The 55,492-nt window shown below is 71.7% G+C and carries 52 protein-coding genes and 7 pseudogenes (1 of these 59 only partly in view); 34 read left to right on the top strand and 25 right to left on the bottom strand.

The window, feature by feature from the left end; genetic code table 11:
* Positions 1-132: 132 nt before the first annotated feature.
* A complete protein-coding gene (locus V2W30_RS10105) occupies positions 133-1,023 on the bottom strand; it encodes a class I SAM-dependent methyltransferase (protein WP_425244673.1) in 891 nt (296 codons plus the stop codon).
* Positions 1,024-1,394: 371 nt separating this feature from the next.
* Here V2W30_RS10105 and rpsA point away from each other — a divergent pair, with 371 nt between their 5' ends.
* The 6 genes from rpsA (at position 1,395) to V2W30_RS10075 (ending at position 7,243) form a co-directional block, all read left to right on the top strand.
* On the top strand, positions 1,395-2,900 hold the full coding sequence (gene rpsA, locus V2W30_RS10100; RefSeq protein ID WP_338695468.1) for a 30S ribosomal protein S1: 1,506 nt from the start codon (positions 1,395-1,397) through the stop codon (positions 2,898-2,900).
* Positions 2,901-3,157: 257 nt separating this feature from the next.
* Positions 3,158-4,684: a flavin monoamine oxidase family protein gene (locus tag V2W30_RS10095; RefSeq protein ID WP_338695467.1), complete on the top strand. Its 1,527-nt coding sequence runs from the start codon at positions 3,158-3,160 to the stop codon at positions 4,682-4,684.
* A gap of 155 nt (positions 4,685-4,839) precedes the next feature.
* Positions 4,840-5,778, top strand: a complete 939-nt coding sequence (locus V2W30_RS10090; RefSeq protein WP_338695465.1) for a PAC2 family protein — start codon at positions 4,840-4,842, stop codon at positions 5,776-5,778.
* A gap of 23 nt (positions 5,779-5,801) precedes the next feature.
* The gene (gene coaE, locus V2W30_RS10085) at positions 5,802-6,410 is read left to right on the top strand and encodes a dephospho-CoA kinase (RefSeq protein ID WP_338695463.1); all 609 of its coding nucleotides are present in this window, start codon (positions 5,802-5,804) and stop codon (positions 6,408-6,410) included.
* Positions 6,407-6,790 carry a DUF3592 domain-containing protein gene (locus V2W30_RS10080; protein WP_338695462.1) on the top strand — a complete coding sequence of 128 codons (384 nt, stop codon included), beginning with the start codon at positions 6,407-6,409 and terminating at the stop codon, positions 6,788-6,790. Before coaE ends, V2W30_RS10080 begins: the two co-directional genes overlap by 4 nt.
* A gap of 90 nt (positions 6,791-6,880) precedes the next feature.
* A complete protein-coding gene (locus V2W30_RS10075; RefSeq protein ID WP_338695460.1) occupies positions 6,881-7,243 on the top strand; it encodes a tetratricopeptide repeat protein in 363 nt (120 codons plus the stop codon).
* A 56-nt stretch (positions 7,244-7,299) separates the two neighbouring features.
* On the opposite strand, the gene V2W30_RS10070 is transcribed toward V2W30_RS10075, so the two are convergent.
* A complete protein-coding gene (locus V2W30_RS10070; protein ID WP_338703548.1) occupies positions 7,300-7,578 on the bottom strand; it encodes a DUF6343 family protein in 279 nt (92 codons plus the stop codon).
* Positions 7,579-7,662: 84 nt separating this feature from the next.
* Between V2W30_RS10070 and V2W30_RS10065 the strand changes: the two genes are divergently transcribed.
* From V2W30_RS10065 to V2W30_RS10055, 3 genes are all read left to right on the top strand, one after another.
* The gene (locus tag V2W30_RS10065) at positions 7,663-8,652 is read left to right on the top strand and encodes an acyltransferase domain-containing protein (RefSeq protein ID WP_425244672.1); all 990 of its coding nucleotides are present in this window, start codon (positions 7,663-7,665) and stop codon (positions 8,650-8,652) included.
* 39 nt (positions 8,653-8,691) lie between these two features.
* On the top strand, positions 8,692-9,381 hold the full coding sequence (locus tag V2W30_RS10060) for a class I SAM-dependent methyltransferase (protein WP_338695456.1): 690 nt from the start codon (positions 8,692-8,694) through the stop codon (positions 9,379-9,381).
* Between the two features lie 111 nt (positions 9,382-9,492).
* Positions 9,493-9,930 (top strand): DoxX family protein, encoded by a 438-nt coding sequence (locus tag V2W30_RS10055; RefSeq protein ID WP_338695455.1) that lies wholly within the window; start codon positions 9,493-9,495, stop codon positions 9,928-9,930.
* A gap of 173 nt (positions 9,931-10,103) precedes the next feature.
* Here the strand turns inward: V2W30_RS10055 and V2W30_RS10050 are convergent, their stop codons facing one another.
* Positions 10,104-10,586: an RNA-binding S4 domain-containing protein gene (locus V2W30_RS10050; RefSeq protein ID WP_338695454.1), complete on the bottom strand. Its 483-nt coding sequence runs from the start codon at positions 10,584-10,586 to the stop codon at positions 10,104-10,106.
* Positions 10,587-10,825: 239 nt separating this feature from the next.
* On the opposite strand from V2W30_RS10050, the gene V2W30_RS10045 reads away from it, so the two are divergent.
* The 4 genes and pseudogenes from V2W30_RS10045 to V2W30_RS10030 all read left to right on the top strand — a co-directional run bounded on the left by V2W30_RS10045 (position 10,826) and on the right by V2W30_RS10030 (position 15,676).
* A complete protein-coding gene (locus V2W30_RS10045) occupies positions 10,826-12,148 on the top strand; it encodes a M20/M25/M40 family metallo-hydrolase (RefSeq protein ID WP_425244671.1) in 1,323 nt (440 codons plus the stop codon).
* Positions 12,145-13,680 (top strand): YfcC family protein, encoded by a 1,536-nt coding sequence (locus V2W30_RS10040; RefSeq protein WP_338695453.1) that lies wholly within the window; start codon positions 12,145-12,147, stop codon positions 13,678-13,680. Before V2W30_RS10045 ends, V2W30_RS10040 begins: the two co-directional genes overlap by 4 nt.
* Positions 13,681-13,727: 47 nt before the next feature.
* Positions 13,728-14,461 (top strand): annotated as a pseudogene (locus tag V2W30_RS10035) (uracil-DNA glycosylase).
* A gap of 15 nt (positions 14,462-14,476) precedes the next feature.
* Positions 14,477-15,676, top strand: a complete 1,200-nt coding sequence (locus tag V2W30_RS10030; RefSeq protein WP_338695452.1) for an MFS transporter — start codon at positions 14,477-14,479, stop codon at positions 15,674-15,676.
* 26 nt (positions 15,677-15,702) lie between these two features.
* Here the strand turns inward: V2W30_RS10030 and V2W30_RS10025 are convergent, their stop codons facing one another.
* A complete protein-coding gene (locus V2W30_RS10025) occupies positions 15,703-16,110 on the bottom strand; it encodes a (2Fe-2S) ferredoxin domain-containing protein (RefSeq protein WP_338695451.1) in 408 nt (135 codons plus the stop codon).
* A gap of 62 nt (positions 16,111-16,172) precedes the next feature.
* Complete coding sequence (locus V2W30_RS10020) at positions 16,173-16,829, bottom strand: GntR family transcriptional regulator (RefSeq protein ID WP_338695450.1); 657 nt, start codon at positions 16,827-16,829, stop codon at positions 16,173-16,175.
* 190 nt (positions 16,830-17,019) lie between these two features.
* Here V2W30_RS10020 and V2W30_RS10015 point away from each other — a divergent pair, with 190 nt between their 5' ends.
* The 4 genes from V2W30_RS10015 to V2W30_RS10000 are packed head-to-tail and all read left to right on the top strand — an operon-like array spanning position 17,020 to position 21,232.
* Positions 17,020-18,513, top strand: coding sequence for an NCS1 family nucleobase:cation symporter-1 (locus tag V2W30_RS10015; RefSeq protein ID WP_338695449.1), 1,494 nt, complete (start codon positions 17,020-17,022; stop codon positions 18,511-18,513).
* Between the two features lie 15 nt (positions 18,514-18,528).
* Positions 18,529-19,305, top strand: coding sequence for an aspartate/glutamate racemase family protein (locus tag V2W30_RS10010; protein ID WP_338695447.1), 777 nt, complete (start codon positions 18,529-18,531; stop codon positions 19,303-19,305).
* A gap of 28 nt (positions 19,306-19,333) precedes the next feature.
* On the top strand, positions 19,334-20,368 hold the full coding sequence (locus V2W30_RS10005; RefSeq protein ID WP_338695445.1) for a glycoside hydrolase family 6 protein: 1,035 nt from the start codon (positions 19,334-19,336) through the stop codon (positions 20,366-20,368).
* A gap of 27 nt (positions 20,369-20,395) precedes the next feature.
* Positions 20,396-21,232: a nucleotidyltransferase domain-containing protein gene (locus V2W30_RS10000; RefSeq protein ID WP_338695443.1), complete on the top strand. Its 837-nt coding sequence runs from the start codon at positions 20,396-20,398 to the stop codon at positions 21,230-21,232.
* On the opposite strand, the gene V2W30_RS09995 is transcribed toward V2W30_RS10000, so the two are convergent.
* Positions 21,202-21,753: a 2'-5' RNA ligase family protein gene (locus tag V2W30_RS09995; protein WP_338695442.1), complete on the bottom strand. Its 552-nt coding sequence runs from the start codon at positions 21,751-21,753 to the stop codon at positions 21,202-21,204. The two genes, V2W30_RS10000 and V2W30_RS09995, sit on opposite strands and share 31 nt — an antisense overlap.
* A 137-nt stretch (positions 21,754-21,890) precedes the next feature.
* Between V2W30_RS09995 and V2W30_RS09990 the strand changes: the two are divergent.
* Positions 21,891-23,715: pseudogene (locus tag V2W30_RS09990) on the top strand (FUSC family protein).
* Positions 23,716-23,727: 12 nt separating this feature from the next.
* On the opposite strand, the gene V2W30_RS09985 reads toward V2W30_RS09990, so the two are convergent.
* Complete coding sequence (locus tag V2W30_RS09985) at positions 23,728-24,564, bottom strand: serine protease (protein WP_338695441.1); 837 nt, start codon at positions 24,562-24,564, stop codon at positions 23,728-23,730.
* 199 nt (positions 24,565-24,763) lie between these two features.
* On the bottom strand, positions 24,764-25,726 hold the full coding sequence (locus V2W30_RS09980; protein ID WP_338695440.1) for an endonuclease/exonuclease/phosphatase family protein: 963 nt from the start codon (positions 25,724-25,726) through the stop codon (positions 24,764-24,766).
* Between the two features lie 569 nt (positions 25,727-26,295).
* On the opposite strand from V2W30_RS09980, the gene V2W30_RS09975 reads away from it, so the two are divergent.
* Positions 26,296-26,988, top strand: coding sequence for a DUF899 domain-containing protein (locus tag V2W30_RS09975; RefSeq protein ID WP_338695439.1), 693 nt, complete (start codon positions 26,296-26,298; stop codon positions 26,986-26,988).
* Between the two features lie 159 nt (positions 26,989-27,147).
* Entirely contained in the window at positions 27,148-27,330 is a 183-nt protein-coding gene (locus tag V2W30_RS09970) for a hypothetical protein (RefSeq protein WP_338695438.1), read from the top strand.
* On the opposite strand, the pseudogene V2W30_RS09965 reads toward V2W30_RS09970, so the two are convergent.
* The 3 genes and pseudogenes from V2W30_RS09965 to V2W30_RS09955 form a co-directional block, all read right to left on the bottom strand.
* Positions 27,263-27,818 (bottom strand): annotated as a pseudogene (locus V2W30_RS09965) (hypothetical protein); the annotation flags it as partial. The gene V2W30_RS09970 and the pseudogene V2W30_RS09965 sit on opposite strands and share 68 nt — an antisense overlap.
* Positions 27,819-28,128: 310 nt before the next feature.
* Positions 28,129-28,560: a hypothetical protein gene (locus V2W30_RS09960; RefSeq protein WP_338695437.1), complete on the bottom strand. Its 432-nt coding sequence runs from the start codon at positions 28,558-28,560 to the stop codon at positions 28,129-28,131.
* 54 nt (positions 28,561-28,614) lie between these two features.
* Positions 28,615-29,055, bottom strand: a complete 441-nt coding sequence (locus V2W30_RS09955; RefSeq protein WP_338703545.1) for an ATP-binding protein — start codon at positions 29,053-29,055, stop codon at positions 28,615-28,617.
* A 334-nt stretch (positions 29,056-29,389) separates the two neighbouring features.
* Here V2W30_RS09955 and V2W30_RS09950 point away from each other — a divergent pair, with 334 nt between their 5' ends.
* Both V2W30_RS09950 and V2W30_RS09945 read left to right on the top strand, forming a co-directional pair.
* Positions 29,390-30,259, top strand: a complete 870-nt coding sequence (locus V2W30_RS09950; protein ID WP_338695436.1) for a helix-turn-helix transcriptional regulator — start codon at positions 29,390-29,392, stop codon at positions 30,257-30,259.
* A complete protein-coding gene (locus V2W30_RS09945; RefSeq protein ID WP_338695435.1) occupies positions 30,260-30,532 on the top strand; it encodes a DUF397 domain-containing protein in 273 nt (90 codons plus the stop codon).
* Between the two features lie 45 nt (positions 30,533-30,577).
* Here V2W30_RS09945 and V2W30_RS09940 read toward each other — a convergent pair whose 3' ends face one another.
* Entirely contained in the window at positions 30,578-31,063 is a 486-nt protein-coding gene (locus V2W30_RS09940; RefSeq protein WP_338695434.1) for a DUF1772 domain-containing protein, read from the bottom strand.
* Positions 31,064-31,436: 373 nt separating this feature from the next.
* Positions 31,437-32,125 (bottom strand): annotated as a pseudogene (locus V2W30_RS09935) (DUF2293 domain-containing protein).
* A 65-nt stretch (positions 32,126-32,190) separates the two neighbouring features.
* Here V2W30_RS09935 and V2W30_RS09930 point away from each other — a divergent pair.
* Complete coding sequence (locus V2W30_RS09930; protein ID WP_338695433.1) at positions 32,191-32,832, top strand: uridine kinase; 642 nt, start codon at positions 32,191-32,193, stop codon at positions 32,830-32,832.
* A gap of 170 nt (positions 32,833-33,002) precedes the next feature.
* Positions 33,003-33,422, top strand: coding sequence for a CBS domain-containing protein (locus tag V2W30_RS09925; RefSeq protein WP_338695432.1), 420 nt, complete (start codon positions 33,003-33,005; stop codon positions 33,420-33,422).
* A gap of 10 nt (positions 33,423-33,432) precedes the next feature.
* On the opposite strand, the gene V2W30_RS09920 is transcribed toward V2W30_RS09925, so the two are convergent.
* Positions 33,433-34,560 (bottom strand): magnesium and cobalt transport protein CorA, encoded by a 1,128-nt coding sequence (locus V2W30_RS09920; RefSeq protein ID WP_338695431.1) that lies wholly within the window; start codon positions 34,558-34,560, stop codon positions 33,433-33,435.
* A 267-nt stretch (positions 34,561-34,827) separates the two neighbouring features.
* On the opposite strand from V2W30_RS09920, the gene V2W30_RS09915 reads away from it, so the two are divergent.
* Positions 34,828-35,628, top strand: a complete 801-nt coding sequence (locus tag V2W30_RS09915; protein ID WP_338695430.1) for a methyltransferase domain-containing protein — start codon at positions 34,828-34,830, stop codon at positions 35,626-35,628.
* A gap of 191 nt (positions 35,629-35,819) precedes the next feature.
* Here V2W30_RS09915 and V2W30_RS09910 read toward each other — a convergent pair.
* The 4 genes and pseudogenes from V2W30_RS09910 to V2W30_RS09895 all read right to left on the bottom strand — a co-directional run.
* Positions 35,820-36,722, bottom strand: a pseudogene (locus V2W30_RS09910) (carbohydrate kinase family protein); the annotation flags it as partial.
* On the bottom strand, positions 36,719-37,624 hold the full coding sequence (locus V2W30_RS09905; RefSeq protein ID WP_338695429.1) for a pseudouridine-5'-phosphate glycosidase: 906 nt from the start codon (positions 37,622-37,624) through the stop codon (positions 36,719-36,721). The pseudogene V2W30_RS09910 and the gene V2W30_RS09905, both read right to left, overlap by 4 nt.
* A gap of 133 nt (positions 37,625-37,757) precedes the next feature.
* Positions 37,758-38,984, bottom strand: coding sequence for a formaldehyde dehydrogenase, glutathione-independent (fdhA, locus tag V2W30_RS09900; protein WP_338695427.1), 1,227 nt, complete (start codon positions 38,982-38,984; stop codon positions 37,758-37,760).
* A 139-nt stretch (positions 38,985-39,123) separates the two neighbouring features.
* Positions 39,124-39,378, bottom strand: coding sequence for a GlsB/YeaQ/YmgE family stress response membrane protein (locus V2W30_RS09895; protein ID WP_338695426.1), 255 nt, complete (start codon positions 39,376-39,378; stop codon positions 39,124-39,126).
* Positions 39,379-39,515: 137 nt separating this feature from the next.
* Between V2W30_RS09895 and V2W30_RS09890 the strand changes: the two genes are divergently transcribed.
* Complete coding sequence (locus tag V2W30_RS09890) at positions 39,516-39,893, top strand: cupin domain-containing protein (protein WP_338695424.1); 378 nt, start codon at positions 39,516-39,518, stop codon at positions 39,891-39,893.
* A 13-nt stretch (positions 39,894-39,906) separates the two neighbouring features.
* On the opposite strand, the pseudogene V2W30_RS09885 reads toward V2W30_RS09890, so the two are convergent.
* From V2W30_RS09885 to V2W30_RS09875, 3 genes and pseudogenes are all read right to left on the bottom strand, one after another.
* Positions 39,907-41,189: pseudogene (locus V2W30_RS09885) on the bottom strand (MFS transporter).
* Positions 41,190-41,237: 48 nt separating this feature from the next.
* Positions 41,238-41,798 carry a methylated-DNA--[protein]-cysteine S-methyltransferase gene (locus V2W30_RS09880; protein WP_338695423.1) on the bottom strand — a complete coding sequence of 187 codons (561 nt, stop codon included), beginning with the start codon at positions 41,796-41,798 and terminating at the stop codon, positions 41,238-41,240.
* Between the two features lie 44 nt (positions 41,799-41,842).
* Complete coding sequence (locus V2W30_RS09875) at positions 41,843-42,685, bottom strand: glycerophosphodiester phosphodiesterase (RefSeq protein ID WP_425244515.1); 843 nt, start codon at positions 42,683-42,685, stop codon at positions 41,843-41,845.
* Positions 42,686-42,988: 303 nt separating this feature from the next.
* On the opposite strand from V2W30_RS09875, the gene V2W30_RS09870 reads away from it, so the two are divergent.
* The 7 genes and pseudogenes from V2W30_RS09870 to V2W30_RS09840 all read left to right on the top strand — a co-directional run bounded on the left by V2W30_RS09870 (position 42,989) and on the right by V2W30_RS09840 (position 51,504).
* Complete coding sequence (locus V2W30_RS09870) at positions 42,989-43,843, top strand: MHYT domain-containing protein (RefSeq protein WP_338695421.1); 855 nt, start codon at positions 42,989-42,991, stop codon at positions 43,841-43,843.
* 74 nt (positions 43,844-43,917) lie between these two features.
* Complete coding sequence (uvrB, locus tag V2W30_RS09865) at positions 43,918-46,053, top strand: excinuclease ABC subunit UvrB (protein WP_338695420.1); 2,136 nt, start codon at positions 43,918-43,920, stop codon at positions 46,051-46,053.
* Between the two features lie 165 nt (positions 46,054-46,218).
* Complete coding sequence (locus tag V2W30_RS09860) at positions 46,219-46,785, top strand: TerD family protein (RefSeq protein ID WP_425244670.1); 567 nt, start codon at positions 46,219-46,221, stop codon at positions 46,783-46,785.
* Between the two features lie 10 nt (positions 46,786-46,795).
* Positions 46,796-48,669 (top strand): annotated as a pseudogene (locus V2W30_RS09855) (TerD family protein).
* Between the two features lie 234 nt (positions 48,670-48,903).
* A complete protein-coding gene (locus V2W30_RS09850; RefSeq protein WP_338695418.1) occupies positions 48,904-49,893 on the top strand; it encodes a TerC family protein in 990 nt (329 codons plus the stop codon).
* 131 nt (positions 49,894-50,024) lie between these two features.
* Positions 50,025-50,333 carry a hypothetical protein gene (locus V2W30_RS09845; protein ID WP_338695416.1) on the top strand — a complete coding sequence of 103 codons (309 nt, stop codon included), beginning with the start codon at positions 50,025-50,027 and terminating at the stop codon, positions 50,331-50,333.
* 70 nt (positions 50,334-50,403) lie between these two features.
* A complete protein-coding gene (locus V2W30_RS09840) occupies positions 50,404-51,504 on the top strand; it encodes an ionic transporter y4hA (RefSeq protein WP_338695415.1) in 1,101 nt (366 codons plus the stop codon).
* Here the strand turns inward: V2W30_RS09840 and V2W30_RS09835 are convergent.
* The gene (locus V2W30_RS09835) at positions 51,494-52,786 is read right to left on the bottom strand and encodes an MFS transporter (RefSeq protein WP_338695414.1); all 1,293 of its coding nucleotides are present in this window, start codon (positions 52,784-52,786) and stop codon (positions 51,494-51,496) included. The genes V2W30_RS09840 and V2W30_RS09835 overlap by 11 nt on opposite strands.
* A 148-nt stretch (positions 52,787-52,934) precedes the next feature.
* Between V2W30_RS09835 and aroQ the strand changes: the two genes are divergently transcribed.
* Entirely contained in the window at positions 52,935-53,408 is a 474-nt protein-coding gene (gene aroQ, locus V2W30_RS09830; protein WP_338695413.1) for a type II 3-dehydroquinate dehydratase, read from the top strand.
* An 8-nt stretch (positions 53,409-53,416) separates the two neighbouring features.
* Here aroQ and V2W30_RS09825 read toward each other — a convergent pair whose 3' ends face one another.
* The 3 genes in view from V2W30_RS09825 to V2W30_RS09815 are tightly spaced (each overlapping or abutting the next) and all read right to left on the bottom strand, a layout consistent with a single transcriptional unit that may run on beyond the window.
* Positions 53,417-54,166, bottom strand: coding sequence for an amino acid ABC transporter ATP-binding protein (locus V2W30_RS09825; RefSeq protein WP_338695412.1), 750 nt, complete (start codon positions 54,164-54,166; stop codon positions 53,417-53,419).
* A complete protein-coding gene (locus V2W30_RS09820) occupies positions 54,163-55,044 on the bottom strand; it encodes an amino acid ABC transporter permease (RefSeq protein WP_338695410.1) in 882 nt (293 codons plus the stop codon). Before V2W30_RS09820 ends, V2W30_RS09825 begins: the two co-directional genes overlap by 4 nt.
* Positions 55,041-55,492, bottom strand: partial view of an ABC transporter substrate-binding protein gene (locus tag V2W30_RS09815; protein ID WP_338695408.1) — the 3' portion only. The gene runs 430 nt beyond the window's last position; 452 of the gene's 882 nt are visible here — the last part of the coding sequence; its start codon lies off the right edge, out of view; its stop codon occupies positions 55,041-55,043. Before V2W30_RS09815 ends, V2W30_RS09820 begins: the two co-directional genes overlap by 4 nt.

The raw sequence follows: 55,492 nt of genomic DNA, 5'->3' as shown, positions 1-55,492 counted from the left end.
GGCCCGGCCGTCGTCACCTCTTATAGGGGGAGCGGCGCAGGAGGGTCTCATCAGGCAGCGCGCCGGCCGGAAGACGGCCGAGGAGACAGCGGCCCTGTGGCTGACGGTCGATCCCCCCGCGCGCCGTCCTACCTACAGACGCTCACAGACGAAGATCGCCGTGCCCGGGATCAGGTTCCCGCGCAGCGGGGACCAGCCGCCCCACTCCTGCGTGTTCCACGCGGGCCACTCCGGCTCCACGAGGTCGACGAGCCGGAAGCCGCCCGCCACGACATCGCGCACCCGGTCGCCGATCGTGCGGTGGTGCTCCACGTACACGGCACGCCCCTCGTCGTCCTGCTCCACATAAGGGGTGCGGTCGAAGTAGGAGGAGGCCACGCTCAGGCCCTCGGGCCCCGGCTCGTCCGGGAACGCCCAGCGGATGGGGTGCGTGACGGAGAAGACGAACCGGCCGCCGGGCCGCAGCACCCGGTGCACGTCCCGCAGCACGCGCACGGAGTCCGCGATGAAGGGGAGCGCGCCGTACGCGGAGCAGGCCAGGTCGAAGGACCCGTCCTTGAAGGGCAGTGCTCCCGCGTCCGCCTCCACCAGCGGCACCTTGCCGCCGTCGATGCGCAGCGCGTGCTGGAGCTGGCGGTGCGAGAGGTCGAGCGCGACGGGCCGCGCGCCCTGGGCGGCCAGCCAGCGCGAGCACTGCGCGGCGCCGGCCCCGATCTCCAGGACGTCCTTGCCGGCCAGCTCCTCGGCCGGGCCGAGGAGCTCGGCCTCCACCTCGTCGAGGCCCTCGGGACCCCACACGAAGCGGTCGTCCCCGAGGAACGTGCCGTGCTCGACCTGATAGTCGTCCGCGTTCCGGTCCCACCAGCCGCGGTTGGCCCGCGCACTCTCCGTGGTGTCCGCGGCGCGGCGGGTCGCCGTGGAGTCCTCGTCCACGGAGTTCGCCGCTTGTGCCGCACCCGCCGCCGACGGCTCGTGCGCTTCCCTTGGTCCGGACTCTTGGATGATCGGCTCCCTCGTCGTAATCTTCCGTCCAACCTGCCGCGAGGAAGGGCGTCACGAGCGGGCTCTGCGGCCCTCGTAGCCTCGTGCGACAGGTTTTGTGCCGGGTATGCGGCGTTCCGCCCCGGGTGTGCGCCTTCGCGCATTGACCCTGTCCGGCTGCCCCCGTATGCTACAAGTTGCGCTGCGGGCCTGCGCACCTCAGACATAGCAGGCTGTGCTCGCATCTGTTGTATGTCCCCTCGGTTATCGAGGCGCCACCGGTTCCTTCGGACAGTGTCCGTGGGAGTTCGCCGGATTCGGCGCCTCCTAGGCTGTCCGGCTTCTTCGGTGCGAAACAGGCTCCCGGCGTAGCAGTACCTACGACTTCAATGTCCGCCGGAGCCCTTTCCCACATGACGAGCAGCACCGAGACCACCGCCACCACCCCGCAGGTTGCGGTCAACGACATCGGTAACGAGGAAGCATTCCTCGCCGCCATCGACGAGACGATCAAGTACTTCAACGATGGCGACATCGTCGACGGCGTCATCGTCAAGGTTGACCGGGACGAGGTTCTCCTCGACATCGGTTACAAGACCGAAGGTGTCATCCCGAGCCGCGAGCTCTCCATCAAGCACGACGTCGACCCGAACGAGGTCGTCGCGGTTGGTGACGAGATCGAGGCCCTGGTTCTCCAGAAGGAGGACAAGGAAGGCCGCCTGATCCTCTCGAAGAAGCGCGCTCAGTACGAGCGTGCCTGGGGCACCATCGAGAAGATCAAGGAAGAAGACGGGATCGTCACCGGCACCGTCATCGAGGTCGTCAAGGGTGGTCTCATCCTCGACATCGGCCTCCGTGGCTTCCTGCCGGCCTCCCTCGTCGAGATGCGCCGCGTCCGCGACCTCCAGCCCTACGTGGGCAAGGAGCTCGAGGCCAAGATCATCGAGCTGGACAAGAACCGCAACAACGTGGTCCTGTCCCGCCGCGCCTGGCTCGAGCAGACCCAGTCCGAGGTCCGCCAGACGTTCCTCACGACCCTCCAGAAGGGTCAGGTACGCTCCGGCGTCGTGTCCTCGATCGTCAACTTCGGTGCCTTCGTGGACCTGGGTGGCGTCGACGGTCTCGTGCACGTCTCCGAGCTGTCCTGGAAGCACATCGACCACCCGTCCGAGGTTGTCGAGGTCGGCCAGGAAGTCACCGTCGAGGTTCTCGACGTGGACATGGACCGCGAGCGTGTCTCCCTGTCGCTGAAGGCGACGCAGGAGGACCCGTGGCAGCAGTTCGCCCGTACCCACCAGATCGGCCAGGTCGTCCCGGGTAAGGTCACGAAGCTGGTTCCGTTCGGTGCGTTCGTCCGCGTGGACGAGGGCATCGAGGGTCTGGTCCACATCTCCGAGCTGGCCGAGCGCCACGTGGAGATCCCGGAGCAGGTCGTCCAGGTCAACGACGAGATCTTCGTCAAGGTCATCGACATCGACCTCGAGCGCCGCCGCATCAGCCTCTCGCTGAAGCAGGCCAACGAGGCCTTCGGCGCCGACCCGTCGGCCGTCGAGTTCGACCCGACCCTGTACGGCATGGCCGCGTCGTACGACGACCAGGGGAACTACATCTACCCCGAGGGCTTCGACCCCGAGACCAACGACTGGCTCGAGGGCTACGAGACCCAGCGCGAGGCCTGGGAGGGCCAGTACGCCGAGGCGCAGCAGCGCTTCGAGCAGCACCAGGCGCAGGTCATCAAGTCCCGCGAGGCGGACGCCCAGGCCGAGGCCGAGGGTGCCGTCGCCGGTGCCTCCGGTGCGGCTCCGGCCGCCTCCGGTGGCGGTTCGTACTCCTCGGAGTCGGACGACAACTCCGGCGCCCTGGCGTCGGACGAGGCGCTTGCCGCTCTCCGCGAGAAGCTGGCGGGCGGCCAGAGCTGAACCGCTCTGCGCTGACTGACCGGTAGTCGACAGTGGGCCCGCACCCCTTGGGTGCGGGCCCACTGGCGTACCCGACGCGGTAGAAACTTGGCCGATACACCAGTTGCCGTTCCCCCGTAACACCTCGTTGCCACCATCCCCGGGTCAGCCAAGATCGCGCACGATCTGAGGGGAGCCGGGCAATGGCAGCAGTACGGCAGGGAACCAGTCGGCGGGGATTTCTCCGGAGCGTCGGGCTCACCGGGGGCGCGGGTGCCATGTTCGCGACCATGGGAGCGCTCGGCCTCGCCCCCACCGCGCAGGCCGCCCAGCGCGAACTCCCGTACCGCGCACCGCGGTCGGGCGACTTCACGCTCAGCGGGCGCGGCGCCGCGAAGGTCGTGATCGTGGGCGGCGGCATCGCCGGACTCGCGACCGCCTACGAACTGGGCAAGGCGGGGTACGACTGTACGGTCCTGGAGGCCAGAGGGCGGACCGGCGGGCGCAACTTCACCGTGCGGGGCGGCGACACCACCGTCGACACGTACGGCAACAAGCAGACGGCGCGGTTCAGCGACGGGCAGTACATGAACGCGGGGCCCGCCCGGCTGCCGCAGTGGATGGTGACGCTCGACTACTGTCGCGAACTCGGCGTCCCCATCGAGGTGTTCACCAACACCAACGCCGACGCCTACCTCTTCAACGAGTCGGCCGGCATGACCGAGCCCATGCGCTACCGGACCGCCAAGGCCGACGTGTACGGCTATCTGTCCGAGCTGCTCGCCAAGGCGTCCGACAAGGGCGCCCTGGACAAGGAACTGACTGTGGGGGACCAGGAGCGGCTCGTCGAGTTCCTCAAGGACTTCGGGGAGCTGGGCGACAAGCTCACCTACGAGGGCGGAGAGCGGCGCGGCTACACCACCGTGCCCGCCGCGACCGGGACACCGGGTGTGCTGCTCGGCGACGTGCCCTCCGCGTCGGAGGTCTTCGCGAGCGGGGTCGGACGCTACTTCTCCTTCGAGTTCGGCTTCGACCAGGCCATGCTGATGTTCCAGCCGGTCGGGGGAATGGACCGGATACCGAAGGCGCTGACCCGGGCGATCGGCGCCCACAGAGTGCGCACCGGAGCCGTCGTCAGCAAGATCACCGACACCGGACGCGGGGTGTCCGTCACGTACACGCAGGACGGGCGGACCAAGGTCGTCGACGCCGACTACTGCGTCGGCGCGCTGCCGCCCAACATCCTCGCCAGGATCCCGCACAACCTCGGCTCCGGTGTGCAGAGCGCCCTGGAGGCGATCACGCCGCAGTCCGCGGGCAAGATCGGCCTGGAGTACCGGTCCCGCTGGTGGGAGACCGACCACCGGATCTACGGCGGCATCACCGAGACCGACATGGACCTCAGCCACATCTGGCACCCCAGCTACGGGTTCCACGGCGAGCGCGGCGTCATGATCGGCTACTACAACTACGACAAGGACGCCGACGCGTACGCGAAGCTCAGCCCGGCCGCGCGGGAGGCACGGGCCGTCGCGCAGGGCGTGAAGATCTACGGGGAGAAGTACCGCACGGAGCTGGCGTCGTCGTTCTCGCACCACTGGCGGCAGACGCCGCACCTGGAAGGCGCCTGGCACGACACCCCGGGCGGGCCCGACGACCCCCGCTACAAGCCGCTCAACGAGCCCACCGGGCGCGTCTACTTCGCCGGTGACTGGCTCAGCTACACCGACGCCTGGCAGCACGGCGCGTTCACGTCCGCGCGCCGGGCCGTGACCAAGCTGCACACGCGCGTGATGGCCGGCTGAGGACCTCGCTCTGGCCTCGCCCTGACCCCTCCCTGACTTCTCCCTGCGAAGACGCTCCGTAAGAGGCCGCTGAGAAAGGGCGCGGGCGGGAATGCCCGCGCCCCCACCGCGCGTTCTGTCTAGGAGTCACCGTAGAAGAGCGAGGAGCGGTCACTGTGCTTGATCCGCAGGAGTTGTACACATGGGAGCCGAAGGGTCTCGCCGTGGTCGACATGGCGCTCGCCCAGGAGTCGGCGGGCCTGGTCATGCTCTATCACTTCGACGGGTACATCGACGCGGGCGAGACCGGCGACCAGATCGTCGACCGGGTCCTCGACTCGCTGCCCCACCAGGTGGTGGCACGCTTCGACCACGACCGGCTCGTGGACTACCGGGCGCGCCGCCCGCTGCTGACGTTCAAGCGTGACCGCTGGACCGCGTACGAGGTGCCCTCGATCGAGGTGCGGCTCGTCCAGGACGCCACCGGCGCGCCGTTCCTGCTGCTCGCCGGGCCCGAGCCCGATGTCGAGTGGGAGCGTTTCGCGGCCGCCGTCCAGCAGATCGTGGAGCGCCTCGGCGTGCGCCTCGCGGTCAACTTCCACGGCATCCCGATGGGCGTCCCGCACACCCGGCCGGTCGGCCTGACGCCGCACGGCAACCGCACGGAACTGGTCCCCGGCCACCGCAGCCCCTTCGAGGAGGCACAGGTGCCCGGCAGCGCGGCAGCGCTCGTCGAGTACCGCCTCATGGAGTCCGGGCACGACGTCCTCGGCGTCGCCGCGCACGTTCCGCACTACATCGCGCGCTCCGCGTACCCGGACGCCGCGCTGACCGTCGTCGAGGCCATCACCGGCGCGACCGGCCTGGTCCTGCCGGGCGTCGCGCACGGCCTGCGCACCGAGGCGCACCGCACGCAGACCGAGATCGACCGGCAGATCCAGGAGGGCGACGAGGAGCTCGTCGCCCTGGTGCAGGGCCTTGAGCACCAGTACGACGCCGCCGCGGGGGCCGAGTCCCGGGGCAACATGCTGGCCGAGCCCGCGGACATCCCGTCCGCTGACGAGATCGGCCTCGAGTTCGAGAAGTTCCTGGCGGAACGGGAAGGCGACGCCTGATCACAGCGCCTAAGCTGCCGCTCATGGTGAAGGTGGGGCTGACCGGCGGAATCGGTGCCGGCAAAAGCGAGGTGTCCCGGCTGCTCGTGGCGCGCGGGGCCGTTCTGATCGACGCCGACAAGATCGCGCGCGAGGTCGTCGAGCCCGGTACGCCGGGGCTCGCGGCCGTCGTCGAGGCGTTCGGCGATCAGGTGCTCGCCCCCGACGGCAGCCTGGACCGGCCGGGCCTCGGCTCGATCGTCTTCGCCGACCCCGACCGGCTCGCCACCCTGAACGCGATCGTCCACCCGCTGGTGGGCGCCCGGTCCGCGGAGCTGGAGCGCGCGGCCGGTCCCGACTCCGTCGTCGTCCACGACGTCCCGCTGCTCGCCGAGAACGGCCTCGCCCCGCTCTACGACCTCGTCATCGTCGTCGACGCGAGCCCCGAGACCCAGCTGGACCGCCTGATCCGGCTGCGCGGCATGAGCGAGGAGGACGCGCGGGCCCGGATGGCCGCGCAGGCCACCCGCGAGAAGCGCCGCGAGATCGCCGACGTCGTCATCGACAACGACGTACCGCTGGAGAGGCTCACGGAGCAGGTCGACGCGGTCTGGGCCGACCTGGTGCGCCGGGCGCGTGCCGCCACCGCGTGATCGTCCTCGCCGCGTCCACCGCGATCGGCGGTCTGATCGCCCTGATCGCGGGGGCGTACGGAGTGCGGCGCACCCGCCGCATACAGACCGCGGGCAACGTGGTGGACGCGCTCGTCAAACCTCCGCAGCCCGGTGCCGAGCGCCCGCTGCTCCAGTTCGAGACGGTCGACGGGCGCGTCGTGGAGGTCGTCTCGCCGGTGCCGCCCAGCAAGCGCACCCCGCTGACCGCGGGCGCCGTCGTCAGCGTCGCGTACGACGTCGAGGACCCGCGCGAGACGGTGGTGCTCGGCGGGGAACGACCCGGCGTCGACCGCGGGTTCATGATCGCCGGAGCGGCGCTCGTCCTGGTGGGCATGGTGCTCGCGGTGGCCCTGAGCTGAGTGTCCCGGGGGCGCCGGGCGGGCAGGAATAGCACCTACGGTCCGCGGTGTTGACGTGACCGACAGGTCGGCACCAGAAGGGAGTTCGCCGTGCCCGACGCCACCCCGGAGACGCACGTCATCGACTACCGCGCCGCCGAGCAACTCCTCGCCGCACGCGATCCGCGCGGCGCGGTCAAGCTGCTCGACGACGTGATCGCCGCCCACCCCGAGCACACGGCGGCCCGGCTGCTGCGCGCCCGCGCGTTCTTCGCGGCGGCCCAACTGCGCGCCGCCGAGCTGGAGTTCTCCATCGTCCTGGAGCGCGAGCCGGACAACGCGTTCGCGCACTTCGCGCTGGCGAGGACGTACGAGCGCGGCGCACGCCCGCAGCAGGCCCGCCGCCACTTCCGCCTCGCCGCCGCGCTCGACCCGCAGCCGGAGTACCTGGCGGCGGCCCGCTTCGACGACTAGGGCCTGTCTGACGCGCCGCCGGACAGGCCCCGGGCCCGCCGGACCGATCCCGAGGTCTATTCCAGCGGGGGCTGCGGCGGTTTTCGGTACGGTGGGACGTCTCGGCTCGGCTGGTAGTGGGGGCCCTGGCGGAGGTGGCGGAGGATCATGAACAGATCGACCGTCGTGATCAGCCACAGCACACCGCAGGCCAGCGCCCATCCCGGCCGGTGCGCCAGCAGGAAGGCGACCGTGCCGACGACGGTCCAGACCAGGCCGAACAGGGCGAGGCCGAGCCGCAGGCGCAGGGGACTGCGGGCGGTGACCGGCTCGTCACCGGTGCGCACCAGACGCATGGTCACCATCCCCTCGACGCGAAGAGGCTCCCTTTCCAGGGTGCCACGGCCGAAGGAGAGGGTGTGCCGTACGGACTGGACGTCATGCAAGTACTGAAGGGCGACGAGGCGTGCGCCGCGTGGCTGAAGGCGCTGGACGACCCGGCGATACCGCGGCTGGCCGTCGAGCTGCCGGACGCGCTCGACCTGCCCGACGTCCTTGTGGACCTCGCCGTACCCCATGAGGACATCGCCCAACTGCTGTCTTTGAGGCGGGAACTGGAGGGCTCTCCCGAGCTGCTCGCGCTGCTCGGGCGGGCCGTCAGCGGGCTGCTGTGGAAGCGGGACGAGCCGGGCGAGGGGACCGGACTGCCGGAGTTCCCCGCGGCGGCCGGAGTCATGGGGCGCTGCTTCGCGGTGTTCGTGTTCGTCGCCGCGCTGCCGTACACGCGCGCCTTCCACCGTTCGCGCGGCATCCCCGACGACGTGTCCCGGCGCAGCCTCGCCGACCTCGGCCGCAACCTCGCCGTGCACCGCAGGCGGTTCGGTACGACCGGGCTGCTCGTACCGTGGTGGCCGACCCGGCACTTCCGCGGCGACCTCTACCAACTGGGGCGGCTCCAGTTCGAGCGGGCGCGGCTCGGCCGGCGTACGGGGACGGCGATCGCCGGGTCCGGCGGGCCGGCCGGACCCGGCGAGCCCTGCCTCAGCGTGCACATCCCCGACTTCCGCGGGCCGATGACGCCCGAGGCGTGCGACGACTCGATCCGGCGGGCGTCGGCGTTCTTCGCGCGGCACTTCCCCGAGGAACCGATGCGGGTGGCCGTGTGCCACTCATGGCTGCTGGACCGGCAGTTGGGGCGGTACCTGCCCGCCGACTCCAACATCGTCCGCTTCCAGGACCGCTTCCGCATCGCGTACATGTCCGACGAGCCGGAGGACGACACGCCCGTCGCCTTCGTCTTCGGCGGTACGGAGACACCCCGCGACCTGCTGCCGCGCCGCTCCGGTGTGCAGCGCGCCGTGCTCGGCCACCTCGACGCGGGCGGGCACTGGTACGCGGGGCACGGCTGGTTCCCGATGCCGGGGGAATGAGGCGGGAACCGGGGTGCGGGGGCCGTTCGTTCCCGGTCCATGAGCCTGGAGATGCGAGCGGGATACGAAGGGACAGGACCGGGCGCGATCACGCCCGACGGCTGCGCGGTCGAGCTGTATTCGAGAATGCCCGAAGAGGGCGAGTCGGAGATCATCGCGGCCGCCGTGCCCGCGGGCGCCACACTGCTCGAACTCGGCTGCGGGGTGGGCCGGATGACGCACCCGCTCGTCGAGCGCGGCTTCACGGTGACGGCGGTGGACGAGTCGCCGGAGATGCTGGAGCGGGTGCGCGGCGCGCGCACCGTGCGCAGCACCATCGAGGGCCTCGACCTCGGCGAGACGTTCGACGTCGTGGTGCTCGCGTCGATCCTCGTGCACACCGGGGACGCGGCGGTGCGGCGCGGCATGCTGGACGCCTGCCGGCGCCATGTCGCCGACGGGGGCTGCGTGTTGATCCAGCGCGAGGGCGACGGCGCGCACGACAACCTGCCGCGGGAGGTCACGATCCCGGGCGGCTGCACCATCCGCAAGCTGTCCTCGGAGCCCGTCGGGGACGGCGTCCGCTCGGTGAAGGTCGAGTACGTCTTCCCCGACGTGGTGTGGACGCAGACCTACCGGGCCCGCCCGCTGACCCGGGAGCAGTTCGAACAGGCGCTGGCGGAGGCCGACTTGAAGGTCGACCGGGTGCTCACGGACGACGAGCGGTGGGTGCGCGTGGTGCCCGCGTAGCGGCGAGGGGCGGTGGCGGTCGAGTTCGCGCCGGGACCGATGAGTTCCGCGGCGATGCCCGGTCTATCTCCGTGACAGCACATCGTGCAGCCACGTCACCGAGGAGCCACCATGACGAACATCGCCACCCCCGCCGCCCCTGCCGCCTCCGGCGCCCCCGTCCGGTCCCGTGCCGCCCGTGTCACGCTGCGCACGGTCACCGTCGTGCTCGCCCTGTTCTTCGGCCTCGCGAGCGCCCTGCCCAAGCTGATCGCGCACCCGACGGCGGTCGAGGCGTTCGACACGATCGGCTGGGGAGCGGCCGGCATGTACGCGATCGGCGTGCTCGAACTCGCGGGGGCGATCGGCCTGTTGGTGCCGGTCCTCTCCGGAGTGACGCCGATCGCGCTGAGCGCCCTGATGGTCGGCGCGTGCGTCACACAGATCGTCTCCTTCGGCGGGGAGAACGCGGCGACGCCGCTCATCCTCCTCGTCCCCCTGGCCTTCCTGGCCCGAGCCAACCGAGGACGCAACCGCGACCTGCTCGCCCTGGTGAGGCGCGGAGCCTGAGCGTGCGCCGGGCACCACCGCCCGCTCCAGCCGGCCTTGTGGCCTGGGCCCACCTCCGGTGGGCTTCGGCGACAGGGCCGGCTCAGTGCCGCGCGTGCGGGCGGTGCGACCGGCTCTGATCACCCATGCCCGGGCCCGGGCCCGGGCCTGGACCCGGGCCGGCTCCGCTCCCGTCACTCCCCGCCGGAATCAGGACCCTGCCCGAAGATGCCCCGCAGGCGCTCCAGTTCGCGGCGGTCGCGTTTGGTCGGGCGGCCCGTGCCGCGGTCGCGCATGCCGACCGGGGCCACCACCTCGCGCGGCGGGGGCGGCGGACTGTTGTCGACGTAGGCCTCGACCGCCACCGGCGCGCCGACCCGCTTGCGGAGCAGGCGCTTCACGACCACCACCCGCTCGTGGAGGCCGGGCTGGCGCAGCCGCACCTCGTCGCCGACGCGCAGCGCGTGCGCCGGCTTCGCGCTCGCGCCGTTGACCTTGACGTGCCCGCCCTTGCAGGCCGCGGCGCCGGCCGCGCGCGTCTTGACCAGGCGCACGGACCAGATCCAGCTGTCGACGCGCACGGTCTCGCCGCCGCCCGGAGCCGCCGCCCGCGCGGCAGCCACCGGGTCCGGCGCACCCGCCGTGCTCTTCGGCGTCCCTGATGTCTGCGATGCCATGCGCCGACCCTAATGCGGATCGCGTCCCCGATGCCGGGGCCCTCGGCGAGCCACCGGCCGACACCCCTCACCCCACACGGATAATCCGGGCGAAACGCTCGTATCCGACAGTGAGAGGCGTGTACGTCATGGCCGCGACGGACCGGGATCCGGACAACGAACCGAACGACCTCAACGACCTCGACGAGGTGAGCGACCTCGTCGACGACAGCGACCTGCCCGGCCGGGTCGACCGGTTGATGGACGGTCTCGTGGCCGACCTGGAGCGGCTCGCCGCCATCCCGTCCATCGCCTTCCCCGGCTTCCCCGCCGGGCCGGTCCAGGAGGCGCACGACCTGCTCGTGGGCCTCCTGCACGATGTCGGCGTCCCGCACGTCGAGCGGATCGACCTGCCCGACACCGCCCCCGTCGTCTTCGCCGAGATCCCGCCGCCGACCCCCGTCGCTCCCACCGTCCTGCTCTACTCGCACTACGACGTCCAGCCCCCGGGCGACGAGAGCCTGTGGCGGTCGCCGCCGTTCGAACCGACCCCGATCGAGGGCGGCCTGCGTGCCCGAGGCATCGCCGACGACAAGTCGAACGTCATCGCCCACCTCGGCATGCTCCGTGCCTTCGGCGGCCGCCCGCCCGTCGGCGTCAAGATCGTCTTCGAGGGGCAGGAGGAGTACGGCAGCCCCTTCGACGGCTACCCGCCCACCGACCCCGACCGGTTCGCCTGCGACGCCATGGTCATCGCCGACCTGGGCAACCTGCGCCCCGGCACCCCCACCCTCACCACCGGCCTGCGCGGCGCCGCCGAGGTCATGGTCGAGGTCCGCACCCTCCAGGAGCCGCGCCACAGCGGGGAGTTCGGCGGCGCCGCCCCCGACGCGCTGCTCACCCTCCTCAAGGCCCTCGCCACCCTCCACGACGTCCACGGCGACGTCGCCGTCGAGGGGCTGCGGCGCGAGGAGTGGACCGGCACCAGCTACACCGAGGACGAGTTCCGCGACCTCGCCTCCGTCGCCGAGGACCTTCCGCTGCTCGGCAGCGGCACCCTCGGTGAACGCCTGTGGTCCGGCCCCGCGATCACCGTCATCGGCCTCGACGCCCCCGGCGTCGACGGCGCCGCGTCGGCCGTGGTCCCGTACGCCCGCGCCAAGCTGAACCTGCGCTTCCACCCGAAGCAGGACCCGCACGAGGCCCAGGACCACCTCGTCCGCCACCTGCGCGCCCTGCGGCCCTTCGGCATCCCGCTCACGGTCACCCCGGGCGACACCGGCCCCGGCTACGAGGCGGCGACCGGCGGCCCCGCCTACCGCGCCGCCCGCGCCGCGCTCAAGGAGGCCTGGGGCAGCGACGCCTCGTACGTCGCGACCGGCGGCTCCATCCCCCTGGTCAACGGGCTCGCCCAGGCCGCCCCCGACGCCGAGGTGCTCCTCTTCGGCGCCCAGGACAGCCTCTGCAACCTGCACGCACCGAACGAACGCGTCCTGTTCTCGGAACTGCGCGCCACCGTCGTCGCGATGTGCGCGTTCGTGCGCCGCTACGCGGACGACTTCAGGAAGGGGGTCACGTCATGAGCACCGGGGTCGACACCTCACAGGAACCCGCGCGGCCGCCGGCCAAGAAGAAGTTCACGTTCCCCAGCGCCCTGACCGTCCTCGCCGTCGTCACCGTCGCGGTCTGGCTCCTCGCCTTCCTGATCCCGTCCGGGACGTACGACAGGAACGGCGACGGCGCCCCGGTCGAGGGCACCTACCACCGCGTCGGCTCCGGCCAGTCCTTCGTCGACCGCCTCAACGACCTGTTCCTCTCCCCGGTCAACGGCCTCTACGGCATCCAGGACCCCAAGACCTCCCTGGTCGGCCCGGACAACTCCGGTGACCTGTACGGCAGCGCGGGCGTCTTCCTCTTCGTCCTCGCCATCGGCGCGTTCATCACCGTCGTCTTCGCGACCGGCGCCCTGGACCGAGGCATCGGCCGCCTCGCCCACCGGCTGCGCGAGCGCGGCGCGCTGCTCATCGCGGGCGTCATGGTCGTCTTCTCGGTCCTCGGCACGGTCGAGGGCTTCGCCGAGGAGACCCTCGGGTTCTACGGCCTGATCGTGCCGCTGATGCTCGCGCTCGGCTACGACCGGATGACGGCCGTCGGCGCGATCATCCTCGGCGCGGGTGTCGGTGTGCTCTGCTCGACGGTCAACCCGTTCGCGACCGGCGTCGCCTCCTCCGCCGCCGACATCTCCCTGGGCGACGGCATCGCGCTGCGCTTCGCGATGTGGATCGTGCTGACCGCGGTCACGGTCGCCTACGTCATCCGGTACGCCAAGCGCGTCCAGAAGAACCCGGCGCGGTCCCTGTCCGGATTCCTGCCCGGAGACCAGGACCGCGACCAGGCCGCCTCCGACGCCGCCGAGGTCCCCGAACTGACCGCGCTGCACAAGGCGGTCCTGGTCGTCACCGCCCTGGTCTTCGTCTTCATGATCTTCTCGGTCGTGCCGTGGGCGAGCGCCCTGACCGGTGACGCGGACGCGACCCCGTACGGCTTCGAACTCGACTGGTCCTTCCCGCAGTTGGCGGCGCTGTTCCTGTGCGCGGCCGTGCTCGTCGGGCTCGTCGCGCGGATGGGCGAGCAGAAGATCAGCTCGACGATCATCCAGGGCGCGGCCGACTTCATCTCGCCCGCGCTCGTCATCCTGCTGGCCCGCGGCGTCACCGTGATCATGAACAACTCGAAGATCACCGACACCGTGCTGCACGCGATCGAGGGCGTCGTGAAGGGCACCTCGTCCGGCGTCTTCGCGATCATCGTCTTCGTCGTGAACCTGCCGCTCGCCTTCCTCATCCCGTCCACCTCGGGCCATGCCACCCTCGCCATGCCGATCCTCGCGCCGCTCGCCGACTTCGCGGGCGTCTCGCGCGCGGTCGTCGTCACCGCCTGGCAGTCGGCCAGCGGCTGGATGAACCTGTGGGTGCCGACCACCGCCGTCACCATCGGTGGCGTCGCCCTCGCCAAGGTCGGCTACGACAAGTACCTGCGGTTCGTGTGGCCGCTCCTGGCCATCCTGTTCGTGCTGATCTGCGCGTTCGTGGCCCTGGGCGCCGCCTTCACCTAGCCGCCTGCAGGGCCGCGGGCGTCGGGCGCCCCCCTACCGTGAGGACGATGGACGGACTCGGAGAACTCGACGAGCGGATCACCCACTGCCGGGCCTGTCCGCGGCTCGTCGCCTGGCGCGAGGAGGTCGCCCGCACCAAGCGGGCGGCCTTCGCCGATCAGACCTACTGGGGCCGCCCGGTCCCCGGCTTCGGGCCGCACGACGCGTCGCTCCTGATCGTGGGCCTCGCGCCCGCCGCGCACGGCGGCAACCGCACGGGCCGCATGTTCACCGGCGACAGGTCGGGTGACGTGCTCTTCCGCGCCCTGTACGACATCGGGCCGGCCTCCCGCCCCGACGCGGTGAGCGCCGACGACGGTCTGACCCTGCGCGGCGTCCGCGTCACCGCGCCCGTGCACTGCGCGCCACCAGCCAACAAGCCGACCCCGGCCGAGCGCGACACCTGCCGCCCCTGGCTGGTGCGGGAGCTCGACCTGCTGCGGCCCACCCTGCGCGCGGTCGTCGTGCTCGGCGCGTTCGGCTGGCAGGCGGCACTGCCCGCGTTCGCCGCGGCCGGGTGGCCGGTGCCGCGCCCCGGCCGGTCTTCGCGCACGGCGCCCGCGCCGACCTCGGCGGACTCGCCCTCGTCGGCTGCTACCACGTCAGCCGGCGCAACACCTTCACCGGACGACTCACCCCGGAGATGCTGCGCGGGACGCTGAGCACGGCGGCGCGCGCGGCGGGCCTCCAGGTGACCCCGAACGGAGCAGCAGATCAGGAGCGTTCGGGCGACTCTTCTTAGCGTGAGAGAGTGACGATGCCTACGACGACCGCGCAGCCCTCCACCAGGCCACCGGCCGCGGCGTACCTGAACCTCGCGGTGGCCACGGTCGGCTTCACGCTCACCTTCTGGGCGTGGAACCTCATCGCGCCGCTCGGCAGTACCTTCGGCGACAGTCTGGGACTCAGCTCGTTCGAGCAGTCGTTCCTGGTCGCCGTGCCGGTCATCGTCGGCTCGCTCGGCCGCATCCCGGCCGGCGCCCTGACCGACCGCTACGGCGCCAAGATGATGTTCCCGCTGGTCACCGCGCTCACGATCATCCCGGTGCTGCTCGTGCCGCTGGCCCGCGACTCGTACCTCGCGATGATCCTCGTCGGCTTCCTGCTGGGGCTCGGCGGCACCACGTTCGCCATCGGCATCCCGCTGGTGAACTCCTGGTTCCCGCCCGCCAAGCGCGGCGCGGCCCTCGGCATCTTCGGCATGGGCATGGGCGGTGTCGCCCTGTCCGGCTACTTCACGCCGCGCATCGCCAAGCACGGCGAGAACCTGCCGTTCTACATCGTGGCGATCGCCCTCGCCGCCTACGTGGTGGTCTCCTGGTTCCTCCTCAGCGACCACCCGGACCGCCTCGTTCCCACCACCTCGCTCGGCCAGCGGCTCGGCAGCGCCGGGAAGCTGCGGGTGACGTGGGAGCTGTCGGCGCTCTACGCGATCGGCTTCGGCGGCATCGTCGCCTACGGCACGTACCTGCCGACGTACCTGAAGACCTGGTACGACCTCGATCCCGTCGACGCGGGCACCAAGGCCGCCGGATTCGCCCTCGTCACCGTGGTCTTCCGGCCGATCGGCGGGTTCCTCTCCGACCGTGTCCACCCGGCGATCGTCACCGCCTGGGCGCTGGGCGTCGTGGCGGTGTGGGCCATCGTGCAGGCATTCGAACCGTCGCTCGCGCCCGGGGGCACCGTCGACCTGCTGGTCATGGCCGCGGGCCTCGGCACGGCGAGCGGCAGCGTCTTCGCTCTCGTCTCCCAGGTCACCCCACAGGAGAAGGTCGGCTCGGTGACCGGCATCGTCGGCGCGATGGGCGGCCTCGGCGGCTTCGTGCCGCCGCTCGTGATGGGCGCGATCTACAGCGCCAAGGGCTCGTACTCCATCGGCTTCATGCTCCTGTCCGACCTGGCCCTCGCCGGCTGCGTGTACGCGTACGGGCGGATGCGGACGATCAAACCGCAGTAGCCGCCCGCCGCACCGTTCCGCCGGGGTCAGCGGCCCCGGCGCCGCCTGACGCGCTCGCCCTGGGGCTCGATGAACTGAAGCTCCAGGGCGACCGGCGCGGGCGCCACGCCCGGCCCGCCGGCCTCGGCCCACGCCAGGATCTCGTCCGTCGCGTCGTCCCCCATGGACCAGCCGATCCACGCGGCCCGGCCGCCGCGGGCGCGGCCCTGGGCGGACGGCTGGAGCACGACCACGTTCGCCTGGTCGCAGGGCCCGAGGCAGTCGCTGACCCGCACCGCGAACCGTCCGCCGGACGCCCGCGCCGCCACCCGCAGCCGCTCCAGCTGCCAGTCGTGGTCGTATCCGGGGTGTTTGCGGGTGTCGCCGCAGCAGCAGCCGCGGCACACGACGAGGGTGCAGGGGCGGGTGCGGGCGGCGCCTATCAGGGTGGGCAAGGCTCTCCAGTCGTCCGCTGCGGTCGTGCGGGATCCGCTACGGGTGAGGTCGGGTACGGGGATCAGTGCTCGGCGTCGTCGCCGAACAGGTGGCTGACCGTGGAACGGTAGTTGGTCCGTACGTGGGCGAGCGCCACCGCCCTCGCCCGTTCCGGGTCGCCCGCGGCCACGGCGTCGTACAACTCCCGGTGCTCGGCGAGCTGTTGGGGCCATTCCTCGTTGCGCCGCGTCATCCAGCGCAGCCGCCCGTCGACCGGCTGCATCACCGTGCTGAGCAGGCCGTTGCCCGCCATGGCGAGGAGCCGGTCGTGGAAGCGGGTGTTGATGTCGGTGATGGTCTCGGCGTCGTCGCCGCGTGTGGCGCGGGCCGCGAGGTCGAGCAGCTCCTCCAGGTGCGCGAGGTCGTCACGCGTCGCTCGCTCGGCGGCCAGCCCGGCCGCGTAGACCTCAAGGGCCTCGCGCAGTTCGAAGAGCTCGGTGACATCGGTCCGCGTCAGGGTGCGCACCACGGCCCTGCGCGGCGTCTCGAACGTCACGAAGCCCTCGGCGAGCAGCGCCCGGATCGCCTCGCGCACCGGGACCCGCGACACCCCGAACCGGTCCGCGAGTTCCCGCTCGACCAGCCGGTCGCCGGGGCGCAGCCGGCCGCCGATGATGTCCTGCCGCAGCGTGCCGAGGACCCGTTCGCGTACCGCGCCCAGAGGTTCCACCGTCGTCATGCCCCCATCTTCGCCGATGGGGGCGGGTGTTCGGGCCCGGGGTGTTTTACCGAGCCGTAACCGCGCGGACATTGCCGAGTGCCGTCGGGAGCGGGAGCATGACGGCTGTTTGGTATACCAAACAGGTGCCCGAGGCGAGCACCGCCGTGCCGTACGTGCCGCACATCCCCGTCCCCTGGGAGGCTCACCCATGTCTGTCGCCGAACCCGTGCAGACGCGAAACAGCCGCGACGTCGTCCCCGATCCGCGCCTGGTCAACGAGGACCTCGCCCCCGCCGCGGAACGCAAGTGGAAGGTCTTCGACCTCTTCGCGCTGTGGATGTCCGACGTCCACAACCTGGGCAACTACACCTTCGCCGCGGGCCTGTTGGTGCTCGGTCTCAACGCCTGGCAGATCTTTACGGCCCTGCTCATCGGCTTCGTGCTCATCTACGCCGGCTGCAACGCGATGGGGCGCATAGGCCAGCGCCACGGCGTCCCGTTCCCCGTGGTCAGCCGCATCAGCTTCGGCGTCTGGGGAGCCAACATCCCCGCGCTCGTCCGTGCCGTCATCGCCATCATGTGGTACGGAATCCAGACATACCTGGCGTCCGTGGCGGTCAACGTCATGGTGCTCGCCGCCTTCCCCGGCATGGATTCCTGGACCCGCCACTCGTTCCTCGGCCTGCACGCGCTCGGCTGGGCGTCGTTCCTGGCCCTGTGGCTGATCCAGTCCCTGATCATCACTCAGGGCATGGAATCGGTCCGCAAGTTCCAGGACTTCTGCGGCCCGGCGATCTGGGTCGTGATGCTCGCCCTGGCCGTCTGGATCTGGGCGAAGGCGGGCTGGACGATCTCCCTGACCACGACACCGCACCCGGTGTCGACGGGCGAGCAGTTCCGCCAGTGGTTCGGCGCGATCGGCCTGATCCTGGCCACCTACGGCACGCTGATGCTCAACTTCTGCGACTTCTCCCGCTTCGCGCCGGACTACAGGACCGTGCGCCGCGGCAACTTCTGGGGCCTGCCGGTCAACTCCACGGCGTTCGTGGTCCTCTCGGTCGTCGTGACCGCCGGCAGCCTGGAGGTGTTCGGCGAGGCCATCACCGACCCGGCGCTGCTCGTCGCGAAGATCGGCAACACCTGGGTCCTCGTCTTCGGCGCGCTGACCTTCGCCATCGCCACGATGGGCGTCAACATCGTCGCCAACTTCGTCTCACCCGCGTACGACCTGGCCAACGTCTGGCCGCAGAAGATCACGTTCAAGGTCGGCGGAGCGATCTCGACGGTGGCGGCGCTCGTCGTCACCCCGTGGAACCTCTACTCGAACCCGAACGTCGTGAACTACTTCCTGGGCGGGCTCGGAGCCTTCCTGGGACCGCTGTTCGGGATCATCATGCTCGACTACTTCTGGGTGAAGCGCGGCCGGATCGACGACGCGGCACTCTTCGACGCGACGCCCGGCTCGCGCTACTACTACCGGCACGGTGTGAACCCCAAGGCCCTGGCGGCCTTCGTACCGTCGGCGGCGCTCGCGGTCGTCCTCGCCCTCGTCCCGTACTTCGACCAGGTGGCCGCGTACTCGTGGTTCATCGGGACGGCGGTCGCGGCGGGGCTCTACGGCGTGATCTGCCGGGCGGAACGCGCGGCGACCACCACCGTGACCGACGCGGCCGTCGTGTCCGACGCGACGACGGGGGTCTGACGAACCGTGAGCACCATGAGCCGCACGCACATCCTTGTCACCAACTGCAACACCACGCTCGCCATGACGGACGAGATCACGGCGGGCGCGCGGGTCGCGGCGTCCCCCGGCACGACGATCACGGGACTGACACCGTCGTGGGGCGTCGAGTCGGCGGAGGGCTGGCTGGACAGCTATCTGTCGGCGGCGGCGGTCCTGGACGCCCTGCGGACGTACGAGGGCGCACCGTACGACGCCGTCGTCATGGCCGGCTTCGGCGAGCACGGGCGGGAAGGCGCACGGGAGTTGGTGGGGGTCCCGGTCGTCGACATCACCGAGGCGGCCGCCCACCTGGCATGCCTGCTCGGCCGCCGCTACGGAGTGGTCACCACCCTCGACCGCGCCCGCGGCCAGATCGAGGACAGCCTGCTGACGGCGGGGGTCGGCGCGCACTGCGCGGCCGTGGCGGGCACCGGCCTCGGCGTCCTGGAACTCGGCGATCCGGCACGGGTGGAGGAGGCCTTCGTGGCGGCCGCGCGGAAGGTGCTCGCGGCCGGCGCGGAGGTCCTCGTCCTCGGCTGCGCGGGCATGACGGGCCTGGAACGGGCCGTCTCCGCGCGGCTCGGGGTGCCGGTCGTCGACGGCGTCGCGGCGGCGGTCCGCCTCGCGGAGTCCCTCGTGGGCCTCGGCCTCGGCACGAGCAGGGCGGGCGGCTACGCGCGGCCGGAGCGGAAGGGGCGGGCCTGGGGGCGGCCTCCCCGTGAGGCCGAACGAGTGCACCCCCGGGTAACCGGTCCCGTCACGCACGGGTAGGCCGAGCGGCCCCGCGCATCATCCGGAAATGCCCCTGTTCGACATGCCCTTCCCGCCTCTGGCGCGCCCCGTCCTCGGGGCGGCGCTGGCGGCGTTCCTGACAATGACCCCCGCCACGGGGGCGGCCCCCACGCCCCCGGAACCCTCCGCGCCGTCCGCCTCCGCCCCCGCACCCCCGGCGGCGGCCCCGCGGACCACCTTCTGGGTCGACCCGCACACGGCGGCGGCCCGGCAGGCGGCCGCGTACCGGAAGCAGCACCGCTGGGCCGAGGCCCGCCTGATCGACCGCATCGCCACCCGCCCCCAGGCGGCCTGGCTCAACGACCCGAACCCCGGCCCCGCGGTCCGCGCCGTCACCACGGAGGCGTCCCGCACCCACCGCACCGCGGTCCTGGTGGCGTACCACATCCCGCACCGGGACTGCGGCGCGTACTCCTCGGGCGGCGCGCGCGACGCCGCCGCCTACCGCGCGTACGTCGACTCCTTCGCGGCGGGCCTGGGCTCACGGGGCGCGTACGTGATCCTGGAACCCGACGCGGTGGCGGCGACCGTGGCCGGCTGCGCCGGGGCGAACGTCCGCGAGCGCTCCGCCCTGCTGGCGTACGCCGTCCACCGCCTCAAGCGCCAGCCGCACACCCGCGTCTACCTGGACGCGGGCAACGCGAGCTGGATCCCCGACGTGCAGCGACTGGTGGGCCCGCTGCGCTCGGCGGGTGTCGCAGCGGCCGACGGCGTGGCCCTGAACGTCTCCAACTACCGTACGGACAAGGAGTCCTCGGCCTACGGACACCGCCTGGTGGCGGCGCTGGGCGGCGGCAAGCACTTCGTGATCGACACGAGCCGCAACGGCAACGGCCCGTGGCAGGGCACGGACGCCTGGTGCAATCCGCCGGGCCGCGCCCTGGGCACCCCACCGACCACGCGCACGGGCGACGCGGCGCTGGACGCGTACCTGTGGGTGAAGCGTCCCGGAGAGTCGGACGGCACGTGCCGCGGCGGACCCTCGGCGGGGAAGTGGTGGCCGGGCCGGGCCCTGGAGCTGGCGCGCAACGCGAAAGGCTGACGTCGGCGCGTCGGTAGCGTGAGGGACATGTCCGAGCTGACCGACGCCCGCTTCCTCGACCACCTCGCCGACCGCCTCGCCGCCCTCCCCGGGGTCCGCGCCGTCTCCCTCGGCGGCTCACGCGCCCAGGGCACCCACACCGACGCCAGTGACTGGGACACCGCCGTGTACTACCGGGGGAGCGAAGGGGAGTTCGCGCCCCGCGACCTTCGGGACGTGGGGTGGGAGGGGGAGTTCTCCGAGATCGGCGGGTGGGGCGGAGGCGTGTTCAACGGCGGGGCCTGGCTCGTCGTCGACGGGCGGCGCGTCGACGTGCACTACCGGGATCTCGACGTCGTCGAGCACGAACTCGCGCAGGCCCGCGCCGGGCGGTTCCACTGGGAGCCCCTGATGTTCCACCTCGCCGGCATCCCCTCGTACCTCGTCGTCGCCGAACTCGCGGTCAACCGGGTGCTGCGCGGCACCGTCCCGCGGCCCGACGGGTATCCGGCCGCGCTGCGCGAGGCCGCGCCCGACGTGTGGTGGGGGAGGGGCGCCGCCACCCTGGGGTACGCCCGCGCCGGGAACGCGCCGCTCGGCGGGCGGGCCGAGGTCCTCGGGGCCGTCGCCGTCGCCGCGATGTGCGCCGGGCACGCCGTGCTCGCCGCGCGCGGGGAGTGGGTGACCAACGAGAAGCGGCTGCTGGAGCGGGCCGGGCTGCGGGAGGTCGACGCGCTGCTCGCCGATCCTGGCCTGCCGCTCGATGAGCTGGCCGATCGCGCGCGGGACCTGTGCGGGCGGGCCGTGGACCGGGCCGTGAGCGAGGCGGTGAACGACCGCGCGAACGACGGCCGTCAGGGCGACGGCGACGGCGCCAGCGGGTAGGCGCGGGCGTCGCGCCAGCCCGTGCCCCGGCCGTCCGTGACGATCAGACGGACCGTGTCGACCGTCGTCGACAGGGGGAGGTGCGGGGTGAAGTCGCAGTCCGGGACGTCGTCCGTACCCGGACCCGCCACCAGCGTCAGATGCGGGTCGAGCCCCTCGTCGCCGAAGATCCCCCGGTACGGCACCGCCCGCGGCCAGCGTTCCCGCAGGGCCTTCGTGAGCGCGCGCAGCGGGTCCGCGGGGGACGGGGAGAGATAGAGGACGCCGGGCCAGCGGCGCAGCTCCGCGCCCGAGAACGTGAGCGTCAGGGGCGGGGCCGCCGCGAAGAGGTCGCGGAGCGCGCGCTCCGTCCGGTCGTCGATCTCGGACAGCGGCAGGAACGGATAGAGCAGCGTCACATGGGCGCGGGACCCCGTGCGGACCAGGTGGTCCGCCTCGGGGACGTGGATCGTCAGCGCCGTGTCGCCGGGGGCGTCCGGCCAGCCGTCGTCGGCCGGCGGGTCTTCTCGGGGCGTGGTCACGGTCAAGTGTCACATTGCGGAAACCTGGGCGTTTCGTTCCCTTCCACACCTCCCTTTACGGTGGGAGCAGAAGTTCAGGTTGGCCGATGTCGTCCAGCACCACCCCGACACCGCCCGACAGGAGTTCGCACCTCCCCATGAGCCGCCTCCACTCGCTTCCGCCCTGGCTCGGTCACGCCCTGCGCGCCCAGCGCGCCCCCGTCCCCTGGCCCGCCGTCGTGCGCGGCGTCCTCGCCGCCGGTCCGCTGCTGCTCGTCGCGGTCGGCGCCGGGCGGGCGTCGTGCGGAGTCCTGCTCGCGCTCGGGGCGATGCTCGCCGGGGTGAACGACCGGCCGGGGCCGCGCTGGGCCGCCGTCACCCGGCTGGGCGGGCCCGCGCTCGCCGGGGCGCTGGGGATGCTGATCGGCAGCGGGCTCGCCGGGAGCGGGATGGCGGGGAGCGGGATCGCCGTCGTCGGGGTCTTCGCCGTGCTCGGCATGATCGGGGGCGCGTTCAGCGCCGTCGGGCCCGTCGCGTCGGCGGCGGGGACGCAGTTCCTGGTGACCGTCGCCGTCGGGGCCGGGATGCCGTTGCCGGAGGCCGGGTGGCAGCGGGCGCTGCTGTTCGCCGCGGGCGGCGGCTGGCTGATCGTGCTCCGCCTCGTCCTGCCCTCACCCGTCGGCCGTACCCGTACCCGTACGACTCGCAGGAAGGGGCTCGGCGCCAAGCGCCTCGACTATCTCTACGACGGTGAACGCGTCGCCGTCGCCGCCGTGTACGACGCTGTCGCCGGACTGCTCGACGCCGTCGGCGGACCCCACGCCAGGGCCCGCCGCGCCGCCCTGACCGCCGCGCTCGACCAGGCCCAGGACGCCCTGCGCGGCGGGGCCGCCGCGACCCGGCGGCTGCGCGCGCTGTACGTCGCCGCGCTGCCGCTCGCCGAGGCCGCCACCGCGCTGGCCTGGGCCGGGAAGACCCTGCCGGAACGCGTCGCCGAGGGCCGCGGCGCCTCGCCGCCGCCGTACGCTCCGGGGAGCCGTCGGGACCGCTGCCCGCGCCCGTCCGCGCCGACGCGGGCTGCGCGCCCTGGACGAGGCGCTGCTGCGGGCCGCCGAGGCGTTCGACGGCGGTGACGTACGGGCTCCCGCGCGGCGGCGGGTCCCCGCGACGGCTTCGCTGCGCCGGGCGCTCGGTCCCGCGGGGCGCGAGTACGGCGCCCGTGTCGGCCTGAGCTTCGGGGCCGGCGCCGCGGTCGCCCAGGCGTTGCACCCCGGACACTGGTACTGGCTGCCCGCCACCGCCGTGTTCCTCGTCAAGCCCGACCTCGGGCCGCTCGCCTCCCGCGTCCTGTGCCGGGCCGCGGGCACCGTCGCGGGCGCCGCCGCCTTCGCCGGGCTCGCCGCGCTGCTGTCCAGGCCCTTCGGGCTCGTCGCGCTCGTGGCGCTGTGCGGGGCGTTGATCCCCGTCGCCACCCGGCACTTCGCCGCGCAGACCGCCGTGATCACCGTGCTCGTGCTGTCCCTCGTCATGGTCGGCGGCGAACCGCAGGCCTCCTGGAGCCGGATCACCGAGACGCTCCTCGCCTGCGCCATCGTGCTGGTCGCCGGACATCTGCCGTGGCCGGGCGCGCACGGCGGAGGCGGTGTACGGGTGCGGCTCGCCGTCGCCCGCGAGGCCGCCCAGGCCTACGTACGGCATGTGCTGCGCGAGGACGCCGACGGGGTGGCCGACCCGGCGGGGCGGTGGGCGCTGCGGCGCGAGGCGTACCGCACGCTCGCCGAGGCGCGGGCCGCCGTGGACCTGGCCGCCGCCGAACTGCCCGTGCTCGCGCGCCGTTCCGACGGGTCCCGGCACGTCACCGTCGTCCTGGAGAGCCTCGTCGACACGACCACCGCGTGCGCCGTGCAGGTCGACGACACCGGGCGGGTGCCGGAACAGCACGCCGAACGGATCGGCGTGCTGCTCGCGGAACTGGCCGCCTGACCGCCCTTCAGGTCACGGCTTCGGCAGCGCGCACCCTGCCGCCGACAGGTCGATCTTGTTGCCGATCCCGACGCACGGCACGATCCCGTACGTCTGCTGCGCGTAGTTGATGCCCTCGCGGACGGTCACGGTGCCGTTCTCGTCGACCTCGCACGGGTTGTTGTCCGTGCACCGCTCGCCGCTCTCGTTCCCGGTGTTGTTGACCGCGACGACCTTTCCGGTCGCCTGGTCGACGACCGGGGAGCCGGACGTGCCGCCGATCGTCTTGCAGGCGGAGGTGTAGCGGACCGAGTCCTTCCAGGTCCAGTCGCCCTCCTTGAGGCGGTACGCGAACCCGTCGATCGAGCAGTTGTAGATCCGCTTCCAGTAGCCGGACACCACGCTGATCGCCGTGCCCTTGACCGGGTGGGCGGCCGACAGCTCCAGGGCCTTGATCCCGTACGCGCTCTCGATCTGCGCGTACGTGCTGGTCAGTTCGTACAGCGAGACGTCCGTGTCGGTCATCGTGCCGTACGCCACCTTGCTCGCCCGCAGCGTCGCGACCTTGCTGCCCGCAGAGTTGAGGAGGCTGAACGTACGCGTCGAGGGCTGGTCGACCACGACCTCGCCGGGGCCCGGGAAACCGGACTCCAGGCAGTGGCCGTTGGACATGACCAGGGCCGGATCGGTGGACTGCGAGGCGGGGACGCGGACGACCGAGCCGGAGCAGTTGCTGAGCGCTACCGTTCCGGCGAAGTTCACCGCCTTGGCCCGCACGTTCGCCGAGGGAGCGTCAACCGCCGTTGCCGGTGCGGCCGTTGCTCCTAAGAGGACGACGCCGAAGAGCGCGCCGACGAGAGACTTCTTCATGTGGGGGGCCTCTCTCACGTTTCTCACGTTGCCTGTCGCCTGTTTGGCATGAGCATTGTGAGGCTGTACGGCTCAGCGGACAACAGGGCGCACTGAGCGAACAGAGAGAAGCCACCCGGTTCAGCCATCGATCAGCCGTTGACAAGCCGTTGACAAGCCGTCGAACGGCCGTGGATCGGCCTTGGATCAGCCACCCGGTTCAGGGCATCAGGTCGATCCACACCGGCGCGTGGTCCGAGCCCGCCGCGTCCCTGCGCTCGGCCGGGTCGTCGCCGACCGACGCGATCGGGTGCAGCTCCGCCGCCGCCTCGTGCGGGACGCCGGTGCCGGCCCGCGAGACGCGGCCCACCAGCGCGTGCGTGACGAAGACATGGTCGATCAGCTCGCGGCGGCCCGCGTACACGCGCGAGTAGCGCTGCTCCTCCGGGATGAGCGGAGCCACGTTCCACAGCCGCGCCGCGTCGCCCTTGTCCGGGCGGTCGAAGCCCGGCGTACCGATCTCCGAACCCGGCGGGCCCTGGAGGATCTGGGTGGTCGCGGCGTGCGGCTCGTCGTTGAAGTCGCCGAGCACGACGAGCCGTTCGCGCCGGCCGTCCTCGCCGATCAGGGGATCGGCGATCGCCCGCACCCCCGCCGCCTCCGCCGCGCGGCGCTGGAGCGCGTAGGCCGCGTACCGGGCGCGCTCGCCCTCGTCGCGCGGGGCGAACCGACCGCCCGGATAGCTGAGGAGCTTCGACTTGAGGTGGCAGACGACGGCCGTCAGCCAGGTCGCCCGCGTCGAGAAGTTCACCGCGAGCACACCACGCCCGGCGCGTTCCGTCGTCCGGCCGCTGTCGTCGACCTGCACCGGGCGCAGGGCGCCCGGGAACGCGGGCGTGTCCTCGACGACGTTCACGACGATGTCGCTGAGGAAGCCGACCCGGATGCCCCGCTCGTCGGGGAACGCCGAGAGCCGCACGTGGTAGCGCCCGTCCAGCATCCCCACCAGGTCGTCGAGCGCCGCCGGGTCGCCGACCTCCTGGATGCCGAGCAGCGTGGGCCGCAACCGGTCGACGGTCGCGGCCAGCGCCGCCAGCTTCGCCTCGTACGCCGCCTTGTCACGGGGACCGTAGGGGCTGCCGGGGCGGTAGAGGTTCTCCAGGTTCCAGGTGCCGACGAGCATGGTGCGCTCCGTCCTCGGGCCGGCCCGGGCGGGCCGGGGGCGCCAGAGTGCCAGCGGCTCCGCCGACGGGACAGAGGGCGGGGTGGATGTGCGGCGCGGGTCCCCGCGGCGGCGGACGCGGACGTACGGAGACGGGCGTACGCGGTGCCGCCCCGACCCGGCCGCTGCGCGGCGCCAACGGGCTGTACTTCAGGCCCGACACCGCGCTCGTCGTACACGACGGCGTCATCGCCGACGTCACCGACCGTCGATGTGCCGTCCGTGGCAGCGGAGTTGAGCGCGCTGCCGCCGGATCTCGTGGAGCGCGGCCACGGCAGGCGCATCCAGCGGTACGACACCTGAGCGGACCTCACGGAGGACAAGCGGACCTCACGGGGGACGAACGGACCTGACGGGGGACGAACGGACCTGACGGGGGACGAACGGACCTCACGGGGGACGAACGGATCTCACGAGGCACGAACGGATCTCACGAGGGAAAGGAAGTGGGAAAGAATTCTTCGGCGGTAGCGATGAGTTCCGGTGCCACCCCCGGTCACCCCTTCGGAGAACCGATCCGAGGAGGAACCATGGGGCTGCCGAAGGTGGTCACGCGTGAGGAATGGCGCGCCGCCCGCGAGGAGCTGCTCGCCCTGGAGAAGGCGGCGACCCGTGCGCGCGACGCCCTGAACACCCGGCGGCGCGAGCTGCCGATGGTGGAGGTCGACAAGCTCTACGTCTTTGAAGGGCCGGACGGCAAGAGCGAGTTGCACGACCTCTTCGAAGGGCGCCCCCAACTCGTCGTCTACCACTTCATGTTCGACCCGGAGTGGGACGCGGGCTGCACCAGCTGCTCCGGGTTCCTCGACCAGATCGGGCACCTGGCCCATCTGCGCGCCCGCGGCACGGCGTTCGCGGCCGTCTCCCGCGCCCCGTTCACGAAGATCCTGCCGTTCAAGGCCCGCATGGGCTGGACCGTGCCCTGGTACTCCTCGCACCTCAGCGAGTTCAACCTGGACTTCGGCGCCACCGTCAGGGCCGACGACGGCACCCTTCAGGAGCGTCCCGCCATCAGCTGCTTCCTGCGCGAGGGCGAGCGGATCTTCCACACCTACTCGACGTTCGACCGCGGCCTCGACAACCTCGGCTTCATCGCCAACCTCCTCGACCTCACCGCCCTGGGCCGACAGGAGGAATGGGAGAAACCAGAGGGACGAGCGTCGTCTCTCGGGGCGCCGGCGGGCAGCGCCCGCGTCCGGTATCACGACGAATACGTCGACTGACGAACGCGCCCCAGGCTCTGACCTCGTCTCAAGTCGGTGTCATTCTCGTCACGTTGCGAGTCCATACCCGCCCTGTCAGCGTTCTCCCTCATACAGCCCGGACCGGCATCGGCCGCACGGGCAGGTACATCAGCACGATCACGGGGGCAGGGACGGAAAATGATCAATGGACGAGTGGTACTGCAACGCTTCCCGGCCGGCGGGCCTCGCGGCTCCTGGCCCGCCGAGGAGTTCGCGAACCGGCTCCGCAGGGAGGGCCGACGGGCCGAGGTCGTCATGGACCTGGCGACGGACGCGTTCCTGGTGATCGTGCGGGAGGCCGCGCCGGAACCGGTGGGGTGAGACCGGCGTCGGGCACCCGCCGGGTGAAGTGGTCGGCCTGGAGCGCGTACAGCTCCGCGTAGAGCGCGCCGGAGGCGAGCAGTTTCCCCGGCGATCCCGACTCCACCGGGCGGCCCTGTTCCAGGACGTGCACGAGATCCGCATGCCGCACGGGCGCCGGCCGGCCGGTGCGTGATCAGCCAGACCGTCTGGCCGGTGCCCGCCAACGCCCGCATCTTCTCGAAGACTTCGCGTGCGGCCCGTGCGTCGAGCGCCGCCGTCGGCTCGTCGAGGATGAGGATGCGGCCCTTGCGGCACGCGGCCCTTGCGGTACGCGGCCCTTGCGGTACGCGGCCCCTGCGGTACGCGGCCCTTGCGGTACGCGGCCCCTGCGGTACGCGGCCCATGCGATGCCGAGCCGCTGCCACCGCCCGCCCGACAGCTTCGTGACCGCCGCTGACCGCGCGGGCGAGCAGTGTGTCGAGGCCGCGCGGCAGGTCCCGTACGACGCGCACCATCCGCGCGTTCGAGGAACGCCGCCACGACGAGTGCGCCCCCTGGGACACTCCCGGCTTCGCCCCTCGTCTACGCAGGTGAGGAGACGTGCGCGACCGCTGTGTGCGGTGGGCCGGACGACCCCCGCGGGGTCTTCGCCTCCACCCGGCGCGGCCACGGCCACCGCATCGCCGAGTACGCCGACCACGTCGACGTGGAGGCGATGATGACCGAGATCCCACCGGGTGAACCGGGGTCGCGCCCCGGGATGCGGCGGCGAAGAGGTTCAGGAGGATGCGCAGGGAAGCGCCGGGGGCGGCCGCCTCAGGCGCGGGTCGTGGACCAGGCCGGCGTCGTCCCCGTCACCCGGCACAGCGCCAGGTACAGCGGGATCGGCGGGGTGTAGGGGACCGAGCCGTCGGGGCAGTGGATGAGATCCGGGGCCCGGCGCGCGTCGAGCACCACGGCGCCCGCCGTGTAGCGCGCGGGCGCGGGCCACTCCAGCGCCACGTCGGAATCCGACGGGACCAGCCACCACCAGTGCGCCTCGTCCGCGTACACGCACCCCATGCGCGGCAGCCGGGCGGTCATGGCGCGGGCGAACGCCTCGGGCACCGCGACGGCGTCGCAGCCCAGCGGGGCCGTCATCCCCGCGGGCACCCCGAGACGCACGGGGGAGGGCGGGCGTGGCACGCGTCGACGGGCCAGTCCGACCAGCGAGTCCAGGTGCATCGTCCGCGTCGTCACCACGCCCATCCGTTCCCGCTCAGCACGCTCGTCGTTCTCCGTCCGCCCGACCGGGGCGGAGGTTCACCAGGCCCATCCCGCTCCGTCGGAGGCGTCGGGCACGGGCCCCGGGCCCGTCACCGCCTGCGCGTCGCGCGGCAGCTCCGCCCAGACCACCAGGCCGGGGCCGGTCTCCTGCGCTCCCCACGCGGTGGACACGGCCGCCACGAGCAGGAGCCCCCTGCCGTGCTCCTCCTCGGGCGCGATCCGGCCCGCCGTACGCGTGTCACCGGGGATACAGCCTTCGTCGCGGACCGCTATCCGTACGCGCTCGCCCGCCGCGTCGCGCAGATCGTGCAGCTCGCAGTGGATGCGGCGGCTCGCGGTGTGCACGATCGCGTTCGTGACCAGCTCGGACACGACGAGGGCCGCCGCGTCGCAGGTGTCCTCGCACGCGCCCCACCCGCTGAGGTGGGCACGCGTCATACGCCGGGCCTGTGCGGCGGATCCCGGGTGGGGAGCCAGTTCGAAGCTGCTGCGGCGGACCTGGGCCTCGGGCGAAGTACCCGAATGGTCACCGAGCGTAGCCTCGCCGGCTTCTGTTCCTAAGGGCGCGGACGGAGTCACGCTTGCCACTATCGCCCCGTCGGGAACACTTGGCAAGAGCCACTCTGAAAAGTGCAGAGTGCAGTGTGCCTCGCGGAGCGGACATGGCACACTGCTCGCAACAGCTCGTCGCGCGGCGCCCATTGGGGGCGAACCGCGGGGAATTGGCCGGTGAACGACCCTCTCCGGTTCTCCTCCCGCGGCTGGATTCGGACACCCGGACCATCGGTCCGACTACGGGGAGGTAGGGGTCGTGAGCGAACCGCGGTCCGCGCCGACGGTCGGACAGGTCGTTCTGGGCCGGCGCCTCCAGGACCTGCGCGAGGGCGCCGGGCTCAAGCGCGAGGACGCCGCGAAAGTACTCCGTGTAACCGCCGCGACCGTCCGCCGCATGGAGACCGCCGAGGTCGCGCTCAAGATCCCGTACCTCCAGCTGCTCCTGAAGTCCTACGGCGTCGCCGAGGACGAGGCTGACGCGTTCGTGCAGCTCGCGGAGGAGGCGAACAGGCCGGGCTGGTGGCAGCGGTTCCATGACATCCTCCCTGGCTGGTTCTCGATGTACGTGAGCCTGGAAGGCGCCGCCGCGCTCATCAGGACGTACGAGCCGCACTTCGTTCCCGGCCTGCTCCAGACCGAGGAGTACGCGCGCGGGGTGCTCGCCTCCGGCGCCATAGGCCGTGCGCTCGCCGACGACCCGGACGTCGTCGACCGGCACGTCGCCCTGCGCATGCGGCGCCAGGCCCTGCTCACCCGGGAGGACGCGCCCCGCTTCTGGGTCGTCATGGACGAGACCGCCCTGCGCCGCCCCGTCGGCGACGCGGCCGTGATGCGCGCGCAGATCGACCGGCTGCTCGAAGCGATGGAGCTGCCGAACGTCACGCTTCAGGTCGCGGAGTTCGCGTCCGGGCCTCACCCGGGCACGTACGGACCCTTCGTCCTGTTCCGATTTGCCATGTCAGAACTGCCGGACATGGTCTACAGCGAGTACCTGACCGGCGCCGTCTATCTCGACGGGCGCCCCGAGGTGGCCACCCACCTGGAGGTCATGGACCGCATGGCGGCACATGCCGCGACGGCGCAACGCACAAAGGAGATCCTCCGCGATCTTCGCAAGGAGCTGTGAATGGACTCGATCAAGGACCGAATACGAGGCGTCGACGGCGAGCCGATCTACAACGGCATGCCGGCGCGCGAACTCGGCACGGACGGCTGGCACAAGCCGTGGAGCGGCGGCAACGGCGGCAACTGCCTCGAAGCCATGAAGCTCGCCGACGGCCGCGTCGCCGTACGCCAGTCCTCGGACCCCGACGGCCCGGCCCTGATCTACACCCCGGCGGAGATCACCGCGTTCATCGAGGGGGCCAAGGCGGGAGCGGCGGACTTCCTGCTGTCCTGACGCCACCGCACCGTGAGGGGTGGGCCGCCGCACACCGGCCCACCCTCAGGTCAGCGCCAGCACGAACGACGCCGAGGCGGCGATCGCGGCCCCGCCCCGTATGTGGTTCCACCTCGCCCACTCGCTGAGATACGTACGCCACTGCGCCGCGGCGCGCTCGGACTCCTCGTCACCGGCGAGCTTGGCGAGGGCGTCGTTGCGCGGAATGTTCGCCACGACCGTCACCCCGAACGACCCCACCAGGTACAGGACGCACCCCAGCAGCAGTTCCACCGTGCCCTCGTCCGGCCACAGCACGAACGTCACCACGGCGATCACCGCGCACAGCACGGCCGCGCCCATGAAGACGATCATGAACGCCGGGTTCACGGCCGCGACGTTGATGGAGTTCATCGCCGCGATCCCGCGCGCGGCGGGCAGCGCCCCGAGCCCGCGCATCACGAACGTGGAGAACGCGACGAAGACCCCCGCCGCGACACCGCACCACAGCGCCGCGAGCACGACGAGTACGAAATACGGTCCCTCGATCATCCCAGCCCCCTCATCTCAGCCCCCTGGCTCTGCAAGGGATCATGCCTCAACGGGCCCATTCCGGACAGCAGTTCACCGCTGCCGCGTCACGATCCGTAGGCGTACGGACACCACGACTCGTAGGCGTACGGACACGACCCCGTAGGGCGTGCGGGCACCATGACCTGGCAGGTGTGCGGACACGACCCCGTAGGGGTGCGGGCACCATGACCTGGCAGGTGTGTGGCGGCGAGGTGGGCGTGCGCAGCGGCACTGCGCCCCCCGGAACCGCGCCCCGGACCCGCCCCCCGGACCCACCCCCGGACCCACCCCCGGACCCGCCCCCGGACCCGCGCCCCCGGAACGTTCACCTTCTGCCGCAGCCTTCCTCGACTCAGGACGCCGCCGACCGCCACGCGTCCAGCACGGCCGCGACGCCCGCCGCCACCCGCGACCGTGCCTCCCGCCTCGGCACCCCTCCATCAGCAACCGGTCGTACGGCGTGTCCACGTGTCGTACCGCGGCCCGCACCGCCGCGACCACCGCTCCTTCCGTCAGCGCCCGTCCCGCCGCGCTCCGCCCCACCCGCCCACTGCCCCGCACCCCCGCGTGCCCGGCGATCGCGACGGCGCGCTCCGCCGGGCAGCCGGGGAACAGTCGCCGGATCTCCGCCGCGAACGCCGCGACGAACCGCTCGTCCTGCGCCGCCCTCCGCACCGCGTCCCGAGCCCGCCGCCGCGCCCGCGCCTCCGCGTCCGCCAGGCACCGCGCCTCGGCCCGCGCCAGCGCCGCCTCCTCGACGAGCACGCCCTGCCGCTCGTACCGCCCGCGCCGCCGATGGAACCGCACCACGACCGCCGACAGCGCGCTCTCCTCACGGGCCCGCCGGGTCAACGCCGTGTCGCCGCGCGGCAGATACACCAGATGCCCCAGGTCCGCGCAGTCCATACAGCGCGGCTGCCCGTCCTCGATCGCCACCAGCGCGAGCGGCCCGACCCGGCACGCGACGCACCGTCTGCGTCTGACCGGCTGGAAGACGAGCGGACCACGGACGGCACGGGACGAGGCGACGGCGCTGCTCATACGGACGTCATGCCCGCCCCACCCGGTCGACCACCCCCCTCGGGCCCATCGCGCGCCCCGGCATCATGGACCGTGTGCGACTCCAAGCGATCACCTGGGAACGGCTCGGCGACACCCTCGCCGAGCGCCTGCTCGACCTGAAGCCGGCCGACGGCGGCCCCTGGCCCAAGGTCGCCTTCGACGGGGCCCCGGCCGCCCGCCCCGGCGACCTCGCGGCCCGCGTCGCCGACGCCCTGCGCGTGCGCGGCCGCACCTCGCTGGTCGTCGGCACGGAGGGCTTCCTGCGCCCCGCCTCACTGCGGTTCGAGTACGGACGCCAGGACGTCGAGGCGTATTACGGCAGCTGGTTCGACACGGGCGCGCTGTGGCGCGAGGTGTTCGGCCCCCTCGAACCGGACGGCACGGGGCGCGTCCTGCCCGACCTGTGGGATCCGGCCACCGACCGCGCGACCCGCAGCCCGTACGTCCAACTCCCGCCCGGAGGGCCTCTGTTGCTGCACGGCCCACTGCTCCTGCATCACTGGTTCCCCTTCGATCTGACGGTCCACGTCCAGCTGTCCCCGGGCGCCCTGCGACGCCGGACCCCCGAGGGCGAGCAGTGGACGCTCCCCGCCTTCGCCCGCTACGACACCGAGACCGACCCCGCCGCCACCGCGGATGTCGTCGTCCGCGCCGACGACCCGCGCCACCCGGCGTGGAACGGCTGACCCACGCCCCATGCCGCCACCCGGCGTGGAACGGCTGACCCACGCCCCAGGCCGTCACCCGGCGTGGAACGGCTGACATGCGCCCCACGGACACCGCGGCGAGAATGAGGGACGGCGCCGGGAACACCCCCCACCCCCACCCCACTCATCCCGGCGACGGGAGGCACCTCATGACCACCGCCGCGGACATCATGCACCCCGGTGCACGCTGGATCCCCGCCCACGAGACCCTCGACCGCGCCGCCCAGCTGATGCGCGAACTGAACGTCGGCGCGCTGCCCATCAGCGACGAGAACGAGCGGCTCTGCGGCATCCTCACCGACCGCGACATCGTCGTCGGCTGCGTGGCGATGGGCCACGACCCGGCCAAGATCACCGCCGGCGAGATGGCCAGGGGCACGCCCCGCTGGATCGACGCGGGCGCCGATGTCGACGCCGTCCTGCACGAGATGCAGGACCACCAGATCCGCCGTCTCCCGGTCATCGAGAACAAGCGCCTCGTCGGCATGATCAGCGAGGCCGACCTCGCCACCCATCTGTCCGAGGACCAGATCGCGTCGTGGGTGGAGAGCGTCTACGCCAAGGGGTGATCCCGCCCCCTCACAGCCATCCGTTGCGCTTGAAGCCGCGGTAGACGACGAAACAGATGACAGCTATGCCGGACAGCACGAGCGGATATCCGAACCGCCAGTGCAGCTCCGGCATGTTGTCGAAGTTCATGCCGTAGACGCCGCAGCCCATCGTGGGCACCGCGACGATCGCCGCCCACGCCGTGATCTTGCGCATGTCCTCGTTCTGCGCGACCGTCACCTGCGCCAGATGCGCTTGCAGGATCGAGTTCAGCAGTTCGTCGAAGGCCGCTATCTGCTCGGACGCGCGCAGCAGGTGGTCCGAGACGTCACGGAAGTACGCCTGTATCTGCGGCGGCACGGCCGGGAACGGCCGGCCGGACAGTTCCTGTATCGGCCGGGCCAGTGGCATGACCGCCCGCTTCAGCTCAAGGAGTTCACGCTTGAGCTGGTAGATGCGGCCGGGGTCGGCCCGCGCCCCGTTCTGCGCGAACACGTCGGCCTCGACCTCGTCGATGTCCGACTGGACGTCGTCGATCACCGTCAGGTAGTCGTCGACCACGTTGTCCGCGATCGCGTGCAGCACTGCCGCCGGGCCCTGGGCCAGTTGCTCGGGCTCCGACTCCAGTTGCTCGCGCACCGGCCCGAGCGAGCCGTGCGACCCGTGCCGCACCGTGATCACGAAGTCGTGCCCGACGAACACCATGATCTCGCCGGTCTCCACCACTTCGCTGGTCGCGGTGAGCTCGGTGTGCTCGACGTAGCAGACCGTCTTCAGGACCGCGAAGAGCGTCTGCCCGTACCGCTCGACCTTCGGCCGCTGATGCGCGTGGACCGCGTCCTCCACGGCCAGCGGATGCAGGTCGAACAGCTCGGCGACATCCGCGAACTCCAGCTCCGACGGCTCGTGCAGCCCCAGCCAGACGAAACCGTCCTCGGTCTTGCGCACCCGCCGAACCGCCTCGACGAGATCGCGTCCGCCCAACTCCCGCACGCCCTCGCGGTACGTCACGCAGTTCACCACCGCCGACCCGAGCGGAGAGCGCGCCGGGTGACTCAGATCGACCCGGGGCCGCCGCCGCGCCAGCCGCGCCACCTTCCGCAGCCCGCCCACCTTGCGCAGGCTGCCGACCCTTCGCAGGTTGCCCGCCATCGACATGTTCGGCTCCTCGCGCCGCGTCCGTACACACTCGTGTCCGACTGTCCCCCCGTTCGGTGGGGTGACCTGGCGAGCCAGTCTGCCAGCGATCGCCGACATCGTGTCCAGCCCTGTGGGAACGGAAGATTCCGCTCCATGTCGAGGGGTGTACGGCCATCGTGCCACCGGTCGTCTCACCGGCGTCCGCCGCCCTTCCGATTTCCGCCGAGAGGGGCCCGAGCTGCCCAAATGCCCGGTATCCGACAGGTGGGCTGGGATGATCGGGCCATGATGCGATCCGGTGGCCACGCCTATCTCCTCGACAACCAACAGGCCGAGGCGGGGCGGCGCTTCAACGCCCTCTCGACCCTGTTCGACCCCACGACGTTCCGGCACATCGAGCGCCTCGGCATCGGTTCCGGGTGGCGGTGCTGGGAGGTCGGCGCCGGCGGGAGCTCGGTGGTGGACTGGCTGGCGCGCAAGGTCGGCCCGACCGGCCGGGTCCTGGCCACCGACATCGACACGTCCTGGCAGACCAGCACGCCCCGCACGCCCGTCGAGGTGCGCCGACACGACGTGGGCGTCGACGAGCCACCCGTCGAGGGGTTCGACCTGGTCCACGCGCGCCTCGTCCTGGTCCATGTCCCGGACCGGGAGCGGGCGTTGGCGTCCATGATCCGCGCCCTGCGCCCCGGCGGCCGGCTGCTGATCGAGGACGCCGACCCCGCGCTCCAGCCCCTGCTCTGCCCCGACGAGTCAGGCCCCGAACAGCAGTTGGCCAACCGGCTGCGGCACGGCTTCCGCAGCCTGCTCGCCGATCGCGGCGCCGACCTCTCGTACGGCCGCAAACTCCCGCGCCTGCTGCGCGAGGCGGGCATGCAGAGGGTGGAGGCCGACGCGTACTTCCCTCTGACGTCCCCCGCCTGCACGGCCCTGGAAGCGGCGACGGTCGAGCAGATCCGCGGGTCCCTGGTCGAGGCCGGACTGGCCACGAACGAGGAGATCGACCGCCACCTGGCGAACGTGGCCGAGGGCACGATGGACCTGGCGACGGCCCCCCTGATCTCGACGTGGGGCCGCAAGCCCTGACGGCACGACCAGGGACGTCGAGGGGCGCGGGCAGCCTTTCGGGCCTTTCCGAGGTGCGGGGTACTGCGCGATCGACGGTCCCTCACCAAGGCCCCGTACCGGGAAGGCGCGTCGGGGCCGGGGGGCCTCCCGCCGCGCCGGGCACCCGCGTTCGACAGCCGACCCGCCTCCACCTCACCGCTCCGGCGGCCGCCCCCGATCCGCCCCACGGCGTGACTCCCCGCCCGGCATCCCTCCGCCACCGCCTCCGGCCACCCCGCTCCCCGAAGCCGCGCGGCGAGCAGACCGCCGGTGAACGCGTCCCCGGCCCCGGTCGAATCCCGCACCACCACCTCCGCGGCCCCCGGCACCGCCACCCGCTCCCGCACCACTCCACCCCGCGCCACACAAGCCCCCTCCGCCCCGTTCTTCACCACGACCACAGGGAACCGGCCGCTCAACTTGGCCGCAGCGTCCTCCACCTCCGCCGCCCCGCTGAGCAGCACCGCCTCGTCCCGGCTCGGCACCAGCAGCTCCACCCCGTCCGCGAGCGCCAGAAACGCCTGGGTCCCCCTCTCCCGAAGGAACCCCGCCGACGCCGGATCCACGCTCACCGGCACCCCGCGCGCGCGTGCGTCGTTCAGCGCGACCGACACCAACTCCCGCGCCGTGGGGGAGAAGAACAGATACCCGGACAGGTGCAACCACCCCACCCCCTCCAACGAGGCGGGCGACCAGTCCTCGGGCCCGATCCGCAGACTCGCCCCGCTGTCCGTCAGGAACGTCCGCTCGGCTCCGGCCTCCCCGTCCACCAGGCAGATCACCGCCCCGGTCGGGGCCTGCGCGTCCACGACGAGCCGCGGCCGCACCCCGGCCCGCCTGAGCGCGTCCTCGTGCCACCGAGCGGACTCCGCCCCCACCCGCCCCAGCATCGCGACGTCCCGGCAACCCGCGTACGCCGCCCAGCACGCCACGTTGGCGCCCGCCCCGCCCGGCACCGTGCGAATGGCGGCCACCGTGTCCGTCCCCGCCGCCAACGGCCCGCGGTGCCGCGCGACGACATCCGTGACGACGTCGCCGACCACGAGCAGCGCCCGGCCGCCCGCGCGCGTCACACCTCGGCCAGGGCCGCCGCGATCTGCCCCGCGAGCCGCACGTTCCCGCGGACGGCGGCCAGATTGGCCTCCAGAGAGGCGCCCTCGGTGTGCCGCGCCAAGTAGTCCAGCAGGAACGGCGTCACGGCCTGCCCGCTGATTTTCCGCTCCGCGCACTCCCGCAGCCCGTTCTCCAGCACGCGCGCGTGCAGCGCCGGATCGAGCTGCTCCTCCTCCGGTACGGGGTTGGCGACGATCAGCGCGGAATCCGGGCTGCCCAGCTCGTCCTGGGCCCGCATCACCCGTGCCACCTCGGCGGGCGTGTGCAGCGTCCAGTCCACGGGCTCACCGGAGTCGGCGAGATAGAACCCGGGGAAGCGCTCCGTCCCGAACCCCGCGACGGACACCCCCAGGGTCTCCAGGCGCTGGAGCGTCGCCGGTACGTCCAGGATCGACTTGACCCCGGCGCACACCACTGTGATCCGGGTCCGCGCGAGCAGCCCCAGGTCCGCCGACTCGTCCTGCGTCTGCGTCCACCCCCGGTGCACGCCGCCGAGCCCGCCGGTGGCGAACACCCGGATCCCGGCGGCCTCCGCGAGCAGGGCGGTGGCCGACACCGTGGTGGCCCCGCTCGCGCCCGCCGCCGCGGCGAGCGGCAGATCGCGGTGGCTCAGCTTGCGGATCCCGTCCTCGGTCGCGATCCGCTCCAACTGCTGCTTGTCCAGGCCGACGTACGGGTGCCCGTCCAGAACGGCGATCGTCGCGGGCACCGCGTCCTCGGACCGTACGAGCTTCTCCAGCTCCGCCGCGACCCGCAGATTGCGGGGCCGCGGCAGCCCGTGCGCGATGATCGTCGACTCCAGAGCCACCACCGGACGCCCGTCCAGGAGTGCTTCCCGTACCTCGTCCGCCACGACCAACATGCGTACGCCTTCCGCCGGTTGGAACTCGTCCCTGTCATCACTGGCGGCCCGGCGCCCCGCTCAAACACGCGACATGAAGGACGGAATCGGGGCTCCACGCGCGCGTGGGCCCCGCCCCCGGCGATCCCTCGACTCACACAGGCCGTACGCCGCTCAGCGCACCGTGCGGATCGAGGACGTACTTCCTGCTCGCGCCCTGGTCGAACTCCGCGTAACCGCGCGGTGCGTCGTCCAGACCGATCACCGTCGCGTTGACGGCCTTCGCGATGTGCACCCGCTCGTGCAGGATCGCCATCATCAGACCCCGGTGGTACGTCATGACGGGGCACTGGCCGGTCGTGAGCCGGTGGCTCTTGGCCCAGCCGAGGCCGAGTCGCACCTTCAGCGTCCCGGTCCGCGCGTCCTGGTCGACGCCGCCCGGATCGTCCGTGACGTAGAGGCCGGGGATGCCGAGGGCGCCGCCCGCCGCCGTGAGGCCCATCAGCGAGTTGAGGACGGTCGCGGGTGCCTCGGGGGAGTCCGGGCCGTGCGCGCGGGCCTCGAAGCCGACCGCGTCGACGGCCGCGTCCACCTCGGGCACCCCGAGGATCTGGGCGACCTGGTCCTCGACCGTGCCACGCGTCAGATCGACGGTCTCGCAGCCGAAGCTCCGCGCCTGTGCGAGCCGTTCGGCGTTCAGATCCCCGACGATCACCACGGCCGCACCCAGCAACTGCGCCGACGCGGCCGCCGCGAGCCCGACCGGCCCCGCCCCGGCCACGTACACCGTCGAGCCGACGGTCGTCCCCGCGGTCACCGCGCCGTGGAAACCGGTCGGGAAGATGTCCGACAGCATCGTCAGGTCGAGGAGCTTCTCGCGCGCCTGGTCCGCGTCCGGGAACCGCAGCACGTTGAAGTCCGCGTAGGGGATCATGACGTACTCGGCCTGCCCGCCGACCCAGCCGCCCATGTCGACATAGCCGTAAGCCGCCCCGGGGCGCGCGGGATTGACGTTCAGGCAGATGCCGGTCTTGCGCTCCTTGCAGTTGCGGCAGCGCCCGCAGGCGATGTTGAACGGCACCGAGACGATGTCCCCGACGTCAAGGAACTCGACGTCCGGTCCCCTCTCGACGATCTCGCCGGTGATCTCGTGGCCCAGGACGAGCCCTTCGGGCGCCGTCGTCCGACCGCGCACCATGTGCTGGTCGCTGCCGCAGATGTTGGTGGCGAGCACCTTGAGGATCACTCCGTGCCGGCACGTGCGGCCGACATTCGCGGCCGCCACCCCCGGGCCGTCCTTCAGTTCGAGCGTGGGGTGGTCGATGGTCCTGACCTCGACCGCACCCGGCTTGAGGTATGCGACTGCCCTGTTTCCGCTCATGCGTGATCGCCGTCCCTTCGGCTCCATGACTCGTTCAACGGCGGATGTTCCGGCTGTGCGCACGGCGGAGTCTGCTACCGAAACGGCCCGCTGAGGAGCCCTGCCGGGGCACGTTGTTGAAGCGGGAACGGCGTGGGGGTCAGCGGCGGCGGTCGAGCAGCGCGACGCCGAACGTCGCGAGGCCGATCTGGATCAGCCACTCCGTCCAGTCGACGCCCTTGGTGTCGGCCACGTCGAAGCCCGCGGCGATCGCCGTGCCGAGCAGGGCCGCCACGATGCCGACGACGATCGTCGCCAGAATCCCGATGCGCTGCCGACCTGGCAGCACCAGACGCCCGATCACGCCGATGACGATGCCGATCACGATCGCGCTGAATATGCCGGAGATCTCCATGTCCCTACGAACTCCTTGTCCGCTCCGATGCGATGTACGGTCCGTCTTCCCCTCGACGGGCCGTCCAGTCGGCGGGGCCCGGACCTTACGGGCCGTCCAGTGAGAGCAGAGGCGCAGGTCAACTAGGGTGACCGGCCATGACCACGAACGATCTGACCGCAGCCCCCGACGACGCCTCCTTCGCCGTCCACGTCCCGGACGTCGTACTCGAACCGGAGCCGCTCGACCCCGCGCAGATCGTCTCCGGCGCACCCGTCGTCACCGGCGCGGTCCTGTGGGAGTCGCCCGACGGCAAGCAGCTGCGCGGCATCTGGCAGATCACGCCCGGCGTCGTCACCGACACGGAGGCGAACGAGCTGTTCGTGGTCGTCAGCGGCCGCGCCACCGTCGAGATCGAGGGCGGGGACACCCTGCAACTCGGCCCCGGCACCGCCGCCGTACTGCGCGAGGGCGACCGCGCGACGTGGACCGTGCACGAGACGCTGCGCAAGGCCTACCACATCACGCTGAGCTGAACTCCCTTGCCCGCTAAGCCTGTTGGGTGCGCCGCCGAGTGAACAGGGCCAGTGCGCCCAGCGGTACAAGCAGGCAGGCCGCCGCCAGGTTCAGCCACGCGTAGCTCGCCGTCGCCACGACCAGGCCCGCGGTGGCGCCGCCGATGCCCGCCGACAGGCTCGTCGTCAGATCGGACAGGCCCTGCGCGGCGGCCCGCGCGGCCTGCGGCACGGAGTCGGTGAGCAGCGCGGAGCCCGCGACGAGCCCCGCCGACCAGCCGAGCCCGAGGACGAACAGGCCGGCGGCGCTCTGCGCGTGACTGCCGCCCGCCGTCCCGGCCAGCATCGCCGCACAGGCCAGCAGCCCCACCGCGAGGCCGATCACCGTCAGCCGCCCGAAACGATCGGCGAGACGCCCCATCACCGGCGAGAACGCGTACATCCCGGCGATGTGTCCGCTGATGACGAGCCCGATCAACTCGATGCCCGCGCCGTGGTGTTCGAGATCCACCGGCGTCATCGACATGACCGAGACCATCGCGGTGTGCGACACCGCGACCGTCACCAGCGCGAGCCGGGCCCGCGGCGACCCGGACACCGCGGCGAACCCCGCGCGCAGGGAGCGCGCCGCGGGCGACCGCTCCTCGGCGGGAGCCGACTCCTCGCCGTCAGCAGCGGATCGGGACGCAGCAGTACGTGCACCAGGACCGCGGATATCAGGAACACCCCGGCCGCCCAGACGAACGGCCCGGACTCGTCGGGTATGCCGAGGCCGGAGACGCTCCGGCCGGCGGGCGCGGCGATGTTCGGCCCGAGCACGGCGCCGATCGTGGTGGCCCACACGACGGTGGAGATGGCGCGGGCCCGCCGGTCGGGCGCGGCGAGGTCGGCCGCCGCGTACCTGGCCTGCAAATTGGCCGACGACGCCGCGCCGAACCCCGCCAGCCCGACGAGCAGCAGCGCGAAGTTCCCGGCCGCGGCGGCCAGCACGGTCACCACGGCGCCCACCGCGCCGATCAGATAGGCGAGCACGAGCCCGGCCCGCCGCCCCCGCGCGTTCATCAGCGCGGCCAGTGGTACCGACAGGATCGCCGTCCCGGCGACGCTCGCCGTGGACGCGAGCCCCGACAGCGCCTCGTCCCCACTGACCTTCTTGGCGAGCACGGCCGCCAGCGCGATCCCCGTGGCGGTCCCGAGCCCGCCGAGGATCTGCGAGGCGACCAGCACCCGCTGCGTACGCCGCTGAAGCGCCTCGACCCGACCGGCCTCCCAGGACGCGTCCTCGACGCGATCGGAACGCACGTCACCCGCGCTCATCGGCACCACCCCCACCCCGAAAAGAACCTCGCACCGCCCGGGACCCTCTCAGAACAACGGCTCGGGCAGAACCCCCTCCAGCGCCAGCAGCTTGCGCTTCGTCTCCAGCCCGCCGCCGAACCCGCCGATCCCGCCGTCGCTCTCCACGACCCGGTGGCACGGCACCACGACCGGCAACGGGTTCGCCCCCATCGCCGTGCCGACCGCCTGCGCGGCCCCCGGCTGCCCGACCCGCCGGGCCAGATCCCCGTACCCCACGACCGCGCCGTACGACACGCCCGCCGCCAGCTCGCGCAGCACCTCGCGGTGGAACCCGGCGATGAGCGACCAGTCGAGCGGCAGGTCGAAGTCGCGCCGCCGGCCGGCGAAGTACTCCCCGAGCTGTCGTACCGCCTCGGCCAGCAGCGGCGCGTCCGGCGCCTCGACCGGCTCGGTCCCGAAACGGGAGCCGAGCCGGGCGAGTGCCTTGTCCCGCACCGCGTCGGTGGCGTGGAAGGCGAGGTACACCAGACCCTCGTCCGTCGCGGCGAGCAGCAGCGGCCCGATGTCGCTGCCCACGACGGTCCACACGACCCGTCGCGCCTCCTCGTTCTGCCCAGTGGCGTCCATGGCGACCACGGTACGACCGGGCACTGACAACGCCCGGTGCGCGATCAGCCGCCGACGGCCTCGCGCACCACGTCCGGGGTGTTGGTGATGATCCCGTCGACGCCGTACCCGGCCACGCGCTGCGCGGTCGCGGCGTCGTTGACCGTCCAGGTGAAGATGTCGAGCGGCTTGTCGTGGGGACCCTTGAGCGCGTGCACCGCGTCGACGTAGGCCGTGGAGATCGTGGAGTGGGACGGGTTGATCTGGTCGACGAACTCCGCGTACGCGGGCAGGTCGGCGACGGCGGGGGTGCCCAGGAACCCGGTCGTGAGGTCCGGGCGCTGCGCGTGGACGCTGCGCATGCTGTCCGCGCTGAAGCTCTGGAGGACCAGCCGGTGCTTCACGTGCCCGTGCCGCAGCCAGCCGTCCTTGCGCAGCTGCCGCAGGATCTGCGCCTCGATGCCCGGGTAGAGCTCGGGCGCCTTGATCTCCAGGAGCAGCTTCTGGTGGTTGTCCTCGACGCGGTCCAGGTACTGATGGAGCGTCGGGATCCGCGCGCCGGTGAACTCGGCGCCCTTCCAGCTGCCCGCGTCCAGTGCGGCGATCTCCGCGGCGGTGAAGTCGCCCACGTTCCACGGGGCGCGGTCCGGGTAGAGCTGTTCGACGTTCGTGGTGCGGGCCAGCGTGGTGTCGTGGATGACGACGAGCGCGCCGTCCTTGGTGCGCTGCACGTCGTTCTCGACCCAGGTGATGCCCAGGTCGTCCGCCTTGTCGACGGCCTCCAGCGTGTTCTCGGGGGCGTAGGCGGACGCGCCGCGGTGTGCGACGACGACCGGTCTGTCGTGTGCGGTGGCGGCTTGTGCGGCAGTGGGCAGGACCAGGACACCGATGATGACGGAACCTGTCACTGTGGCTACTGCGGCTGCTGCGCGTGCGTACACGTCTGCTCCTCATGCGTCGTGAGACCACGGACGGCACGAGCCTGGCAGCCTGGAGCCAACAGAAAACAGGCGAAGGATGGTCACAGGTTGAACGGAGTTATTCAACTGCGGCCGACCCCGTGGAGGAAGCAGGGATTCTTTGCCGGAAAATCGTTCGGGCGTTCCCGCGTGAGCTTTAATCTCAGCCTCAACCGTGGCTGGCCTGATGGTCGTTGACGGGGGAGCGAGCAGGGCATCTCAGGGCATAACAGGGCGAAAGGGCTGCGTCGCATGCAGGGCACGGTCGACGGTTTCAGTTACGGACTCGTCACCCCGGTAGTGGCGTACCTCATGGCCTTCCTGGGAGGTGCGCTCGGTCTGCGCTGCACCACCAGATCGCTTCTGGTGATGAACACCTGGCGGGCCGGCTGGCTCGCCCTCGGGTCCGCGGCGATCGGCTCCGGGATCTGGACGATGCACTTCATCGCGATGATGGGGTTCACCGTCAGAGGAGTGCCGATCCACTACGACCAGCCCACCACGTTCGCGAGCCTCGGCGTCGCCATCGTCATGGTCGGCATCGGCGTGTTCATCGTCGGCTACAAGGGCGCGACCGGCCCGGCCCTGTTCACCGGGGGCACGATCACCGGCCTGGGCGTCGCGTCCATGCACTACCTCGGAATGGCCGGAATGCGCCTTCACGGGACGATCGAGTACAACACGTTCACCGTGGGGGCCTCCGTGGTGATCGCCATGGTGGCGGCGACGGCCGCCCTGTGGGCCGCCGTCCAGGTCCGCGGCATCATGTGGAGCCTCGGCGCGAGCCTCATCATGGGGCTCGCCGTCTCCGGCATGCACTACACCGGTATGGCGGCCGTCAGCGTGCAGCTGCACGGCAGTGCCGGCGGTTCCCCCGGTGGCGACTCGGCCGCCGGCATCCTCGCCCCGATGCTGATCGGCCCCCTGTGCTTCCTCCTCCTGGCCGGAGTGGTGGTCATGTTCGACCCCCTGATGGTCATGGGCCGCCCGGACTGGCGCGACGCGCGGGAGGCCGCCGCCCGCCCCGGCGCCCCCGCCTCGCCGACCGTCCCGCGGCCCCGCCGCGTCCCCGGCCGGCCGAGCCCGCGCACCCCGCAGAACTGGTGATCCGGCACCCCTGAGAGCCCGGCCGCAGCCGTGATCGGACCCCGTTGTCAGTGCGGGGTCGTACGGTTGATTCCATGCGGCCCGTATCCAAGATCGAACGCACGGTGGCGCCTTTCGAGGTCGTCAGCCCGTACCAGCCCAGCGGTGACCAGCCCGCGGCCATCGCCGAGCTGGAGAAGCGCATCAAGGCAGGCGAGAAGGACGTCGTCCTGCTCGGCGCCACCGGCACCGGCAAGTCCGCCACCACGGCGTGGATGATCGAGAAGCTCCAGCGGCCCACCCTCGTGATGGCGCCGAACAAGACGCTGGCCGCGCAGCTGGCGAACGAGTTCCGGGAGCTCCTGCCGAACAACGCGGTCGAGTACTTCGTCTCGTACTACGACTACTACCAACCCGAGGCGTACGTTCCGCAGTCGGACACGTACATCGAGAAGGACTCCTCGATCAACGAGGAGGTGGAGCGCCTGCGCCACTCCGCGACGAACTCGCTGCTGACCCGCCGCGACGTCGTGGTGGTCGCCTCCGTGTCCTGCATCTACGGCCTCGGCACGCCGCAGGAGTACGTGGACCGCATGGTCTCCCTGAAGGTCGGCGAGGAGATCGACCGCGACGACCTGCTGCGCCGCTTCGTCGACATCCAGTACACGCGCAACGACGTGGCGTTCCAGCGCGGCACCTTCCGGGTGCGCGGCGACACCATCGAGATCTTCCCGGTCTACGAGGAGCTCGCGGTCCGGATCGAGATGTTCGGCGACGAGATCGAGGCCCTCTCGACGCTCCACCCCCTCACCGGCGAGGTCATCAGCGACGACGAGTCGCTGTACATCTTCCCTGCCACGCACTACGTGGCGGGCCCCGAGCGCCTGGAGCGCGCGGTCAACGACATCGAGAAGGAGCTGGGCGAGCGCCTCGCCACCCTGGAGAAGCAGGGCAAGATGCTCGAGGCCCAGCGGCTGCGCATGCGCACCACGTACGACATCGAGATGCTCCGCCAGATCGGCTCCTGCTCCGGCGTGGAGAACTACTCGATGCACTTCGACGGCCGCGAGCCCGGCTCCCCGCCGAACACGCTGCTCGACTACTTCCCGGACGACTTCATGCTCGTCATCGACGAGTCGCACGTCACCGTCCCGCAGATCGGCGCCATGTACGAGGGCGACGCCTCCCGCAAGCGCACCCTCGTGGACCACGGCTTCCGGCTGCCCTCCGCGCTCGACAACCGCCCGCTGAAGTGGGAGGAGTTCCAGGAGCGCATCGGCCAGACCGTCTACCTGTCGGCGACCCCGGGCAAGTACGAGCTCGCCCGCTCGGACGGCTACGTGGAGCAGATCATCCGCCCCACCGGCCTGATCGACCCGGAGGTCGTCGTCAAGCCGACCGAGGGGCAGATCGACGACCTGGTGCACGAGATCCGCACGCGCACGGAGAAGGACGAGCGCGTCCTGGTCACCACGCTCACCAAGAAGATGGCCGAGGACCTCACGGACTACTTCCTGGAGCTCGGCATCCAGGTGCGCTACCTCCACAGCGACGTCGACACCCTGCGCCGGGTGGAGCTCCTGCGGGAGCTGCGCGCGGGCGAGTACGACGTCCTGGTCGGCATCAACCTGCTCCGTGAGGGCCTCGACCTGCCCGAGGTCTCCCTGGTCGCGATCCTCGACGCCGACAAGGAGGGCTTCCTGCGCTCCGGTACGTCGCTGATCCAGACCATCGGCCGTGCGGCTCGTAACGTGTCGGGCCAGGTGCACATGTACGCCGACAAGATCACCCCGGCGATGGAGAAGGCCATTGAGGAGACCAATCGCCGCCGGGAGAAGCAGATCGCGTACAACGAGGAGCGGGGCATCGACCCCCAGCCCCTCCGGAAGAAGATCAACGACATCGTCGCGTCCATCGCGCGCGAGGACGTCGACACGGAGGAGCTGCTCGGCACGGGGTACCGCAAGGGCGGAAAGGACGGCAAGGGTGCCAAGGCCCCCGTGCCGTCCCTCGGCAAGGCGGACACCGGCAAGAAGAAGCGCGGCAAGGCGGCGGAGACCGTCCCCACCGACCGCCCCGCGGCCGAACTCGCCGAGCAGATCGAGGAGATGACCGAGCGGATGCGGGCCGCGGCCGCCGACCTGCAGTTCGAGATCGCGGCGCGGCTGCGCGACGAGGTGTCGGAGATGAAGAAGGAGCTGCGCCAGATGAAGGAGGCAGGCATCGCCTGACCTGCCTCGACGGGCGGGACCGCGTCGGTGTGTTGCAAGACCGCCACAAAATCCCGCCCTCGGTGGCGGTGTTGTCGGTGCCCCCCTCTAGGGTTTGGACCAACCGTCGGCGCAGGCCGCGGCAACAGGGGACGGTTCGAGAGGGGACAGCGCGTGGGCATCGACTTGACCAAGGGTCAGGCCATCAGCTTGGAGAAGCAGGGCGGAGGCACCCTCACCGCCGTGCGCATGGGACTCGGCTGGCAGGCGGCGCCGCGGCGCGGACTGTTCGGCACGCGCACCCGTGAGATCGACCTCGACGCGTCGGCGGTCCTCTTCGCCGACAAGCAGCCCGTCGACGTGGTGTTCTTCCGCCACCTCGTCAGCGACGACGGCTCGGTGCGGCACACCGGCGACAACCTGGTCGGCGGCGTGGGCCAGGGCGGCGACGACGAGGCGATCCTCGTCGACCTCGCGCGCGTGCCGGTGCACATCGACCAGATCGTGTTCACGGTCAACTCCTTCACGGGCCAGACGTTCCAGGAGGTGCAGAACGCGTTCTGCCGTCTGGTCGACGAGACGACGGGCCAGGAGCTGGCGCGCTACACGCTCGACGGCGGCGGCCAGTACACGGCGCAGATCATGGCCAAGGTCCACCGGGACGGCGCGGGCTGGAAGATGACGGCCCTGGGCACGGCGGCCAACGGCCGCACGTTCCAGGACCTGATGCCCTCGATCCTGCCCGGCCTGTAGCGGGTCGACGATGGCGGCCGAACTGGTGAGGGGCCAGAACCACCCCCTCACCCGGACCCGTCTGGAGATCCGGGTGTCGGCCGGCCGGCCGGTCGTCGCGGGCGTCACGCTCGCCGACGACCGGGGCACCGTCCACGGCGCCGAGCGGATCGCCCACCCCGGCGCGCCGGCGCTGCCCGGCCTCGAAGTCCCGCGCCAGGCGGCGGCGGACCACCGCCTCGCCGTGGACCTCGACGCCGTACCGCAGGACGTGCACCGGGTCACCGTGCTGCTCGCGCTCCCCGTGGGCACCGGCGGCCCGACCCGGTTCGGCGCCGTCGCCGCCCCCTTCGTCGCGGTCACCGGACTCGACGGCGTCGAGGAGGCCAGCTACACGATCACCGATCTCGACACGGAGTCGGCCGTTGTCGCCCTGGAGCTCTACCGCAGGCAGAGCGCCTGGAAGGTGCGCGCCATCGGCCAGGGCTACGCCGAAGGACTCGGAGCGCTCCTCGCCGACCAGGGCGTTCCCGACGCGACCGCGCTGGCGGGCACCATCCACGACGCCGTCTCCCGAGGACTGGCCCGCGCGGTCGCACCCCGCCCCCGCCCCGCACGGCGGACGAGACGCAGGTCCGCGCGGCGGCCACGGCCGGACACGCCGCGGGTCCCCCGCCGCCCGCCCCGCCCCCACCCCGGGGCGCCGCCCAGGGGCCCATCGACTACAGCCACCCCGGCCGCCAGGCGCCGCCGCCCGCCGCGCCGCAGCCCGCCGTGCCCGTCGCGGGCGACGCCACCGGCTGGTCCATGGAGGAGCGGCTCTACAACCAGGTGTGGGGCATGTTCGAGGACCTCGCCCGCACCGCGGCCGCCTACCGCAGCGCCGTCGACTTCGCCGACGCCCGGATGGAGCAGGAGCTCGACGGCGTCCTCTCCGACCCGCGCAGCCGGATCGGCGGCCAGGGCGACGCCGCCCGCGAGGCCGCCACCGCCAAGCACGGCGCCCTCGTCGACCGCGCCCGCGAGGCCCTCGACCGCGACCTGGCCCAGCTCGTCGCCGAGTCCGAGGTCGTCGAGCCCGCGCTCCCGGCGCCGTACGCGGGCTGGGACAACCCGTGCTGGCACGCGTACCGCAGCCCCATGGAGAACCCGATGGCGGTCCGCCTCGGCGACCTGCGGCTGCCGGAGGGCGACAGCCTGGGCCTGCGCATCCCGATGCTCGTCCGGCTGCCGCTGGAGCGCGGTCTGTGGGTCGACGCGGGCGCCTCCGCGGCCGACGCCTTCACCGACGCCGACGAGCTGCGGGCCCGCGCCGCCCACACCGCGGTCGTGCACGCGGCGCGGCTGCTGGCCGCGTACCCGGCGGGCGAGTTCAGCGTGCACGTCATCGATCCGGCGGGCACGGCCGCGGGCGCCCTCGCTCCGCTCGTCGACGCCGGGGTGCTCGCCGGGCCGCCCGCCAGGGGAGCCGCCGGTGTCGCGGAGACCCTGACCCGGCTGACCGAGCGCGTCGACCTGGTGCAGATGGCGATCCGCGCGGGAGCGGCCGACGCGCTGCCGCCCGACCTGGACGTCGCCGAGCAGCTGCTGATCGTGCACGACTTCCCGCACGGCTTCGACGACCGGTCCGTGACCCGGCTGCGCTACCTGGCCGACGAGGGACCGCAGGTCGGCGTCCATCTGATGCTGGTCGCCGACCGGGAGGACGCGGCCGAGTACGGCCCACTCCTCGACCCTCTGTGGCGTGCCCTGCTGCGCGTGACGCCGGTGCCCGACGACCACCTGGCCGACCCCTGGGTCGGGCACGCCTGGACCTACGAGCCGCCGGCGGTCCAGCCTGGCAGCGCGGTGCTGCGCCACGTCCTTGCCGAAGTGGCCAGAGCCCGTCGGGAAAGGGGCCTTTGACCTGGCGACTTGAGGACTTCTTTACCTTTCCCTTTACCTTTCATGGGTGTTTCGAGTACGCTCCTTTACGCGGAGGGGAGTACTCCCGTACGCGGCGTTCCCGTCAATACGGACGACCGGCCCGATGGCCGCCGATCCCGGGGCGTCGGCCCGAGGCGCGGTCCACGCGCCCGGGTGGAAGAGACCTCCGGCAGCGACGACGCTGATCAGTAGCCGTACGACGCCGGAGGCGCAGTGGACGTATCGATGACCCTTTGGGTGCTGACCATTCTTGGTCTGAGCGCCCTGATCGCGGTCGACTTCTTCATCGGGCGCAAGCCCCACGACGTATCCATCAAGGAAGCCGGAATCTGGACGGTCGTCTGGATCGTGCTGGCCGTGCTCTTCGGCATCGGCCTGCTCGTCTGGGGCAGCAGCCAGGCCGCCGGAGAGTTCTTCGCGGGCTTCATCACCGAGAAGTCGCTGAGCGTCGACAACCTCTTCGTCTTCATCCTGATCATGGCGAAGTTCTCGGTGCCGACCCACCTGCAACAGCGGGTGCTGCTGTTCGGCGTGCTCATCGCCCTCATCCTGCGGGCGATCTTCATCGCCGCGGGCGCGGCGGTCATCGCCAACTTCTCGTGGGTCTTCTACATCTTCGGTGCCTTCCTCATCTACACGGCCTGGAAGCTCATCAAGGAGGCCATGGCGGACGAGGAGGAAGAGGAGTTCGAGGAGAACCGCCTCCTGAAGTCCATCGAGAAGCGGTTCGGTGTCGCCGACCAGTACCACGGCACCAAGCTCTTCATCCGGCAGCACGGCAAGAGGGTCATGACGCCGCTGCTCGTCGTCATGCTCGCCATCGGCATGACCGACGTGCTCTTCGCCATGGACTCGATCCCCGCGATCTTCGGGCTGACCCAGGACCCGTACATCGTCTTCACGGCCAACGCGTTCGCCCTGATGGGACTGCGCCAGCTGTACTTCCTCATCGGCGGACTGCTCAAGAAGCTGGTCCACCTCAGCTACGGGCTGTCGGTGATCCTCGCCTTCATCGGCGTGAAGCTGGTCCTGCACGCGTTGCACGAGTCCGGTGTGCACGTGCCGGAGATCTCCATTCCGGTCTCGCTCGCCGTCATCTGCGGCGTCCTGATCGTCACCACGATCACCAGCCTCTTCGCCTCCAAGAAGCAGGCCGAGCGGGACGCGGCCGAAGCGGCTCAGAAGGACAGCATCAAGGCCTGACGACGTCAGACGTAGGAATTACCAGCACCGGGAGCAGTGCGCGTTCGATTGCCGCGCGCTTCTCCCGGTGCTTGCTTGTGCACTGAGCGCATCCCGGCCCGGGGCGCCACGGCACGACGGGGGAGGACCCCATGAGTCTGAAGTTCACCCAGATCATCGACTTCGAGACCCAGCGCATCGAGGAGATGGAGGAACTGCTCGAGCGGTTCGAGCAGCAGATGGCCGGCACGCCCGGCGGCCCCACGCACCGCATCATGCTCGCCGACCGCGACACCGCGGGCCGCTACCTGGTGGTCATCGAGTTCGACTCGTACGACGACGCGATGCGCAACAGCGAACGTCCCGAGATCTCCCAGCTGAACGAGCAGCTCTCCGCGATGTGTACGCGGCCTCCGGCCTTCACCAACTGCGACGTCAGGGACGCCCGCGAACTGAAGTGAGCCGCGGCTCGCCGGTATCGACACAGCGCCGAAGTCGCGCCCCCGCACCGCCCCGGGCACCATCGAATGCATGATCACCAGACTCCGGGCACTGACCACGCAGTGGACCGTCGCCGTCCCGGTGCTGGCCGTCGTGCTGCTCGGGTTCACGTGGGGGCGCGACCTGCCCGGGGCCGTGGTCACCCTGGTCTCGATCGTCCTCGCGGGCTCCGTGCTCGCCGCCGTGCACCACGCCGAGGTCGTCGCCCACCGCGTGGGCGAACCGTTCGGGTCCCTCGTGCTCGCCGTCGCCGTCACGATCATCGAAGTCGCGCTCATCGTCACCCTGATGGCCGACGGCGGGGCGAAGGGCGCCACGCTCGCCCGGGACACCGTTTTCGCCGCCGTCATGATCACGTGCAACGGCATCGTCGGCATCAGCCTGCTCGCCGCCGCCCTGCGCCACCGCGTGGCGATCTTCCAGTCCGAGGGCACCGGCGGCGCCCTCGCCACCGTCGCCACGCTCGCGACCCTCTGCCTGGTCCTGCCGACCTTCACGACGAGCAAGCAGGGCCCGGAGTTCTCCACCTCCCAACTGGTCTTCTCCGCCGTCGCCGCGGTCGTCCTGTACGGGCTCTTCGTGGCGACCCAGACGGTGCGCCACCGCGACTACTTCCTGCCGATCACCAAGCACGGCGAGGTCATCGACGCCGAGGACCACGCGGACGTGCCCACCACCCGCGCCGCCCTGGCCAGCCTCGGGATGCTCGGACTCGCCCTGATCGCGGTCGTCGGCCTCGCCAAGGGCGTCTCCAAGACGATCGAGCACGGGGTGGAGGCGGCGGGCATGCCGCACGCCGTCGTCGGCGTGATCATCGCGCTGCTGGTGCTGCTGCCGGAGACCATCGCGGCGCTCCGGGCCGCCCGCCGCAACCGCGTCCAGACGAGCCTCAACCTCGCGCTCGGCTCCGCGATGGCGAGCATCGGACTGACCGTCCCCGCCGTCGCCATCGCCTCGTTCTGGCTGGACGGTCCGCTCGTCCTCGGCCTCGGCGCCACCCACATGGTGCTGCTCGCGCTGACCCTGGTGGTCAGCACGCTCACGATCGTCCCCGGACGCGCCACCCCGCTCCAGGGCGGTGTGCACCTGGTGATCCTCGCCGCGTACGTGGAACTCGCCGTCACGCCGTGACGGCCTCCTCCCGTACGACACCGGGAGCGGTCTCGGGAAGCAGTGCGAAGCACCCGAGGCTCAGCACCGCGATGCCCGTCAGGTACCAGCCCACACCCCAGGGGACCCCCGTCCCGCCGTCGGCCAGCGCGGTCGCCGCGATCGGCGTGAGCGCGCCACCCAGGACCCCGCCCAGGTTGTAGCCGACCGCCGCACCCGTGCACCGCACGCGCGGTTCGTACAGTTCCGGCAGGTACGCGGCGATCACGGCGAACATCGTGATGAACGCGAACAGCGCCACCAGGAACCCGAGGAACATCAACAGCGGCTCCCCGGTGGCCAGGAGCGCCACCATCGGCACCATCCACACCACGGCCATCGCGCACCCCGCGAGACACATGGGACGCCGTCCGTACCGGTCGCCGAGGAGCGCCGCCAGCGGAGTCGACGCCCCCTTGACGACGACGGCCGCCATGATGCAGGTCAGCATGACGCTGCGGCTCACGCCGAGCCGCTCCACTCCATAGGCGAGCGACCAGGTCGTCACCGCATAGAAGATGGCGTATCCGACGGACAGGGCCCCGGCCGTCAGGAGCACCAACCGCCAGTGCCCGCGTACCACTTCGGCCAGCGGGAGCCGCGCGGGTTCGGCCACCTCCAGGAACGCGGGGCTCTCCACCAGCGACCTGCGCAGCCACAGCCCGGCCACGGCCAGGGCCCCCGCCGCCCAGAACGGCACCCGCCACCCCCAGGCCGCGAACTGCGCGTCCGTGAGCGTCGCCGACAGCGCCAGCATGATCCCGTTGGCGAGCAGGAACCCCACCGAAGGGCCGATCTGGGGCATGCTCGCCCACAGTCCGCGCCGTGCGGCGGGCGCGTGCTCGGCGGTCAGCAGCACCGCCCCGCCCCACTCGCCGCCGAGCCCGAGCCCCTGGAGAAAACGCAACAGAAGGAGAAGCAGGGGAGCGGCCACCCCGATCGAGGCATAGGTGGGCACGCAACCGACCGCCACGGTCGCGGCCCCGGTGAGCATCAGTGACCCCACCAGGACGGGGCGTCGTCCGTGCCGGTCTCCGATGTGCCCGAACAGGACCGAGCCGAGCGGCCTCGCCACGAAGCCCACCCCGAAGGTCGCGAAGGCGGCCAGAGTTCCCGCGAGCGGCGAGAACGTCGGGAAGAACAGCGGGCCGAGGACCAGCGCGGCGGCGGTGCCGTAGACGAAGAAGTCGAAGAACTCGATGGCGGTGCCGGCCAGCGAGGCGGCGGCGAGCCGTGGCAGTGACGGAGGGTGAGTGGTGCGCATGTCGCGGCAACTACCCGTAGTCGGCGCAGGTTACGGGGGCGTACGAGAGTGGGGTGCGGGGCGCGTGGAGGTCCCTCCTGAGCGGTGGTCCATCCGGCGCGGCGTGATAGACCCTCAAGGAGCTACCACTTACGTACGGAGGTCCCCTGTGCCGCGCACGCTCGCCACTGCCCCGATCATGGTTCTCAACGGCCCGAACCTGAACCTTCTCGGCAGGCGTCAGCCGGAGATCTACGGCCGCGACACCCTCGCCGACGTCGAGGCGCTGTGCGTCAAGGCGGCCGCCGCGCACGGAGCCACCGTGGACTTCCGGCAGTCCAACCACGAGGGCGAACTGGTCGACTGGATCCACGAGGCCCGCGAGAACCACGTCGGCATCGTCATCAACCCCGCCGCCTACTCGCACACGTCCGTGGCCATCCTGGACGCCCTCAACACCTGTGACGGGATGCCGGTGGTCGAGGTCCACATCTCCAACATCCACCAGCGCGAGGAGTTCCGGCACCACTCCTACGTGTCGCTGCGCGCCGACGGCGTGATCGCGGGCTGCGGCGTGCAGGGCTACGCGTTCGGTGTGGAGCGGGTGGCGGCCCTCGCCGCGCCGGGGGCGGCGCAGGCCTAGAAGGCCGCCTACAGGCGCCCCGCCTCCACGATCCGCCGCAGGAACTGTCGCGTACGTTCCTGCCGCGGATCCCCGAACACGGCCTCCGGGGTGCCGCGTTCGAGCACCACACCGCCTTCCAGGAAGCACACCTGGTCGGCGACCTCACGGGCGAAGCTCATCTCGTGGGTGGCCAGCACCATCGTCATGCCCTCGCCCTTCAAGTCGCGCACGACGTCGAGGACTTCACCGACGAGCTCGGGGTCGAGGGCCGCGGTGACCTCGTCGAGCAGCAGCAGCCGGGGCCGCACGGCCAGGGCCCGTACGATCGCCGCACGCTGCTGCTGGCCGCCGCTGAGCCGGTCCGGGTACTCCCGGGCCTTCGCACCGAGCCCGAGGCGCTCCAGCAGGCCCCTGGCCCGCTCCTCGGCCTCCTCGCGCGAGACGCCGTGCACCCGGCGCGGCGCGAGCGTGACGTTCTCCAGGACGGTCATGTGCGGGAACAGGTTGTAGGCCTGGAAGACCACGCCGATCCGCCGCCGCACCGCGTCCGCGTCCGCGCGCGGGTCGGTGATCTCCTCGCCGTCCAGCCAGATCGCCCCGTCGTCGATCTCCTCCAGGAGGTTGGCGCAGCGCAGCAGCGTTGACTTGCCGGACCCGGAGGCGCCGATCAGCGCGGTCACGCTGTGCGGAGCGACCTCCAGGTCCACGTCGCGCAGCACCACGGTCTCGCCGAACGTCTTGCGCACGGACTCCATCCGCAGCACGGAGTCGGTCATACGAGGCCTCCTTGTGCCCGGCGCCGGTCCATCCGGGCCGTCACCCAGTCCGTGAGGCGTGTCATGGGAATGGTGAGCGCCACGAAAACCAGACCCGCGACCACATAGGGCGTGTAGTTGAAGTCCTTGCTGGCGATGATCTGCGCTGCGTACACGGCGTCCACGGCACCTCCGATGGAGACCAGACCGGTGTCCTTCTGGAGCGAGACCAGGTCGTTCAGCAGAGGCGGCACGACGCGGCGCACCGCCTGGGGCAGCACTACATAGCGCAGTGTCTGACGGTTGTTGAGCCCCAGGGAACGCGCGGCGGCCCGCTGCGAGGGGTGGACCGACTCGATGCCGGCGCGGAACACCTCTGCGACGTACGCCGAGTACGTCAGGACCAGCGCGGCGCCGCCCAGCAGGACGGGATCCGTGGTCACCCCCTGGAGGCGCAGCGCGGGGACGCCGAAGATGACCAGCAACAAGCAGATGATGAGCGGCAGTCCGCGGAAGAAGTCGGTGTACGCCGTCGCCAGCGCGCGCAGCGGGAAGAAGACCGGCCCCCGCAACGTACGGGCGAGGGCGAGCAGCATCCCGAGGACCAGGACACACGCCCCGCACACCGCCAGGAGGCGGACGTTCAGCCAGAGGCCTTCAAGGACCTGAGGAAGCGCCACGCGCGCGTAGTGCGCACTGAAGAAGGTGTCCTTCGTCCGTTCCCAGCCGGGGGAGTTGGTGATGACGACGAACAGGACGGCGCCCGTCACCAAGGTGCTCAGCGCCGCGATGCCCGTCGCCCGGCGGGCACGGCTCCGCCGGTAGCGCTCGCGGGCTATTCGGCGCTCGGAGGGGACGTACACGTCCTCCGTGACGGACGGCTGCTTCGCGACGGTCACTTGAGCACCGGTGCGTCGACGGCCTCGGACAGCCACTTCTTCTCCAGGGAGGCCAGCGTGCCGTCCTTGCGGAGGGCGTCCACCGCGCCCGTCACGCACGACGTCAGTTCGCTCTCCTTGTCGAGGACGAGACCGAACTGCTCGGGCGTTCCGGTCGAGTTCTCGAACTGGCCCACCACCTCGGCGTCCGTGACCTCGGCGCCGGTGATGTAGAAGGCGGTCGGGAGGTCGACCACGATCGCGTCCACCTGGCCGTTCTTCAGGGCGGACTTGGCGAAGTCGTTCTTCTGGTAGACGGCCGGCTTCTGGTCCGGCTTCACCAGGTCGTTGATGAAGTCCAGGCTCGTGGTGCCCACTTGGGCGCCCAGCTTCGCGTGCTTCAGGTCGGCGACGCTCTTCGCCTTGGCGGCCTTGGACGACTTCAGGGCGACGACGGCCTGCCGCACGT

The sequence above is a fragment of the Streptomyces sp. Q6 genome, assembly GCF_036967205.1.
GTDB classification, from domain to species: domain Bacteria; phylum Actinomycetota; class Actinomycetes; order Streptomycetales; family Streptomycetaceae; genus Streptomyces; species Streptomyces citrinus.
The sequence above is the reverse complement of the archived record's forward strand: the minus strand, read 5'-3'. Positions and strand labels throughout refer to the sequence as shown.

What these genes read in the sequence shown, in the direction of transcription:
- V2W30_RS09890 (WP_338695424.1), top strand. Translation starts at nt 39,516, where the DNA reads ATGACCACGAACGATCTGACCGCAGCCCCCGACGACGCCTCCTTCGCC.
- V2W30_RS09835 (WP_338695414.1), bottom strand. Translation starts at nt 52,786, where the DNA reads ATGCGCACCACTCACCCTCCGTCACTGCCACGGCTCGCCGCCGCCTCG.
- V2W30_RS09985 (WP_338695441.1), bottom strand. Translation starts at nt 24,564, where the DNA reads ATGAAGAAGTCTCTCGTCGGCGCGCTCTTCGGCGTCGTCCTCTTAGGA.
- V2W30_RS10065 (WP_425244672.1), top strand. Translation starts at nt 7,663, where the DNA reads ATGCAAGTACTGAAGGGCGACGAGGCGTGCGCCGCGTGGCTGAAGGCG.
- V2W30_RS09945 (WP_338695435.1), top strand. Translation starts at nt 30,260, where the DNA reads ATGGACTCGATCAAGGACCGAATACGAGGCGTCGACGGCGAGCCGATC.
- V2W30_RS10060 (WP_338695456.1), top strand. Translation starts at nt 8,692, where the DNA reads ATGAGCCTGGAGATGCGAGCGGGATACGAAGGGACAGGACCGGGCGCG.
- V2W30_RS10005 (WP_338695445.1), top strand. Translation starts at nt 19,334, where the DNA reads ATGCCCCTGTTCGACATGCCCTTCCCGCCTCTGGCGCGCCCCGTCCTC.
- V2W30_RS09905 (WP_338695429.1), bottom strand. Translation starts at nt 37,624, where the DNA reads ATGTTGGTCGTGGCGGACGAGGTACGGGAAGCACTCCTGGACGGGCGT.
- V2W30_RS09845 (WP_338695416.1), top strand. Translation starts at nt 50,025, where the DNA reads ATGAGTCTGAAGTTCACCCAGATCATCGACTTCGAGACCCAGCGCATC.
- V2W30_RS10070 (WP_338703548.1), bottom strand. Translation starts at nt 7,578, where the DNA reads ATGCGTCTGGTGCGCACCGGTGACGAGCCGGTCACCGCCCGCAGTCCC.
- V2W30_RS09980 (WP_338695440.1), bottom strand. Translation starts at nt 25,726, where the DNA reads ATGCTCGTCGGCACCTGGAACCTGGAGAACCTCTACCGCCCCGGCAGC.
- V2W30_RS10095 (WP_338695467.1), top strand. Translation starts at nt 3,158, where the DNA reads ATGTTCGCGACCATGGGAGCGCTCGGCCTCGCCCCCACCGCGCAGGCC.
- V2W30_RS09940 (WP_338695434.1), bottom strand. Translation starts at nt 31,063, where the DNA reads ATGATCGAGGGACCGTATTTCGTACTCGTCGTGCTCGCGGCGCTGTGG.
- V2W30_RS10000 (WP_338695443.1), top strand. Translation starts at nt 20,396, where the DNA reads ATGTCCGAGCTGACCGACGCCCGCTTCCTCGACCACCTCGCCGACCGC.
- rpsA (WP_338695468.1), top strand. Translation starts at nt 1,395, where the DNA reads ATGACGAGCAGCACCGAGACCACCGCCACCACCCCGCAGGTTGCGGTC.
- V2W30_RS09920 (WP_338695431.1), bottom strand. Translation starts at nt 34,560, where the DNA reads ATGTCGATGGCGGGCAACCTGCGAAGGGTCGGCAGCCTGCGCAAGGTG.
- V2W30_RS10010 (WP_338695447.1), top strand. Translation starts at nt 18,529, where the DNA reads ATGAGCCGCACGCACATCCTTGTCACCAACTGCAACACCACGCTCGCC.
- V2W30_RS10045 (WP_425244671.1), top strand. Translation starts at nt 10,826, where the DNA reads ATGGACGGTCTCGTGGCCGACCTGGAGCGGCTCGCCGCCATCCCGTCC.
- V2W30_RS09975 (WP_338695439.1), top strand. Translation starts at nt 26,296, where the DNA reads ATGGGGCTGCCGAAGGTGGTCACGCGTGAGGAATGGCGCGCCGCCCGC.
- V2W30_RS09870 (WP_338695421.1), top strand. Translation starts at nt 42,989, where the DNA reads ATGCAGGGCACGGTCGACGGTTTCAGTTACGGACTCGTCACCCCGGTA.
- V2W30_RS10015 (WP_338695449.1), top strand. Translation starts at nt 17,020, where the DNA reads ATGTCTGTCGCCGAACCCGTGCAGACGCGAAACAGCCGCGACGTCGTC.
- V2W30_RS09925 (WP_338695432.1), top strand. Translation starts at nt 33,003, where the DNA reads ATGACCACCGCCGCGGACATCATGCACCCCGGTGCACGCTGGATCCCC.
- V2W30_RS10050 (WP_338695454.1), bottom strand. Translation starts at nt 10,586, where the DNA reads ATGGCATCGCAGACATCAGGGACGCCGAAGAGCACGGCGGGTGCGCCG.
- V2W30_RS09895 (WP_338695426.1), bottom strand. Translation starts at nt 39,378, where the DNA reads ATGGAGATCTCCGGCATATTCAGCGCGATCGTGATCGGCATCGTCATC.
- V2W30_RS10055 (WP_338695455.1), top strand. Translation starts at nt 9,493, where the DNA reads ATGACGAACATCGCCACCCCCGCCGCCCCTGCCGCCTCCGGCGCCCCC.
- V2W30_RS09880 (WP_338695423.1), bottom strand. Translation starts at nt 41,798, where the DNA reads ATGGACGCCACTGGGCAGAACGAGGAGGCGCGACGGGTCGTGTGGACC.
- V2W30_RS09825 (WP_338695412.1), bottom strand. Translation starts at nt 54,166, where the DNA reads ATGACCGACTCCGTGCTGCGGATGGAGTCCGTGCGCAAGACGTTCGGC.
- fdhA (WP_338695427.1), bottom strand. Translation starts at nt 38,984, where the DNA reads ATGAGCGGAAACAGGGCAGTCGCATACCTCAAGCCGGGTGCGGTCGAG.
- V2W30_RS09915 (WP_338695430.1), top strand. Translation starts at nt 34,828, where the DNA reads ATGATGCGATCCGGTGGCCACGCCTATCTCCTCGACAACCAACAGGCC.
- coaE (WP_338695463.1), top strand. Translation starts at nt 5,802, where the DNA reads ATGGTGAAGGTGGGGCTGACCGGCGGAATCGGTGCCGGCAAAAGCGAG.
- uvrB (WP_338695420.1), top strand. Translation starts at nt 43,918, where the DNA reads ATGCGGCCCGTATCCAAGATCGAACGCACGGTGGCGCCTTTCGAGGTC.
- V2W30_RS09970 (WP_338695438.1), top strand. Translation starts at nt 27,148, where the DNA reads ATGATCAATGGACGAGTGGTACTGCAACGCTTCCCGGCCGGCGGGCCT.
- V2W30_RS09960 (WP_338695437.1), bottom strand. Translation starts at nt 28,560, where the DNA reads ATGGGCGTGGTGACGACGCGGACGATGCACCTGGACTCGCTGGTCGGA.
- V2W30_RS09840 (WP_338695415.1), top strand. Translation starts at nt 50,404, where the DNA reads ATGATCACCAGACTCCGGGCACTGACCACGCAGTGGACCGTCGCCGTC.
- V2W30_RS09930 (WP_338695433.1), top strand. Translation starts at nt 32,191, where the DNA reads ATGGACCGTGTGCGACTCCAAGCGATCACCTGGGAACGGCTCGGCGAC.
- V2W30_RS10040 (WP_338695453.1), top strand. Translation starts at nt 12,145, where the DNA reads ATGAGCACCGGGGTCGACACCTCACAGGAACCCGCGCGGCCGCCGGCC.
- V2W30_RS10020 (WP_338695450.1), bottom strand. Translation starts at nt 16,829, where the DNA reads ATGACGACGGTGGAACCTCTGGGCGCGGTACGCGAACGGGTCCTCGGC.
- V2W30_RS10030 (WP_338695452.1), top strand. Translation starts at nt 14,477, where the DNA reads ATGCCTACGACGACCGCGCAGCCCTCCACCAGGCCACCGGCCGCGGCG.